Source organism: Halomonas ventosae, assembly GCF_004363555.1.
Lineage (GTDB): Bacteria > Pseudomonadota > Gammaproteobacteria > Pseudomonadales > Halomonadaceae > Halomonas > Halomonas ventosae.
In genome coordinates this window covers 57,672-113,050 of the sequence record NZ_SNZJ01000005.1, presented here as the reverse complement: position 1 = coordinate 113,050, position 55,379 = coordinate 57,672, and the positions used below count along the sequence as shown (strand labels likewise).

Sequence of the window (55,379 nt, the reverse complement as noted above, 5' to 3'; positions counted from 1 at the left end):
GGGGCTTCTGATCGACGGCACCTGGCACGACCAGTGGTATGACACCGACAAGCACGGCGGCGAATTCGTGCGTGAATCCGCCAAGCTGCGCGACTGGATCACCCCGGATGGCAGCCCGGGGCCCGACGGCCAGCCGGGCCTGGCCGCCGAGGCGGGCCGCTACCACCTCTATGTGTCGCTGGCCTGTCCCTGGGCGCATCGCGTGCTGATCATGCGCCGGCTCAAGGGGCTCGAGGCGTCCATCGGGGTCTCCCACGTCAGCCCGCTGATGCTGGATCAGGGCTGGACCTATCGCGAGGACGAGGGCTCGAGCGGCGACCCGGTCAACGGCGTGGACTTCCACCACCAGCTCTACACCCTGACCGACCCCCACTACACGGGACGCGTCACCGTGCCGGCGCTCTGGGACAAGTCCTCGGGGCGCATCGTCAACAACGAGTCCGCGGACCTGCTGAGGATGCTCGATGGCGCCTTCGACGGGCTGACCGGCAACCGCCTGGACCTCTATCCCGCGGACCTGCGCGAGACCATCGATGCCGTCAACGCCGACGTCTACGACCACATCAACAACGGCGTCTACAAGTCCGGCTTCGCCACCGAGCAGGCGGTCTACGAAAAGCATGTGGTGGCGCTCTTCGAGGCGCTCGACCACATGGAGGCGCGCCTGGCGGAGCACCGCTACCTGGCAGGCGAATGGTTCACCGAGGCCGATATCCGGCTGTTCACGACCTTGATCCGCTTCGATGCCGTCTATCACGGCCACTTCAAGTGCAACCTGAGGCGCATCGAGGACTACCCGAACCTCGCCAACTACCTGCGCGAGCTCTACCAGTGGCCGGGCATCGCCGAGACGGTGGACTTCGAGCACATCAAGCGCCACTACTATGCCAGCCATGCCAACATCAACCCGACCGGCATCGTGCCCTACGGCCCGCTGCTCGACCTGGACCGGCGGCATGACCGCGACCGCCTGCCGGGCAAGGGGATCCGGGAGAAGGGGTAAGTTTTAAGCGCCGAGCGCCGAGCGCCAAGGGCCAGGGGCCAAGGGCGGGCCTCAGCAGGTACCAATCGCTTTGCGAGCAAAGCTCCTTCGACAACCTGCCCAGTGGCTCCGCACCCTGTAGGAGCGCTGCTGGCAGCGCGATCCGCCGCGAAGCGGCGGCCTCAATGTCGGGAATTCTTTGCCAACCAGCGGTCCAGCGCATTGGCGAACTCGCGGCGGTCGCTGTCGGTATAGCCGCCGGGGCCGCCGGTATGCTCGCCGCTGGCGCGCAGGGTCTCCATGAAATCCCTCATCTGTACCCGGGCGCGGATATTGTTGGCATCCAGCGACTCGCCGCGGGTGGTCATCACCCCGGCGCCGCGCTCGATGGCCTCCAGGGCCAGCGGCAGGTCCGAGGTGATCAGCAGGTCGCCCGACTGGAGGCGCTCGACGATCTCGTTGTCGGCGGCATCGAAGCCCTGGCTCACCGCCAGGCCCTTGACCCACCGCGAGGGCGGTAGCGGCACCGCATGGTTGGCCACGAACCAGGTCGGCGTGGCGGTACGTTCGGCGGCGCGCACGATGATCTCTCGCGCCACCCTGGGGCAGGCATCGGCATCGACCCACAGATTCGGCATGCAGTACTCCCGGCTGTGAAGGGATCTCGAAAAGGCTGGCCAGTGGCAGTCGACGATGGTAGCATGCGCGCTCCTCGCATGTGTTGACCCCACCATCATGACGACGCCACGCTGCTCCAGGCAGGTGGGCGCCGAAACGCCGGGCCCAGTGACAAGCACTGACCCACACGCGTTCGAATTGTGTAGATGGAGCGCCGCCGAGATCACGCCACCCGGGCGAGATCGGCGCAAACGGTCGCCACAGCGGTTCACGGGCCATCCCCGATGGCGTGGACCGAATGCCAGGTGCGACCGGCGTCCCCGACTCCGATTTCCTCATCTGATGCTCCGTTGGACGGAACCCAGATGCCTGAGCGTGTTGCACGCGTCAGGGACGCCACTGAATTTCTGCCGGCCCCGTCGGCCTACCAAGGTGTGATTAATGACCTCGACTTCTGTCGCCTCGCCGAGCTTCGGCGATCTGGCCCTGCTGCCCGCCGTGCTCTCTGCCGTGGAATCCCAGGGCTACGAGACCCCGTCACCGATCCAGGCGCAGACCATCCCTGCGCTGCTGGAAGGACGTGACATGCTGGGCCAGGCCCAGACCGGCACCGGCAAGACCGCTGCCTTCGCCCTGCCGCTGCTGTCTCGCCTCGAGCTGACTCGCCGCGAGCCCCAGGTGCTGGTGCTGGCGCCGACCCGTGAGCTGGCCCAGCAGGTGGCCGTCTCCTTCAGCAAGTACGGCCAGAACCTCAAGGGCCTGGAAGTCGCGACCCTGTGCGGCGGCCAGGAGTACCGCGAGCAGCTCTCCGCGCTGCGGCGTGGCGCCCAGGTGGTGGTGGGGACCCCGGGCCGGGTCATTGACCACCTGGATCGCGGCAGCCTCAAGCTCGACGGCCTCTCCGCCCTGGTGCTCGACGAGGCCGACGAGATGCTGCGCATGGGCTTCATCGACGACGTCAAGCGCGTGGTGGCCGACACCCCGAAGGACGCCCAGCGGGTGTTCTTCTCCGCCACCCTGCCGGCCGAGATCGAGCGCATCGTCAACCGCTACCTGGTCGACCCGGTCAAGGTTGCCATCGAGTCCAAGGTCGGGACCGCCGCCAGCATCGAACAGCGCATGGTGCGAGTCGACGGTGGCGCCAAGCAGGAGGCGCTGGCGCGCATCCTCGAGGTCGAGCCGGTCGACGGGGCCATCGTCTTCGTGCGCACCCGGGCCGCCTGCACCACCCTGATGGAGCAGCTCTCCGCCCGTGGCATGAACGTCGCCAGCCTCTCCGGTGACCTGGACCAGAGCCTGCGAGAGCGCACCATCACGCGCCTCAAGCGTGGAAAGATCGACATACTGATCGCCACCGACGTGGCCGCCCGCGGCCTGGACGTGTCGCGCCTGACTCACATCATCAACTACGACCTGCCCCAGGACGCCGAGGCCTACACCCACCGCATCGGCCGTACCGGTCGTGCCGGGCGTACCGGCATCGCCATCACCTTCGTCGGCTTCCGCGAGGGGCGCAAGGTGGGCTGGCTCGAGCAGGCCACCGGCCAGAAGATGACAGAGATGGCCGTGCCCGACGAGGCCGCCATCCGCGCCCACCGCGACGAGATCTTCCACCAGCGCGTGGTCGCCGCCCTGACCGCCGGAGCCGACGAGCAGCGTGCCCTGGTCGAGCGGATGGTCGAGGAGGGGCACGACCCCATCGAGCTGGCCTGTGCCTTCGCGCGCATGGCGCGTGCCGACGAGGCCCCCATCGGTCGCCTGCAGGCACCGCGTGCCGAGCGCAATGATCGCAACCCGCGCGATGCCAAGCCGAAGCGTCGTGGTGATCGTGACGACCGGGCACCGCGCGAGGGCATGACCCGCTATCGCGTCGCCGTGGGCCACCAGGATGGCGTCAAGCCCGGTCAGCTGGTCGGGGCCCTGGCCAACGAGGGCGGCATCGAGGGCAGCCGCATCGGCCGCATCGACATCCGCACCGCCTTCTCGGTGGTCGAGCTGCCGAGCTCGCTGCCGGAGAGCATCCTCGGCAAGATGGCCCGTGCCCGCGTCGCCGGTCGCCCGCTGGAGATCAGCGAGGACAAGGGCGCGCCCGAGCGTGCCCCGCGTCGTCGCCAGGACGGTGACGCGCCGATTCGCCGTCGCACCAGCGCCTGAGCCAACGGTAGCCGCCCGCCGGGCGGCAACCCTGCCTCATCGACAGGCCGGAGCTTGCTCCGGCCTGTCGTCGTTGGTGCCCCTGGCACCTCCGCCATCAAAAGGAGGACTCCCTCATGTGGAAGCGGCTGCCGTTTCGGCTGCGCGGCTACCTGATCACCATGACCGGCGTGCTGCTGCTCTCGCCGGATGCACTGCTGGTCAAGGACACCTCGGTGGACGTGGCCACCTTCATGTTCTGGCGCGGGCTGATGCTTGGCCTGGTGCTGCTGGTGATTGCCGCCGTGCGCTACCGCCAGCGCCTGGGCCAGGCGGTGCGTGCCTGTGGTCCCGCGGCGCTGTGGTGCCCGCTGGCGTTCGCTGCGAGCGCCTGGGCCTTCGTCGGGGCCACCCGCCTGACCTCGGCGGGCAACGTGCTGGTGATGATCAACCTGGCACCGCTGGTGGCGGGGCTGATCGGCATGCTGTTCTTCGGCCAGCGGCTGCGGCGCCAGACCTGGGTGGTGATCGCCATATGCGTCACCGGGGCCAGCCTGATGGCCGCCGGGGAGGTGGGGCAGGGGAGCCTGCTGGGCCTGGCGGTGGCGCTGATCATTCCGGTGTCCATCGCGGTCAACACCACGGTGGCCAGTGCCCAGCGCGGCAATCGTCAGCGTGGTGTGGACACCACCGTGGTGTTGCCGCTGGGCTGCCTGGCGATGCTGGTGCCCGCCGCACTGTTGGGCGGCGTCCAGCTGCCCGGGGCCGAGGACATGCAGCGCCTGGCGCTGATGGGGCTGCTCCTGCCACTGGCCTATTTCCTGATCCAGACCGGTGCCCGCTATCTGCCCGGCGCCGAGGTCAGCCTGGTGATGCTGGTCGAGACCCTGGCGGGCACCCTGCTGGTGTGGTGGTGGGTCGGCGAGGTGCCGGCCACCCTGGCCTTCGTGGGCGGGGGCATGATTGTCGCCGCCATGCTGGTCAGCAGCCTGCGTGACCTCTACCGCCAGCGCCGCAAGGCCGCCGAGGGGGCACCGGACGCCCGGCGCCTGCGCGACGCCGCCGCCGAGCGCAGCATCGAGCGCGGCGAGCCTGCACCGCCGGTCGGAGAGCGCCACTGACGAGCGCGCGATGGACCCGCGACAGCGCCCCGCCGTGTTTCTCCGGCGGGGCGCTGTCGTGTCTGGCGGAGGAAGGTGCCCTCCCTGGCCTGGGGTCAGGCGCGCTCGAGCCGCGTGTCCGCGGAGACGAGCTCGGCGAAGCGGGGCAGCAGGCCGGTCGCCTCCGGCGTGGCGGCCACCTCGGCGATCAGGCGCTCCGGATCCTCGCCCTGGTCCTGGAGGGCCTGCCGCTGGTGCGCGAGATAGGCGCGCATCACCGCCGGGGTGAACTCGGGATGGAACTGCACGCTCCACTGGCGGGGGCCATGGCGCAGCGACTGGTGCGGGTCATGGGCATTGGCCGCCAGGACACAGGCCTCGGGCGGTGCCGTGAGGACGGTCTGGGCGTGGCTCAGGTGGGCGCGGAACCGGGTCGGCAGGCCGCCCAGCAGCGGATCCCGGCGGCCGGCCTCGGTCAGGGTGACCTCGCGGGTGCCGGACTCCCGGCCGGCGGGGTGGAAGTCGCTGGTGCCACCGAAGGCCGCGGCCATCAGCTGGTGGCCATAGCAGACGCCGAGCATGGCGATGTCGCGGGCACGCGCCTCGACCAGCCACGGCTTGAGCGCCTCGCTCCAGGGCTCGGCGTGGCTGACCATGGCGTGGGAGCCGGTGATCAGCACCCCGTCGATGTCATCCAGCGCCGGCAGGGCCGCGGCGCGCGGGGCATCGAGGACCGCCACCCGGGTGTCGGCCGGCGCTGCCGCGAGGGCGCGCCGGAAGAGGGTCTCGAAGTCGCCGTGGTCGCGGGCCACGTCGGCGAAGCTGTCTCCGGTCTTGACGATCAGCAGGCGGGGCATGGGGGGCTCCAGGCAGCGGGTGGGCAAAGAGCCGGCATTCTACTTTCGTTGCAGCCGCTCGCCCAGTGCCGCCATGAAGGCCGCGCCCGCCTCGAGCTGCTCGATGTCGATATACTCGTCGGGCTGGTGGGCCTGGCCGATGCTCCCCGGGCCGCAGATCACCGTGGGCAGTCCCTCGCGCTGGAACTGGCCGGCCTCGGTGGCATAGGCCACGGCACCGGCGGGGCGCTCGTCGAGCAGGTCGCGGCACAGCGCGAGCACCTCGGCATTGTTGTCGTCGGCGAGTGCCGGCACCGTGGTATTCAGCGCCTCGGTGACGATGGCGGCGTCCGGCGCGCGCTTGCGCATCTCGGCCTCCAGCTCGGCCGCGCTATCGTTCACCCGCGCGAGCAGCGCCTCGAAGCGATCCGAGGGCAGGTGGCGGACCTCCCACTCGAAGCGGCACTCCCGGGCCATGATGTTGATGGCCGTGCCGCCGGCGATCTTGCCGACGTGCAGGCTCGAGTGCACCACGTTGAAGGCCTCGTCCACGCGCCCCTCGGCCCTGAGTTCGGCCATCACGTCCTCGATCCGCGTCACCAGGCGGGCAGCCACGTGGATCGCCGAGACCCCCTGGTTCACCTGGCTGGAGTGGGCGGCACGGCCGGTCACGGTGGTACGCAGGTTGGTCGCCCCCTTGTGGGCAACCACCGGGTGCATCATGGTCGGCTCCCCGACAATCACCGCCGCGGGGCGAGGATGGTCGGCCAGCAGCCGCTCGATCATCCGCGGGGCGCCGATGCAGCCCACCTCCTCGTCGTAGGAGAACGCCAGCCAGATGGGCGTCGCCAGCGCCTGCTCCACCCAGCGGGGGACCTCCGCCAGGGCGCAGGCGATGAAGCCCTTCATGTCGCAGGTGCCACGGCCATAGAGCCGGCCATCGCCCTTGTCCACCAGGGTGAAGGGATCGGTGGACCAGGGCTGGCCATCCACCGGCACCACGTCGGTATGTCCGGAGAGCACAACGCCACCGGCCACGGCGGGGCCGATCCGCGCCAGCAGGTTGGCCTTGCGGCCGTCGTCGCTCTCCACCCGCCAGTGCGACACGCCGTGGTCGTCGAGCCAACCCTCGACCCACTCGATCAGGGCCAGGTTGGAGTCCCGCGAGACGGTGGCGAAGCCCACCAGGCGGTCGAGTATCTCGGCGGCGGTCATGATCAGGCTCCCGGGTAGTGAGTGTCGGCCAAGCCTAACACGGCTGGTCGGCCGGCTGGACGCTCCTCACCGGGCGAGGGGTGGCTTATGCTGTGGGAAAGCCGCAGGGGACGACCATGGATTCACGGGTGGAGAAACGTGCCTCCGACGACGCGCCGAGCGGCGAGCCAGGCCGCAAGGGAGAAAAGCTCAGCGATCGGGTCTACGGCGACATCATCGATCGCATCATCAACCGCGACTTCGCGGAGGGCGAGCGCCTGCCCTCGGAGGAGCAGTTGGCAAGCCGCTACGGCGTGTCTCGCCCGATCGTGCGCGAGGCCCTGGCCCGGCTGCGGGACGATGGCCTGGTGCGCTCGCATCGCGGCTCCGGCAGTTTCGTCCAGCGCCGCCCCGATCGCGCCATGCTCGAGTTCGCTCCGTTGGAGAGCCTGGCGGACATCCAGCGCTGCTTCGAGTTCCGGATCGCCGTCGAGTCCGAGGCCGCCCGCCTGGCGGCACTCAAGGCCACCCGCGAGGACCGGGCGGCGCTCACGCGGGCGCTGGCGCTGCTCGAACAGCGCATCCGCGACAACGCCCTGGGGGTGGATGCCGACTTCGGCTTCCACCTTGCCATCGCCCGGGCCACCCACAACCGCTTCTTCTCCGACACCCTGCTCTCGCTCGAGGCAGCGATCACCTATGGCCAGAACCTGGCACGCGGGCTGGGCCTCAGGCGCCCGGAGCACCATGTCCCGGAGGTCCAGCAGGAGCATCGCGACATCCACGACAGCATCCTGGCCGGCGACGACGAGCGGGCCGGCCGGTGCATGCAGCGCCATTTGCGCAATTCACGGCGGCGGGTGTTCGAGGGGTGACAATCTTGACAACTTTTACAACTCGTCTAGCTTCAGGACAGGGCATCAGCGATGGGGGTTGAGACGCTGAGCCCGGTAGCCGGGCGAGACAACATTCACAACGATACGACTCGGCTGCCAGGAGACGATCACGACACAACAACGTCTGGAGCATGCCATGAAGTTCACGTACAAGAAGCTGGTGCTCGCCATGACGGCCGTCGCCGCCGTGGGGCTGGCCGGCGCCGCCCATGCCGAATACCCGGAAGATGACATCACCTACATCATCCCCTTCGATCCGGGCGGTGAATCCGACGTCACGGCCCGCTTCCAGGAGCCGATACTGGAAGAGGAACTGGGCGTCTCGGTGAACGTGACCCACCGGCCGGGCGGCGGCGGGGCCGTGGCCTGGAGCGAGTTCCAGAACAGCGCCGAGCCGGATGGCTACGAGATCATCGGCGTCAACATCCCGCATATCATCGGCCAGCCGATCCAGCGCAACAACGCGGGCTACGAGACCGACAACTGGCGGATCGTGACCTTCTTCCACTCCACGCCCAACGCCCTGATCGTGCACAACGACAGTCCCTACGACACCCTCGAGGACCTCGTCGAGGACGCCAAGGAGAACCCCGAGGCGATCACCCTGGGCGGCAGCGGGACCTACAGCGCCAACCACCTCGACATGTTGCGCTTCGAGAAGGAGGCCGGCATCGACCTGACCTACATTCCCTTCTCCGGCACCGGACCGCTCAAGGGTGCGCTGGAGGGCGGCCATGTCGCCGGCATCTTCAACTACACCATGCTCGGCACCGAGATGGCCGACAGCGTCAAGGTGCTGGCGGTGGCCTCGGAGGAGCGCGTCAAGGCGCTGCCCGATGCGCCCACCTTCAAGGAGCAGGGCTATGACATCGTCGGCGGCGCCTATCGTGGCGTGGCGGTGCCCAAGGGGACCCCGGACGAGGTGGTCGAGACCCTCGAGGCGGCCTTCGCCGAGGCCAATCGCCAGATCGCCGAGAAGCAGGAGCCGCTGGGCTTCGTGATGGAAGACATCACCGGTGACGAGGTCGACGAGGTGATCGGCATGCTCCGCGATGCCTACGGTCCGATCCTCGAGGAAGCCGAGTAACCCTTCCTCCCGCCGCGGGGGCCATGGTGCCCCCTTCCTCTCCTGTCTTGGCGGGGCCATGCGCGCATGGCCCCAGGCGGAGTGATGCATGGACATGCTCCTCGAGGCCCTGGCCTCCCTGTTGACCTTCGAGAGTGTCATCACCGTGCTGGTGGGCGTCTCGGCGGGCCTCTTCATCGGGGCGATGCCCGGGCTCACGGCCACCATGGCACTGGCGGTGCTGCTGCCCTTCACCTTCTCGATGGAGGCCCTGCAGGGCCTGATCGCCCTGGGCGGGGTCTACATGGGCTCCATCTACGGCGGCGCCTTCACGGCCATCCTGATCAACACCCCCGGCACCCCCTCGTCGATCGCCACCACCTTCGACGGCTATCCCATGGCCCGCCAGGGCCGTGCCTATGAGGCCATCGCCGCGGCGACCATCGCCTCGGTGGCAGGGGGGATCGTCGGGGTCATCTTCCTGCTGGTGCTGGCGCCCCCGCTGGCGAGGTGGGCCGTGGCCTTCGGGCCGTCGGAGATGTTCTGGGTGGCGATGCTGGGGCTGACCCTGGTCGCGAGCCTCTCCAGCGACTCCCTGCTCAAGGGGTTGCTGGGCGGCTGCATCGGGATCCTGCTGAGCACCATCGGCGTGTCGCCCGTGGGCGGCGAGTCGCGTTTCATCTTCGGCTATCCGCCGCTGCAGGGGGGCATCGAGCTGATCGTGGCGCTGATCGGCCTGTTCGTGATTCCCGAACTGCTGACCATGGCCGCCGAGGGGCGGGGGGCGTTGCCCGGACAGACGGAGCTGCGCAAGAAGGAAGTCTCCATCTTGAGCATCGCCCGCCGTATCTTCGGCAAGCCGGTCAACCTGATCCGCTCCTGCCTGATCGGCCAGATCATCGCCATCATTCCCGGTGCCGGCGGCAACGTCACCAGCCTGGTGGCCTACAACGAGGCCCGGCGCTTCTCCCGGGACCCCAAGAGTTTCGGCAAGGGCAACGTCGACGGCGTGGTGGCCTCGGAGTCGAGCAACAACGTGATGGTGGCGGGCAGCATGGTGCCGCTGCTCACCCTGGGGATTCCCGGGGCGCCGCCGGATGCCATCATCCTCGGCGTGCTGCTGATGCACGGCCTGCGCCCGGGGCTCGACCTCTTCACCGAGTCCGGCGTGCTGACCAACGGCTTTATCCTCTCCATGGGGATGGCAGCCCTGCTGCTGCTGCCGGTCGGGCTGCTCGGCGGACGGCTGATCCACCGCGTGGTGATCCGCACGCCCTACTATTTCCTGGTGCCGAGCATCGCCATGGTGACCATCCTCGGGACCTTTGCCCTGCGCAACAGCCTGCTGGATGTCGGCATCATGCTGATCCTGGGCACCGCCGGCTACTTCCTGCGCCTCATCGGCATCCAGCCCGCGCCCATCGTGCTGGGGCTGATCCTCGGCGGGATCGCCGAGGAGGGCTACGTGCAGACCCTGATGGCGGCGGTCGTCGATCCCATCCCCTGGCTCAGGTTGCTGCACAACCCGCTCTCCATGGTGCTCGCCGGCATGGTGGTGCTGGGGGCCGCGACCACGCTGGTGCCGATGTGGCTGGCGCGCAAGGGGCTGCTGGACAGGGTCGACGAGGACGACGGGAGGTCGCCATGATCCTGCGCCTCAACACCGATATCGCTGCGGGCACCGTCGGCCTGGTGTTCGCCGCCGTGCTCTGGCTGCCCCGCGAGGAGATCGGCCGGCTGAGCATCATCTTCCCGCGGGCCATCCTGGTGCTGCTGTGCCTGATCGCGGTCGCGCTGATCGTCAAGGGCGTGATCCGCCCCGGTGGTCGCCAGGTCGAGATCACCGGCAGCCCCCGGCGGCTGTTCACCGTGATCGCCGGGTTCTTCCTCTGGTGGGGGCTGGTCGAGGTGCTGGGGTTCCTGGTGACCACGCTGGTGGCCTTCTTCGCCCTCACCTGGTACCTGGCCCGGGTCGAGACGCGGGTGACCTGGCAACGCCTGCTGAAATGGACGCCGGTGATCCTGGGGCTGGTCATCGTCTTCTATCTGACCTTCAAGGAAGTGCTCAACGTACGCCTGCCGACGGGCCTGTTCTTCTAGGAGTCATCCATGAGAATTACCGATATCCGCGAGGCCCGCGTGTCGATCGCCTCGGACATCGCCAACGCCTACATCTCCTTCGCCACCATGGACGTCTCCATCCTGGCCATCTATACCGACGCCCGGGTGGCGGGCCGCCAGGTGGTGGGCTACGGCTTCAATTCCAACGGCCGCTACGCCCAGAGCGGGCTGCTGCGCGAGCGCTTCCTGCCACGCCTGCGCGACGCCGAGCCGAGCGCGCTGCTCGACGACAGCGGCCACAACCTGGACCCCTTCAAGGTCTGGTCGGTGCTGATGGCCAACGAGAAGCCGGGAGGGCACGGCGAGCGCAGCGTGGCGGTGGGTATCATCGACATGGCGATCTGGGACATCGTCGCCAAGGTCGAGAACGTGCCCCTGGCGCAGCTGCTGGCCGAGCGCCACGGCGACGGCCGGCCCGACGAGCGCGTCGCCGTCTATGCGGCCGGTGGCTACTACCATCCGGGCAAGCAGATCCAGGGCCTGCAGGACGAGCTGCGCGACTACCTCGACCTGGGCTACATCTGCACCAAGATGAAGATTGGCGCGGTGCCGCTGGCCGAGGATCTCGCGCGGGTCGAGGCCGCCATCGACATCGTGGGAGACGCGGAGCGCCTGGCGGTGGACGCCAATGGCCGCTTCGACCTGCGCACCGCGCTGGCCTTCGCCGATGGCCTGGCCCCCTATGGTGTGCGCTGGTATGAGGAGGCCGGCGATCCCCTGGACTACGCCCTCCAGCAGCAGCTCAGCGAGCACTACGGCCCGCCCATGGCCACCGGCGAGAACCTCTTCTCCCATCAGGACGTGCGCAACCTGCTGCGCTACGGCGGCATGCGTCCCGACCGCGACATCCTGCAGATGGACCCGGTGCTCGGCTATGGCCTGGTGGAGTACCTGCGCATGCTCGAGGTGCTGCGCGGCCATGGCTGGTCATCGCGGCAGTGCATCCCCCATGGCGGCCACCAGTTCGCCCTCAACATCGCCGCCGGCCTCAAGCTGGGCGGCAACGAGTCCTATCCGCGGGTCTTCGCCCCCTTCGGTGGCTTCGCCGACTCCACGCCCATCGAGGAAGGGCAGGTGGCCCTGCCGCAGGTCCCGGGGATCGGCTTCGAGGACAAGCGCGAGCTGATGAAGGTGTTCGAGTCGCACCTGGGGCACTGATGAGAGTCAGCGGACCCTCACGAATCCGCTGGCACCAGAGAAGACACCACATGGTAACCCTGGGCGGTCAGGCGCTCGGCCAGGGCGGCGATATGCGCCGGGCTGACCTCGCAGCAGCCGCCAACGAGGGCCGCGCCCTGTTCGACCCAGCGACAGGCGTGCTCGGCATAGCCTGCGGGATCCAGGTCCTGGCGCGTCTCCAGCGCCTCCACCGTGCCGCCGGGGGCGAGATCCGCCGCCGCCGTGAAGCCGTTGGCGTAGCCGCCGAACGGCACGCCGAGGTCGGCCAGCGACGCCATGGCGGTGGTGACTGCCTCGGGCACCGAGCAGTTGACCAGCACCGCCTCGGCACCGGCCGCCACCACCGCCCGGGCGGCCTCGGCCAGCGGCTCGCCGGAGCGCAGGCGCGTGCCGTCGCCGTCGTCCACCGTGAAGGCGACCCACACCGGGGCGCCGTGCTCCACCGCCGCGCGGGTCGCGGCCAGCGCCTCGCGGGTCAGCGTCATGGTCTCGCAGATGAAGAGCTCGACCCCCTCGACCTGGACCTGGACCAGCCGGCGATAGTCGCGCAGGCAGGTGGCATCGTCCGGCACCACCTCGGGGTGGTAGCTCGCGACCAGCGGGGGGAGGCAGCCGGCGATGCGCACCGCCCGGCCGCTCTGTTCGCGGGCCTGGCGAGCGGCGTCCAGCGCGGCGGCCTGCAGCGGCGCGAACAGGGCGGGATCGCCGTCGCGCCCCAGGCGCTGTGGCGTCGCGCTGTAGTTGTTGGTGGTGATGATGCGGGCGCCGGCGTCGATGAAGTCGCGGTGGACGGCGGTGACCAGCTGCGGTTCGTCCAGCATCACCTGCGCGGACCACAGCGGAGTGGCGGGGCGACCGCTGCGCCGCCTGAGCTCCTGCCCCATGCCCCCGTCCAGCAGCACTATGTGGTGTTCTTCAGCGCTCATCGGGTCACTTTCCCTCTTCGGAATGGCCATGGCGTCGCCCGTCTTGGGTCGGCAAGTGGACCCTAGCCGTTAATGACGAGCCGCTCAAGGCGGTGCCCCCGTTTCGCCCTGTTCGCCATGTACTTCGACGCCAGCGCGAGGGGCGGGTGGCTTTTCGCCGATGGCGACCCAGCGGTGGCGTCTTGACACCAGCCCTCCAGACCGGTGCTCGCGCCGGCGAGCCGCCAAAATTGCATTCCTGTTGTCGCAAGGCATCATGAGGGAACCAAGCCACCACTCTTCTCCTTCCAGCCTTTTATCCATTCAGGTCAGGATCCGATGACATCAGCGCTTTCGCACCGCCATGGGCAACTCATCGAGCCGGATAGCCACGTGCAGGGCTTTCGCAAGGCGCGCGATGCGCGGCGCACCGAGCTGGCGGAGGACTACGTCGAGCTGATCTCGGATCTGATCGCCGACAGCGGCGAGGCCCGGCAGATCGATATCGCGCGTCGCCTCGGCGTCGCCCAGCCCACCGTGGCCAAGATGCTCAAGCGCCTGGCGGAGGAGGGGCTGATCGTCAAGCGACCCTACCGGGGGATCTCCATGACAGAGGCGGGGGAACGCCTCGCCGCCGAGAGCCGGCGGCGCCACCGCCTGGTCGAGGCCTGCCTGCGCAAGCTGGGGGTCAGCGCCGAGACCGCGCGCCTCGATGCCGAGGGCATCGAGCACCACGTCAGCGGCGAGACCCTGGCCGCCTTCGAGCGCTTTCTCGGCGACGGCTGAAGTGCCTTCGCGCGCAGCGAGCGCTCGGTCGTCGGGCAGCGCCACTCAACGCACCACAGCACGCCATCACGTTCCTGCTGTTAAGGGCTCTATCGGGTCGATAAGAAATGTATACTCTGTTGGGGTATAGCAAAGGCTATATTATCGGCGCTGTGATCACGTTCACGGAGAAGGGCATATGACACGCTGGAAGATGACGCTGGGCCTGCTGGCGCCGCTGGCGCTGAGCGGCCAGACGATGGCGGCAGAACCGCCGGTGATCACCGTGACCACCATCGGCATGATCGCCGACGTGGCAAGCGAAGTGGGCGGCGAGTGCGCCGACGTCTCGGCGATCATGGGGCCGGGGGTCGATCCCCACCTCTACCAGGCGAGCGCCCGGGACGTGGCGACCCTGCAGCAGGCCGAGCAGATCTTCTATTCCGGCTACTCCCTGGAGGGCCAGCTCGGCAACGTGCTGGAACGCTTCGCCGAGATCACCCCCACCGTGGCGGTGGCGCCGTCCTCCATCGACACGTCGAGCCTGATCACCGTGCAGGACGTCTACGGCATCGACCCGCACCTGTGGATGGACGTCTCGCTCTGGGCGCAGATCATTCCCACCCTGGCCGACGCCTTTGTCGAGGCACGCCCCGCCTGCGAGGCCGACATCCGCGCCAACGCCGACGCCTACGCCACCCAGCTCGAGGCCCTGCATGGCTGGATCGAGGCGAGCATCGCGACGATTCCCGAGGCGCAGCGCATCCTGGTCACCGCCCACGACGCCTTCAGCTACTATGGCCGCGCCTACGGCATTGAGGTCGCCGGCATCCAGGGCATCAGCACCGAGACCGAGACCGGCGTGGCCGACATCCGCCGCATGACCCAGGTGGTGATCGAGCGTGAGGTGCCCGCCGTGTTCATCGAGAGCACCATCAACCCGCGCACCGTGCAGGCGGTGATCGATGCCGCCCGCGAGAAGGGGCATGAGGTCGAGATCGGCGGCCAGCTCTACTCCGATGCCATGGGCGAGGCGGGCACCGCCGGCGGCACCTACATCGGCATGCTCCACGCCAACACCCGGCACATCGTCGAGGCGCTCGGCGGCGAGCTGGCCCCGCTGCCCGCGCCCCTCGAGGGCTGGGCCGAGCGCTGGGAGGTTCCCGCCGGCTGACCGCCCGCGGCCGAGGTCACCGCACCGCTACCCCTACTGACCGCCACCCCTGCAACCGTCATCCCGCGGGAGAGCCCATGTCGACGACGCTTCACGAACCGGATCTGGCCCTGCACGTCGAGGACCTGACCGTCAGCTACCACAGCAAGCCGGTGCTGTGGGACATCGACTTCGACGTGCCGCCCGGGGTGATGGCCGCCATCGTCGGCCCCAACGGCGCCGGCAAGAGCACCCTGATCAAGAGCGTGCTGGGGCTGGTGCCCACGGTGGCGGGCCACGTCACCCTGCACGGGCGGCCCTACAAGGCGCAGCGCCGTCGGGTCGGCTATGTGCCGCAGCGCTCCAGCGTCGACTGGGACTTCCCCACCACCGCCCTGGACGTCGTCACCATGGGGCTCTACGGCCGGCTGGGCTGGCTGCGCCGCCCCGGGCGCCGCGAGCGCGACGAGGCGATGGCGGCGCTGGAGCTGGTCGGCATGGCCGACTTCGCCAAGCGCCAGATCAGCCAGCTCTCCGGCGGCCAGCAGCAGCGGGTGTTCCTGGCCCGGGCGCTGGTGCAGAAGGCCGACGTCTACTTCCTCGACGAGCCCATGGCCGGGGTCGACGCCACCACCGAGCGCGCCATCGTCGACATCCTTCGCCGCCTGCGCGACGAGGGCAAGACGGTGATCGTGGTGCACCATGACCTGCAGACGGTTCGCAGCTACTTCGACTGGCTGCTGATCCTCAACGTGCGGGTCATCGCCCAGGGGCCGGTCGCCAAGGTCTACACCGCCGACCACCTGCGCCAGGCCTACGGCGGCCAGATCGCCCTGCTCGACCAGGATACCTTCCTCTCCGGGGAGGCGGCCGTCGAGCCCGCGGAGCGGGTCGAATGAGCGTCGTCGAGCTGCTCTCCGACTACACCATCCAGAACGTCGTCGCCGGGGCGGCCCTGCTGGGCCTGGTCAGCGGGGTGCTCGGCACCTTCGCGGTGCTGCGCCAGCAAAGCCTGCTCGGCGATACCATGTCCCATGCGGCGCTGCCCGGGGTCTGCCTGGGCTTCATCATCGCCGGCACCCGGGAAATCGGCAGCATCCTGCTCGGCGCGCTGGCCACCGGCGCGTTGGCCGCCCTGGTGATGCTGCTGCTGACCCGGATGAGCCGTCTCAAGACCGACGCCGGCCTCGGCATCACCCTGAGCGTCTTCTTCGCCATGGGCGTGGTGCTGCTGACCCATATCCAGGGCATGAACAACGCCTCCCAGGGCGGGCTCGACGCCTTCCTGTTCGGCCAGGCGGCGGCGACCCTGCGCTCCGACCTGTGGATCATGGGCGGCATTACCTCCGTGGCGCTGGCGCTGGTGGCGGCGCTGTGGAAGGAATTCAAGCTGGTCTCCTTCGACCCCGAGTTCGCCACCTCCCTGGGCATGCCGGTGGCCTGGCTCGAGGTGCTGCTCACGGTGATGGTGGCGCTGGCCGTGGTGGTCGGGCTGCAGATGGTCGGGGTGGTGCTGATGGCGGCGATGATCATCGCCCCGGCGGTGGCCGCCCGCCAGTGGAGCCGCCGGCTCGAGGACATGGTGCTGCTGGCCGCGCTGATCGGCGTGGCCGGCGGGATCTTCGGCGCGCTGTTAAGCGCGCTCTCCCGGGGGCTCGCCACCGGGCCGCTGATCATCCTGAGCGTCTCCGGCGTGGTGCTGGTGTCGCTGACCCTGGCGCCTGAGCGCGGCTTCCTGTGGGAGGCGATCCGGCGCCTGCGCGCCCGGCGGCGGCTGCGCCACCAGCAGGTGCTGACCACCCTCTACCGACTCGCCGTACACCACGATGACCCGGTCTACCGCTCGGAGCAGGGCATGCTCGACACCTACCACGGCCTGCGCACCCGCGCCGTGCTGCGCCAGCTGATGCGCCGGGGCCTCGCCGAATGGCAGGCCTCGCTGCCCGGTGAGCCGGGCCCAGCCCGGCGCTGGGTGCTGACCCCGGCGGGCATCGCCGAGGCCGAGCGGGTACTGGAATCCCTCGGCCGGGAGGACGCCTGATGCTCACCGCCCTGCTCGACAACGTGGCCCTGCAGATCATGCTGGTGGGCGCCCTGGTGGGCATCGCCTCCACCCTGGTGGGCACTTTCCTGGTGCTGCGCGGCACCAGCATGCTCTCCGACGCCATCGGCCATTCCATCGTCTTCGGCATCGTCATCGTCTGGCTGATCACCCATCAGCAGAGCGGCCCCGTGCAGATCCTCGGCGCCGCCCTTGCCGGCGTGCTTACGGTGTTTCTCACCGAGCTCCTGGTCAGTACCCGGCGGGTCAAGAAGGATGCCGCTATCGGCCTGGTCTTCCCGGTGCTGTTCTCGATCGGCGTGCTGCTGCTCAACCTCTACGCCCGGGACGTGCACATCGACACCCACACCGTGCTGCTCGGCGAGATCGGCTTCGTGTGGCTCGATACCGTGACCCTCGGCGACTATCGGGTGCCGCGCTCGCTGCTCTCCATGGGCGCCATGACACTGCTCAACGCCGCCTTCGTGGTGCTGTTCTTCAAGGAGCTCAAGCTCGCCACCTTCGACGAGGCGCTGGCCAAGGCCCTCGGCCTGGCGCCGGGGCTGCTCTTCTACGGCCTGCTGCTGCTGACCAGCGGCACCGCCGTGGCGGCCTTCGACGCGGTGGGGGCGGTGCTCTTCGTTGCCTTCGTGATCGTGCCGCCCTCGACCGCCTACCTGCTCACCGACCGGCTGTGGCTGATGTTCCTCTATGGCATCGCCGTCTCCATTGCCTCGAGTGTCAGCGGCTACGCCCTGGCGGTGGCCTGGGACGTCTCCATCGGCGGCATGATGGCGGTGATGACCGGCGTCTTCCTGATGCTGGCCTTCCTCGCCGGGCCGCGCTACGGCGTGGTCGCCCAGCTGCTGCGCCGCCGCGGCCAGCGCCGCCACAACGAGATCCGCACCCTCGCCGTGCACCTCTACCACCATGAGGGCGGACCGGAACAGGGCGTGGAGAACGTCATCCGCGCGCTGCGCGAGCACCTGCGCTGGGACGCCGCCAAGGCCGCCCGGGTGGTGCAGCGCGGCAGTGACCAGCGGCTGATCCTGCGCGAGGGCGAGGCCCTGCGCCTCACTTCCCAGGGCCGCGAGATGGCCCGGGAGATCCTCGACCCCAGCGGCCGCTCGTCCGCATAACGCCCTTCCTCCATGAAGCAACCATGCCCCGCCTGCGGCTGGAAGAGCGTTCTTGTGTCCAAGGATGGCCCGAAATACACCGGAACCTGCCGGAAATGCCAACAAGTTTTTCTAATCTACTCGCAGGAATAGGTGAGCTCGCCTTATTCATGAGGCAGGCTGAACCGGCGCGGCTCAGGCGAGTCCATGCGGCTATGCTGAAGGCACTCAGGGCGTTCTTATCCTCCACGATCCAGGGAGATCACCATGTTGGAGTTCATCACCCACCCGGCGGATCACGTTGTGGCCATGAAGATCGGCGGCGTGGTCTCGGCCCGGGAGCTGCAGCAGGCCATCGACGCCATCGAGGCCGCCAAGCGTAACCATCCCCGCATCAGCCTGTTGGCCGAACTCGATGGCCTGCGCTGGATGACCCTGACGGCTCTGCTCAAGGACGTCGGCTACGGCCTGACCCAGCTCGGCGACCTCGAGCGCTACCACCGTGTCGCCGTGATCACCGACAAGGAGTGGATCAAGCACCTCGCCCATCTGGAGGATCACCTGTTCAAGGTGCTGGACATCCACACCTTTCCTCACCGGGAATACGCCGGCGCCCTGGCGTGGGTCGGCGAGCTCCCCCGGGGTGAGCACGAGAACCCCGAGGAGGATGGCTACCACGGCGCGTGATGCCAAGAGTCGCCGCTGACCAGCCGGCCCGGGGCGAGGCCATGGCCCAGGACATCGCCTTGCGTCTCGGCATCGAGGTGGACCAGAGAGCCGGCCAGCGTGGCATGGCTGGGCCCCCGCCCAGCGCAAGTGGCTCGACCGCCTGGCAAAGCAGCTTACCCACGAGATGGTGCTCGACCGCGACTTCATTCACCAGCGCTTTGCCGAGCAGGGGGCAAGCGCCTGGATGCCGTGCTCGACCATCATCTCGACGAGCTACTCGACGCCCTCTGGGAGACGAGCTGATATGGCCACGCCATCGACATGTCGCCGCGACATGTTCAAGAAATGCCGTTTTTTCGACACGTCCCGCGGAAATGTCGATGGCGTAGACACCTGGTCGCCTGGAGAGCGGGAAAGATAAAATAACGCGAAGCCCTATTTTAACTTCGGCCATTAATTAAAATAAGGCCCGACCCTATTCTACTCAGGCACGCTCTCGAGCGGTGAGATGGAGCCACATGGAGAAAAACAGGAAAGCGGCAATCACAAGAAGACGCTGGCACCGGCGAAGAAACGGAGGGGCGCCAGAAAGACAACGGCGGCATCATGATGCAACAGGATGAGAGGGCGCTTCTTTCCGATCGGCAACTGGTCATGCTCGCCGGCGAGGCTGCGTTCGGCCGTGGCGTGGAGTATTACCGCGAGGGCATGGTGGTTGGCTGGAACCGGAAGGGGTCTACCATCACCGCCGATGTGGAGGGCAGCGAGCGCTATCGGGTGGTGCTGAAGCTGAGCAAGCGGGGCCTGGAGGGCGGCTGCGACTGCCCGGCCTCCGAGGGCATCGACTTCTGCAAGCACTGCGTGGCGACCGCCCTGGCGTTCCGGGCAGAGCAGGCCGAGCAGTCGCGGCTGACGGAGGGCGATGCCTCGGACCGGATTCGCGCCTATCTGCAGCAGATGGACAAGGCCTCCCTCGTCGAGGCGCTCGAGTCCCTCATCGACAGTGACCCGGTGCTGCGCCAGCAGTGGTCGCTGCGGGCCGATGCGGTGCTCGGCGTGCTGGACCACAAGGCGCTGAAGAAGCGCATCACCGCGGCGTTCCCCCTCAACCGCGACCTCTACCGCTACGGCCAGGTGAGTGCCTACTTCGCCAGGGCGGAGGCCGTCGTCGAACAGCTCGCCGAGCAGGCGCCGCAGTTTCCCGCGGAGCAGTGCCTGACGCTGGTCGATTATGCCCTCTCACGCCTGGGCCGCGCGCTGGAGACCATCGACGACTCCGGCGGCTTTCGCTTCCACTGCGAGGCGACGCTGCAGACGCTACATGTCCAGACCGCGACGCGGCTCGACTGGTCGCCCGAGAAACTGGCGAATTATCTCTATGACAAGGCCTTTGGTGGCAGCGAGGATAGCTATCCGTCGATTCCCGACGCCTATGCCCAGGCGCTGGGTGAGGCGGGCATGGCGGCCTATCACGCCCGCCTGCAACAGGCCTGGGACGCCCTGCCGGCGCTGCCGGCAGAGGCGGGCTGGTCGCAGCAGTATCGCTACATTCGCCTGCGTCGCCCCCTCTTCGAGCGTGCCGAGGCCGCCGGCGACCTGTCGGCGATGCTGGCGCTCTACCAGAAGACCGCCAGCAAGGAGCCTGACTGCCTGGATGCCGCCGAGCTGTGCATCGAACATGGGAACTGGGACGAGCTGGAGACCTGGCTGGCGCGAGCGAAACGGGCGGCGTCCCATCAGTTTCCTCACCAGCAGGTGGAACGCCAGCGGCTCGAGGTGCGCCTGCACCTGCAGCGTGGTGAGGTAGATGCCGCGGCGGCACTGCAGTGGGACATCTACCAGCAGACGCGGCAGCTAGCCGATTACCGCCAACTGGCGGCCCTGGCGGACGAGCACGACTTGGCCATCGATTATCGCCAGCGCGCTCACGACTGGCTGGTGGAAGGGCTCGATCAGACGCCTCAGCTACCCTTCGGCTGGGGCCCGCGGATGGTCGACAGCCTGCTGGAGCTCTACCTGTTCGAGGGGCGCCTGGCCGAGGCCCAGGCGCTGTGCGCCGAGCGGGCGGTGGGTCCGGGGCTGCTGCACCAGCTGGCCAAGGCGCTGAAGGACCCCGACGAGAGCCTGCCGATGTACCTGCGCCTGGTGCGCCATAGCGTTTGCCAGACCAACAACCGGGCCTATCGCGAGGGCATCGCCCTGCTGCAGGAGCTGAAGGGCTCGCTTGTCACCCCGGTCCAGCAAGCCGCGTTCGAGCAGGCGCTGACCCAGCTGCGCACGGAGTTCAAGCAGAAGCTCAACTTCATCAAGTGGCTGAACGAGGCATTCCCGACCTGACTGGTGGCCGGGAGAGGCAGCAGGCGTGCAGCGAGCTCATTCACTCTCGCGCTTCGCCTATCCGCTGACCAGACTCGCCCGGCTGGTGCCGTTGCCCAGCGGCTCAACCTGGATCTGCACCGGAATGCGCTCGTGCATCTCCTGCACGTGGGAGATCACGCCGACGCGCCGGCCCAGGGCCTGCAGGCCGTCCAGCGCCTCCATGGCCAACGCCAGGGATTGCGGGTCCAGGCTGCCGAAGCCCTCGTCGATGAACAGCGACTCGATGGTGAGCTCGCCGGAGGCCATGGAGGCAAGTCCCAGGGCCAGGGCCAGCGAGACCAGGAAGGTCTCGCCGCCCGATAGGGAGTGCACCGAGCGACGCTCGTCGCCCATGTCGACATCCACCACCAGCAGGCCCAGTGGGCTGCCGCCGCGCACCAGCCGGTAGCGGCGGGAGAGCCCACTGAGGTGCGCGTTGGCGTGCTCCAGCAGCTGCTCCAGGTTGTAGGCCTGGGCGATGCGCCGGAAGGCCTTGCCGTCGGCGGAGCCGATCAGCTCGCTGATCTGGCCCCAGCGGCGGAACTCGGCCTGGGCGGCCTCCAGTTCGGCCTGGCCGGCCTCGCGCCGCTCCCGCTTGCGATCGTCGTCGCTCAGGGCGAAGGCGGCCTCGTCGCGGGCCCGCTGGGCCTCGTCCAGGCGCGGAGCCAGGTCAACCTCGGCCGCCTCCAGCGCCTCCCGGCGGCGGCGCAGCGCCTCGGCCACGGCCTCACCGAGCAGCGCGTCGTCCCCATCTTCCTCTCGGTTCGCCTCACGCATTTCCTCGATCAGGTCCTGCTCGCGGCGATGGCGCAGCAGGGCCTCGAGCCGCTCGGCCAGGGTAGCGGCGGCGCGCTGGCGGGCCTGGTCGGCCGCCTCGATGCGCCGCTCCTCGTCGCGGGCCTCCTCCTCGCTCTGGGCGAGCAGCCGCGTGAGGGTGGCATCGGTCAGCGCCGGGTGCGCCGCTCGCCAGTCGGCGAGCTCGCGGGTGAGGGTGTCGAGCTCCTGGCGCAGCCCCTCGAGCCGCTCGGCCTCGTGCAGGGCCCGCTGGGCGAGGCGCTGCTGCTCTTGCTGGGCCGAGTGCCAGCGCGTCTGGGCCTGGTCGCGGGCCTGGCGGGCCTGCTCCTGTCGGGCGTCGAGGTGCTGCTGCCAGGCATCCGGCGAAGCGTGAGTGCCGAGCCGGGCGGCGAGGTCGCGGGCGAGCGTCTCGCGCGCTTCCCGCAGCGGCGGCAGCCGCTCGTCCAGTTCGGCCAGCGCCGTATCGGCGTGCTGCTTCTCGGCCTCCAGTCGCGCCAGGGCGACATGGCCCTCCTGCAGCGCCTGCTCCAGCGGGGCCAGTTCGGCCTCGGCCCGGGCCAGCTTATCCAGGCGCTCTCGCGCCTGCCGGCGGCGGGTCTCGCTCGCCGCGCGCTCGGCCTGAAGCCAGCCCTCGCGCTCGCTCGCCTCGAGGCCGGCGAGCTCTGCCTGCAGGGGATGCGCCTCCAGGGCCTCGCGGGCAGCGTCGCGCTGCCGCTCGGCCGTCTCGCGATCCTGCCGGTGGCGGGCGAGGGCGGCCTCCACGGCGCGGTACTCGCCCAGCAGCTCGTCGCGGCGCCGCTGGGCCGCGTCGCGGGCCTCGCGGGCCTCGTCGAGCTGGCGGGCTTCCTCCACTTCCTGGGCCTCGAGCTGGGCGGCCTCCGGCGTGGCTGGCGGATTCTGCCGCCAGGGGTGTTCGAGACCGCCGCACACCGGGCAGGGCTCTCCCACGGTGAGGGCCTCGCGCAGTCGCGCCACACTCTCGCTGCGCACGGCGCGGCTGCGATCGATCAGCGCGCCGACGCTATCGAGGTGCGCCTGGGTCCGGTCCAGGGCCTGGCGAGCGTTGTGGCCCTCGGTCAGCAGCCTCTTCCTTCGGGTCTCGTCGTCGCCGAGCCGGCGGGCGAGCTGGGCGAAGGCCTGCTCCGCGCGGCCGAGCTCCTGCCAGCGGCTGGCCAGCTCGCCCAGCGCCAGGTGGCGCTGGGCCGCCTGGTCGTGGGCCTCTTGAGCGGCCTGGCGAGCGTCGTCGAGGCGAGGGTGAGTGCCCACCAACCGCTCGAGGGTCGCCTGCCAGTCGTCGCGCTGTCGCTGCCTGGCCTGCTGGGCCTCGCTGGCCGTGTGGTGTTCGCGGGCCAGCCGCTCTGCCCGGGCCTGCTGCCGGGTGTGGGCCGCCTCCAGGTCGGCGAGCTGCTTCTCGTGGGTGGCGAGGCGCTGGGCCTCCTCGCGGGCCTCGCGCAGGGCGGGCTCGGCCTCGCGGCGCGCCTCGGTGGCCTCGGCCAGGGCCCGCGCGCTGGCCTCGGCGACCTCGCGGGCCTGTGCCTGGTCGCGTTCGGCGTCGGTGAGCGCTCGCGTCGTCTCGGCGTGGCTCGCCTCCAGGGTGGCGATCTCGTCGGGCAGCGCGGCTCGGCGGGCGAGGCCGTGGCGCTGCGGCGCGATCAGCCGGCGCCACTCGCGGTCGGCGCGCGCGTCGGCGAGGGCCTGCCAGTCGGCCTCGGCGTCCTGCTGCCGGGCCAGGCCCTGGCGAAAGGCCTCATGCAGCCGGGCATCGTCGTCGTGCCAGCGGCGCCGGGCCTGGAGCGATGTCGCCTGCGTCTGCAGGTCAGTGAGCGCTCGCTGGGTGGCCTGGGCGGCCTGCTCCAGCTCGGCGCGGGCCTCGGCGTCGGCGGGCCGGGCGTCGGCGAGCCTGGCCTCCAGGGCCTCGACGGCCTTGCGGGCGGCGCTCGCGCGCTGGTAGGCAGCCATGGAGATCGCCGAGTACTCGGCGGTGCCGGTGAGGCGCTCGAGCAGGTCGCTGCGCTCGTTGTCGTCGGCCTGGAGAAAGGCGGCGAACTCGCTCTGGGCGAGCAGCACGGCGCGGGTGAACTGGTCGAAGGTGAGCCCCAGGCGCTCCGGCAGCAGGCGATCGAACTCGCGCTTCTGGGTGGTCAGCAGGCGGTCGTCATCGAGGTCGCGCAGCGACTGCTCGGCCTTCTGCAGCTTGCCGGCCACCTTCTCCCGCGCGCGGCGCACCGCCCAGCGGGCGCGGTAGCGGCGACCGTCGCGGCCCACGAAGTCGACCTCGGCGTAGCCGCTCGCCGTGCCACGGCGCAGCAGGGTGCGCGAGTCGCTGGTGGTCAGGGTGGAGTCCGGGGTGTCGTCGACCTGGCTGTCGCGGGCCGGCGCCTGGCGAAGCCGCGGCGTGCCGCCGTAGAGCGCCAGGCACAGCGCATCGAGCAGGGTGCTCTTGCCGGCCCCGGTGGGACCGGTGATGGCGAAGAGCCCGGCATCGCTGAGCGGGGCGGCGGTGAAGTCGAGTTCGAGCGGTCCGGGCAGCGAGGCCACGTTCTCCAGGCGCAGGGCGAGGATCCTCATGAAGTGAGCTCCCCCTCGGCGTCGAGCACGTCCTGGCAGAGCCGGTCGAAGTCGGCGAGCACCTCCGCCTCGGGCGGCTCACCCCAGCGATCGGCCCAGGTGCGCTCGAAGAGCTTGCGCGGGCCGAGGCTCTCCAGGTCGACTCGCGCCGGGGCGTCCTCGCCCTCGATCCGGGGCAGGCGACGTTCGAGGCGCAGCAGGCGCAGCGACTTGCCCTCGAGGGCCGCTTCCACCCGGGCGCGCAGGTCGGGGATCGGGGCCTCGAGTTCGACGCGTACCTCCAGCCAGGGCCAGCGGTCTCGGGAGAGTTCGGGATCGTCCTCGAGCGCCTCGAGCTCGGCCAGTACCTGCTCCAGCGGCGCGGGGCCGACGCGGTGCATGGCCACCGGGCGGGGCACCGGGAGCGCCTCGGTGGCGACCAGGGTCTCGCCGTCGAGGATGACCTCCACCACCTGGTGGGGGTAGGCGACCTCGCTGAAGTCCAGCGGCAGGGGACTGCCGCTGTAGCGGATGCGCGCCTCGCCGACCTGCTGGGCGCGGTGCAGGTGGCCGAGCGCCACGTAGGCGATGTCATCCGGGAAGAGGGCGGCGGAGATCGACTCCTCGCCGCCGATCACGATGGGCCGTTCGCTGGCCTCGGAGACGGCCGCGCCGTGCAGGTGGGCGTGGCTCATCGCCACCAGCGCCTGGCCGGGCTCGCGCCGGGCGCGCGCAGCCTCGATCAGTTGGGTGTGGACGCGGCTGATGCCGGCGACGTAGTCGTTGGGCGCCTGCTCGTCGGTCGCCTCGCGGGCAAGCGACGCCCCGGTGACCTCGGCGGGGCGCAGGAAGGGCAGCGCCAGGCACCAGGCGCGTGTCTCGCCATCGGCATCGCTGAGCGGCACCAGCATGCGCTCGGCGTCGAGGTCGCCGTCGTCCAGCCAGCGGACCCGCCCCAGCGCGTGGGTGCGCAGCCGGCGCATCAGCGGGGCGGGCAGCTCGATGCGGTTGCCGCTGTCGTGGTTGCCGGCGATCAGCACGATGTCGAGCCCGGGGAGTCGCTCGTGGGCGGAAACGATGAAGTCGTACAAGAGCTCCTGAGCACGCAGCGAGGGGTTGACCACGTCGAAGATATCGCCGGCCACCAGCAGGGCATCGGCCCGGCGCGCCACCAGGGTGTCGAGCAGCCAGTCGAGGAAGGCGCGGTGCTCGACGTGGCGCTCCTGGCCGTGGAAACTCTGGCCCAGGTGCCAGTCGGCGGTGTGGATCAGTTTCATCAGGTCTCCCTTCCTGCCTGCGTGCCGGGGGCGATAGTCTACGTCACTCACAAGCGGCTGTTCAGGAGTCCCCATGCCGACTGCCCCTCTCCACGACTGGAACCTCGCCCCGAGAGACGCCATTGCGCTGCAGAAGCGCCTGGCGAAAAGCGTGGAGCGTGCCGACCGCCTGGACCCGGTGCGCCACCTCGCCGGGGTGGATATCGGCTTCGAGCAGCAGGGGGCGATCACCCGGGCGGCGGTGGTGGTGATGGCCTGGCCGGCGGGTGCATCAGGCGAGCTCGAGCCGGCCACCCTTGAGCCGACAACCCTGGAAATCGTGGAGCAGGTGGTGCATCGCGAGCCGACGCGCATGCCCTATGTGCCGGGGCTGTTGTCGTTTCGCGAGGTGCCGGCGGCGCTGGGTGCCTTCGACAGGCTCACCACTCAACCGCAGCTCGTCATGGTGGACGGCCAGGGCATCGCCCACCCGCGGCGCATCGGCGTGGCCAGCCACCTGGGGCTGTGGCTCGACCTGCCCACCATCGGCGTGGCCAAGTCACGGCTGTGTGGCCGTCACGGCGAGCCCGGGCCGGCGCGGGGCGACTGGACGCCGCTGGTGGATGGCCCGGATGACGAGGTGATCGGCGCGGTGCTGCGCTCGCGGGTGAAGGTGAAGCCGATCTTCGTCTCGCCGGGCCACCGGGTGTCGCTGCCCACGGCGCTCGACTGGGTGATCCGTTGCCTGGGGCGTACCAAGCTGCCGGAGCCGACCCGGCTGGCCGATCGCCTGGCCTCGCGGCGGGGCCGATAGGGCGGGGTGGCCGCCTGGGCTATACTGCCGCTCCCTTCTCGTGCCTTTCTCTCATCCCCTATCTTTCTCTCACTTCCCCGACCGAGGCGTCCATGACCGTACCCACTGATCCCCTTGCCGCCACCCGAGCCTGGGTGGAGACCTTCGTGGTCGCCCATGACGTCTGTCCCTTCGCCGGCCGCGAGGTGGCGCGCGACACCATCCGCACCGTGGCGGTGCCGGCCCGCGACCGCGAGGCGGCGCTGCTGACGCTGTTCGACGAGTGCCGCCACCTGGAGGCGACCCCCGAAGTGGAGACGACCCTGCTGGTGCTCACCGAGGGGCTCGAGGACTTCGACGACTACCTTGACCTGCTGGAGATCGCCGAAGCGTTGCTGGCCGATCAGGGCTATGAGGGCACCTTCCAGCTGGCGAGCTTCCACCCGGACTACGTCTTCGCCGACGCCGAGCCGGACGATCCCGCCAACTTCACCAACCGCTCGCCCTATCCGATGTGGCACCTGCTGCGCGAGGCGGGCCTGGAGCAGGCCCTCGAGCATCATCCCGACCCCGAGGGCATTCCCGCGCGCAATATCGCGGCGATGCGCGAGCTGGGCCATGAGGCGCTCGCCGCGGCGCTGGCCAGGCTGCGCGGCTAGGTTTTCCCCGCTCGCCGCTAGACGATATCCAGCGCTGTCTTGCGGCTCGGTGCCGGGAAGACGGCGTCCAGGCGGGCCAGGCTCTCGGCATCCAGCTCGACCGCCAGGGCGGCGGCGTTCTGTTCCACGTGCTCGAGCTGGGTGGCCTTGGGAATGGCGATCACGTCCCTGGCGCCGTGGTTGGGGCTAATCGCCCAGGCGAGCAGCAGCTGGGTGGGCGTGATGCCGAGCTCCGCGGCGACCGCCTTCACCTCGGGGTGGCCGAGCAGGTCGCGGCGCAGCGTGCCGGCCTGGGCCAGGGGGCAGTAGGCCATGGTGGGGATGCCACGTTCGCGCTGCCAGGGCAGCAGCGAGTGCTCGATGCCCCGCGAGCCCAGATGGTAGAGCACCTGGTTCACCGCGCAGGCCGCGCCGCCGGGCAGGGCGGACAGCGCCGCCATCTCTTCCACGTCGAAGTTGGAGACGCCGAAGCGGCGGATCTTGCCCGCCTCGCGCAGCCGCTCGAAGGCTTCCAGGGTCTCATCCAGCGAGATGCTGCCCGGCCAGTGCAGCAGGTAGAGGTCGAGGTGGTCGGTGCGCAGGCGCCTGAGGCTCGCCTCGCAGGCGGCGATGGCGCTGTCGCGCCCGGCATTCCAGGGGTAGACCTTGGAGACCAGGAAGGCTTCGTCGCGACGATCCGCGAGCGCCTCGCCCACCACCTCCTCGGCGCCGCCGTCGCCGTACATCTCGGCGGTGTCGATCAGGGTGAGTCCGTGGGCCAGGCCATGCTGCAGGGCACGCACCTCGTCCTCTCGCGGGGCCAGCCCCTCGCCCAGGTACCAGGTGCCCTGGCCGATGGCCGGCAGGTCGCGGGCCGGTTCATGGTCGGTGGCGGCGAGTCGCACGCGGGGCGATGTGGTCATGGGAGCCTCCCTTCTGCATGTATTTAGAAATATTTTCCATTCAGTCTGGTCGCTGGCGGCCCGTGATGCAATCGAGCTTGCCTCAGGAGGAGAGCATCCCCATGGTGTATGGTGAAGAGGCAGCAAGTTACCCCTGAAAACGAGAAGGAGTCGACATGAGCATCAAGAAATCCGGCAGCGCCGTCTGGCAGGGCGGCCTCAAGGACGGCAAGGGGACGGTGTCCACCCAGAGCGGCGTGCTCCAGGACGTACCCTACAGCTTCGCCAAGCGCTTCGAGGGCGAGGCGGGCTCCAACCCCGAGGAGCTGATCGGCGCCGCCCATGCGAGCTGCTACTCCATGGCCCTGTCGCTGATCCTGGGCGAGGCCGGTCTGACCGCCGAGCGCATCGCCACCGAGGCCAAGGTCTCCCTCGAGGAGGTCGAGGGTGGTTTCGCCATCACCGCCATCCACCTCGACACCGTGGCGAAGATCCCGGGCGCCGACGAGGCGGCCTTCCAGGATGCGGCCAACAAGGCCAAGGAGGGATGCCCCGTCTCCAAGCTGTTCAATGCCGAGATCAGCCTGTCGGCGAAGCTGGAAAGCTGAGCCCGGAGGCCGGCCAGAGTGGCCGGCACGGGATAGCATCGCGCCGGGGCCACCGTGAGGTGGCCCCGGCTCTTTGTCTCGAGCGACGCGCCTTCCCGGACACTGCGTCTGTCTCGGGCCGAGCTACGCCGAGGCGATACCGCGCTGGGCGGCCTCCACCAGGGCGCGGATCAGCCGCTGCTGGGGGCGGTTGAAGACCAGCCACTCCGGGTGCCACTGCACGCCGAGCAGGAACTCGTGGTCGCGGGACTCGATGCCCTGCACCAGGCCATCGCGGTCCCGGGCGACGATCTCGATGCCCTTTCCCGTCCGCTGCACCGCCTGGTGGTGCAGGCTGTTGATGCGACACCAGCTCACCTCGAGGATGCGGTGCAGCTGGCTGTCGGCGACGATGTCCACGGTCTTGCGCGGCAGCACGGTGCGCCGGCGCTTGAGCCCCTCATGGGTGGTGTAGATGTCCGGGTCCAGGGTGCCGCCCTGGTAGACGTTGATCAGCTGGGCGCCGCGGCAGATGCCCAGCACCGGCTTGCCCAAGGGAATGAAGCGCTCCAGCAGCTCGAGCTCGAGTTCGTCGCGCTGCGGGTCGACGCGGACGTCCAGGCGCATCTCGTCGCCGTAGAGGTGGGCCTGGATATCGTCGCCGCCGCCGATGATCAGGCCATCGAGCGCCTCGGGAAAGGGGCGCGAGGGCGACAGCCGCCGCGGCCGGCCGCCGTGGCGCCAGACGGCGAACCAGTCGAACCACCAGGCGATCCGGCTCTTGGCGTCGGAGGTGGTGATGCCGATCAGTGGGCGTGTCTTGCGGCTCATTGGCGAGTCACCCAGCGGCGCAGGCGGGTCAGCCAGCGGCGCGGTGCCGAGGGCCGGTGGCGGGCGAGAAACTGCGCGCTGCGTTCGGCCAGGGTCTCGGGGGTGCTGGCCAGGCGCTCGACCTCCAGCCAGCGATTCCACTCCGTCACCGCCCCCCAGCCCGGCTCCGATAGCTGGGCATTGGGCAGGCGGTAGTGGAAGGTAGGCCGCGCCTTGACCAGCTTGCTGCGCAGCAGCTCGTGGGGATGGTCCGGGCGCAGGTGGGCGAACAGCGGGAAGAGGTCCAACTCGCGGTTGCGTGTCGGGTTGTCGGCCAGGTAGTCGTCGATCAGGGTGTCCAGGTCCGGGGCATAGTCCGGGTCGAGCACCCTCAGCGCATAGGCCCGGGGGAAGGGATTGGCGTGGGGCAGCACCTCACGGGTGATGTCCACGTGGATCTGCTCGCGCAGCCAGGCGGCGCTCAGCAGGTAGGCGCGCAGGTAGGCCAGCAGGCTCTCGGCCTCGAGGCTCGGTACCTCGGGGTTGAGGTGCAGGCCGAAGCCGTAGAGCAGACTGGCGTCGGTGCCCTTGGCCCCGTGGGTGCGCAGCGCCTCGAAGAGGGCGTCGAGCTCTTCCAGCTCGTCCCAGGGCACCGGCGGGCAGACGATCTCGGTGGGCACCAGGCCGGTGACCACGTCGCCGATCAGCTCCCGGGTCCGGGCGTGGAAGTCCAGGCGCATGCGCTCCCATTCGCTGTCGCCGGCGGCCTCGGCATCCACCGCGCTCTGGTCGGGGTGGGCGTACTGGGTGTCGAGCTCGATGCCGAACGCGCCCCAGCGGGTGCCGCTGACCTTGAGGCGATGGGGACTGAGCGCCTCCACCTCGCCGCCGAACAGCTCGCGCACCAGCTCGGCCGTCTCCCGGGGAGGCAGGCCGGCGAACTCGATCTCGACGCCGACGCGACGCATCTCGCCGTCGGCGTTGCGGGGTTCGGGTGGCGGTTGCGGCGTCATGACGGCATCCTGTAGGGCATGGTGTCGGCAGCCTATCACACTGCCTCGGCCATCATGGATGGCGGCCGGCCCGTCATCCGTTCACCAAAGACGAGAGACCAGGGAGACAAGATGCCAGGGAGTCGAGAGAGTGCCTGACGCCTACCGCCTGTTCGTTGTCGTGCGCGGCCTGCTGACGTGGTTGCTGCTGACGCTGCTGCTGGCGACGGCGGCCTCGGCCCAGTCCACGCCCCTTTCCGCCCTGACACCTGGGGGCGGGGACGAGCCGACCTCCCACGATCCCCAGGCCTTCCAGGCCTCGCTGGATGAGGTGATCGCGACCCTCGAGGATGCCGACCAGCGTCAGGCCCTGCTGGAGAGCCTGCGCCAGCTGCAGCAGGCCCACGACCCGGCCGCCGAGGAGTCGGGCATCACGCGCCCCCAGGGCCTGCTGGGCGCCCTGGCGGAGACCATCAGCGACCTCGGCGCACAGGCGGAGGCCGGTCGGTCGCCGGTGGACGAGTGGCTGCGCCAGTTGCGGCAGGGCGGGTCTGACCTGGTGGACCTGGTGGTGCAGACCGGCAACGCCGAGCTGCTGCGCTTCGTCATCGAGCTCACCGTGCTGCTGGTGATCTGGGCCGGGTTGCTGGTGATCCTGATCGCCCTGGGTCGGCTGCTGGCCAAACGCCGGGGCTGGCCCCTGGACCTTCCCCGCGAGCCTCGCGCCTGGCTGCTGGTGGTGCATTTCCTGCGCCGCATGCTGCCCTGGGCGCTGGCCTTCGCGCTGGTGCTGGGCATCGCCCAGCTGGTGCCGGAGAGCTCGGGTCGCACCGCGACCCTGGTGATCGCCTATGTGGCGCTGTGCGGGCGCACCCTCTCGGTGGTGGTGGAGACGGTGATCTCGGTCTTCACCAGCGGCCATCGCTTCATCGCCGTGCAGATCCTGCAGCAGCAGAGCCTCAGGCCGCTGTTCATCATCGGCGCGCTGATCGCCCTGGGCGATGCCTTCAACTCCACCCGTCTCTCGGGGATCATGGGCAGCGACCTGGCGAGCCTGATGTCGGTGCTGGCCAACGTGCTGGCGGCGATGATCAGCGGGCGCTTCATCATCCGCTTCAAGCGCCCGATCAAGCACCTGATCCGCAACCGCCCCTATTCCCAGCGGCGCGACAGCGGCGGCGCCTCCGAGGTGGTCCGGCTGGTCGGCGGCCTGTGGCACGTGCCGGCCCTGCTGCTGGTAGGGGGCTCGCTGCTGGCGATCTTCATCACCGTGGGCGACGTGGGCACGGCCCTGGCCCGCTCGATCATCTCGGCCTCGCTGCTGGTGCTGACTCTGGTGATCACCGGCCTGATCCGTCGGCACGGCGAGCGTCGCTCCAGGCGCCGGCGGCTGAGCGACTACCGCCGCCGCCTGGAGCGCTTCGGCTACGCTCTGGCCCATGTGCTCGCCTGGATCGCCTTCGCCGAGCTCTCGCTGCAGGTATGGGGGGGCTCGCTGATCGGCATCGGCCAGCAGGGGGTGGCCAGCGTGCGCATCGGCCAGGCCCTGTTGGCCATCGGCTTCACCGTGCTGCTGGCCTGGCTGATCTGGATCTTCGCCGACACCGCCATCCAGCGCGCCCTGACCAGCCCGGCGCGGGCCCGGGGGCGGCGGGTCAACCTGGCCCGGGCGCAGACCATCACGCCGATGATCCGCAATATCATCTTCGCGACCATCGTGATCATCGCCTCCATCGTCGGCCTGGCCAATCTGGGAGTGAACGTCACGCCGCTGCTGGCCGGTGCCGGGGTGATCGGCCTGGCCATCGGTTTCGGCGCCCAGACCCTGGTGCAGGACCTGATCACCGGCATCTTCATCCTCATCGAGGACTCGCTGGCGGTGGATGACTTCGTCAAGATCAACGGCCACATGGGCACCGTCGAGGGGCTGACCCTGCGCACCGTGCGCCTGCGCGACCTGGACGGCATCGTGCACATCATCACCTTCAGCCGCATCGACTCGATCCACAACATGTCGCGCCAGTTCGGTATCGCCCTGATGCGGGTCCGCATCCCCTTCGACATGAAGATCGACGATGCCACCACCCTGATGCAGGAGACAGCCCTGGAGCTGCGCCAGGATCCGATGATGCGCCACTACATCTGGTCGCCGCTGGAGATGCAGGGCATCGACAGCTTCGAGGACGGCTGCGCCATCCTGCGCATGCGCTTTCGCACCGCCCCGGAGATGCAGTGGGACGTGGCGCGCGCCTTCAACCTGCTGCTCAAGCAGCGCATGGAGACGCAGTCGGTCGACCTCGGCGTGCCACGGCTCAGCGTGAGCATGGAAGGGCACGGTGGGGGGCGCCTGGATGGGACCGGCGAGGGCGCCGAGGCCCGCGATGCCAGCGGCCGTCGGCCCGGTGAGGCCGGGGTCGCCGACCCCGCCGGCGACACCAATGCCCGGGGCGGCTCCCCGGATCCCGCCTAGTCCCTCATGGCGACCCACCCGATCACGGTCGAGCGCCGGGACAGCCTGCACCTCAAGGTCTCCCGCGTGCTCCGCGAGGAGACCTCCCACCGGCTGGACCTCTTCCTCTTCGTGCCCGCCGAGCTGGGCCTGAATCCCCATGTGCTCTCCGAAGAGGCGTTCTACCACGGCGCCATCCACGTCAAGCGCACCTACTACAGCGACCGCCACCGGCTGCCGCTGGTAATGAGCCGTCTGGCGGGCAAGCGTCTCGACGCCGGCCAGTACCGCCTGGGGCTGAGCCTCTATGCCTACCAGTACGTGGTGGCCCTGGAGCGCTCCGCCCAGTCGCTGCTGGAGCTGTCGCGTCGCGCCCAGAGGGCGGAGAAGCGAGGGGACGACCAGGCCGAAAAGGGGCCGGCGCCCGCCAGGAGCCGCACGGCGAAGGACGACGAGGGGGGCGAGCGGTTGCGCATCCAGCTCGAGGAGACCGCCGACCTGGCCCGGGGCATCCTCAGGCGGCTGCGCCGCCAGGAGCCGGGCGACGAGAGCCTGCATCGCTACTACGCCAACATCGACAACTACCTCTCCTGGTTCACCGAACAGAACCTGCTGGCGCTGGTGGCCCACCTGCCGCGGGGTAATGACTTTCGGGCGATCCGCGAGCGCCTGCTGACCATCTGCCGCGACGAGATCGAGCATCGCCGGGCCCGGGAGTACAACTCCGAGCGGGTGACCCGTGACCCCACCCGGATGTCCAACAAGATGCGCCTGCTGAGGCGGCTGATCGAGTATCCCGTGACCCTCAAGCAGCGCAGCCAGGAGCTGGGTGGCGGCGAGCAGAAGGCGGTGAAGGCCTTCGCGACGGCGGTGGTGATGAGCTTCGTCTCCCTGGGCCTGCTGCAGGCCCGTGAGTCCCTGGGCGACATCACCGCGCTCTTCGTGCTGACCCTGGCGGTGATCTATGCGCTGCGCGAGGTGTTCAAGGACGACCTGCGCATCACCCTGTGGCGCTGGCTGCGCCGGGGCCGGCCCAAGTGGCGACGCCAGTACCTGGACCCCACCAGCAATACCGTCCTGGGGCGCCAGCTCGAGTGGTTCGACTATCAGCGCTATGCCCGACTCGACGAGCAGATCCGCCGGGTGCGCAAGCGTAACCTGGCCCAGCGCGAGGAGGTGGTGCTGCACTACCGTTCCAGCTCGCGCATGTCGCCGACCCGCTTTCTCAGCGGCTATGACCGCACCCGCGAGACCCTGACCCTCGACCTCTCGCCGCTGGCGCGGCTGATGGACAAGGGCAGCCACCATGTCTATCGGCTGGAGGAGAAAGGGCAGGTGGTGCGCGAGGCGGTGGAGAAGCGCCACCTGATCAACCTGGTGATTCGCGAGGTGGAGGGCGACGGCGCACCGCTGCTGCAGCGCTGGAAGATCGTCATGAGCCGCTCGCGGATCGTCGACGTGGAGCTGGTCCATGAGGAGGGGCCGGGGCTCGAGGCCAAGCCGGGGGGCTGAGCCGCCGCACGCCGAGGCCGGATCTATCCCACCCTCGGCCCTCTTGATGCATCCATCGTGGGGGATGGTCGTCTATGGGCCGTCTACAGCGCCACACTTTATCATTGGGGACACTGACGAGTTATGACTGGGCCACTGACGAGGGCCGCCGAGAAAGAGCGCAGCCTATGTTCAGCATGTCAGAACGGGCAGAAAGCATGGGGCTATCGCGGACGGCGCCGCGCTTCTTCGAGAAGATCGGCCTGCTCAAGGGGCGGAGGCAGGCGAATGGCTGGTCAGTGTGTGCGTGCAGCGCTGCGGACCTGGCGAGAAGGCGTTCAGGGTCGGGATGTTCGTTCTGCAGCGACCCTGACGAACTGGCCCGCGTCACCCCGGCATCATCGAGGCTGGCCTGTGCCGTCCCAACCAGGAGAACCCCCTATGGAATGGTCGAATGCCTTCAAGGGGCGTGAACAACCCATCATCGACCTCTTTGCCGCTACCTTCACCGACTCCGAGGGCGCGGAAGAAGGCGCGGTGGTCGGTGACCTGGTCCGCCACCAGCTGACCGGCACGCCGGCACCTGACCTCGATGTCTTCGTCGCCGAGGAGGAGGGGGCGATTGTCGCCGGGGCGGTCTTTTCGCGGCTGACCTACGATAGGGATGACCGGAGCGTGTTCGTCCTGGGTCCCGTGGCGGTAGTGACCGCACGCCAGGGGGAGGGCATCGGGCAGCAGCTCCTGCAGCATGCTCTCGACACACTGCGTCGGAAGGGCGTCGATGTCGTGGTGACCTACGGTGCCCCGGCCTACTACTCGCGGGTTGGCTTCAAGCCAGTCACTGAGTCGCTCATACCGGCGCCCTACAGGCTCCAGCACCCTGAAGGCTGGCTGGCACAGTCGTTGACGGAAGCCGAGCTGACTCCCCTGATGGGCAAGGCGCGGTGTGTCGAAGCGTTCAACAACCCCGTTTTCTGGTAGAGGCAGGTCGCCAAGGTGCGTGATTACTCCTCCTTTCTTCCGGGGAAAGGCAAACGCCAGGCCATGCGCGAGCCTACCCCACTCGAGCGGCTGGGCTGGGGTTCCTTCTTCGCCCAACAGGTTGACGTGGATGCATTGAGCATTACGCCCCCGGTGCGCGTCGTGGCGGTGCATCGCAGCGGGCTGCAGGTGACTGGCGACGGCATCGACGAGACCCTTCCGCCACGCTCGGACGCCACGGTAGGTGACTGGCTGCTGCTGGACCGCGCCCAGCCCCGGGCGAGTCGCGTTCTGTCCCGAGCCAGCCTCATCAAGCGTCGGGCACCCGGCACGGACCGTCAGGTGCAGCTGATTGCTGCCAATATCGATACGGTCTTCGTTGTCACTTCCTGCAACCAGGATTTCAACATCGCCCGGCTCGAGCGCTACGTGGCTCTCGCCTTCGAGGCGGGGATCGAGCCCGTCATCGTGCTGACCAAGACGGATCTGGTGGATGACGTGCAGCCCTGGATCGAGGCCGCCCGCGCCGTCTCGGACCGGGTGGCAGTGGTTGCCCTCGATGCCCGCAGCGAAGGGCCCCCCAACGCACTATCGGCGTGGTGCAGGCCAGGCCGGACTGTGGCGTTTCTCGGGTCCTCGGGCGTCGGCAAGTCCACCCTGACGAACGCCCTGGCTCGGACGCAGGCCATCGCTACCCAGCCCATCCGTGAAGAGGATGCCAAGGGCCGCCATACGACGACCCGACGGGAACTCCATCTGATACCTGGCGGTTGCCTTGTGCTCGACACGCCAGGAATGCGCGAACTGCAGCTGACCGACGCTGCATCGGGTATCGCCGACGTTTATCCGGAGGTCGAAGCGCTTGCAGCCCAGTGCCGTTTCAGCGACTGCCAGCACGAGAGTGAGCCTGGTTGCTCAGTGCAGGAAGCTATCCAGGAGGGCCGGCTCGACGCTGGACGCCTCGTTCGGTGGCGCAAGTTACACGCCGAGGATGCGTTCAACTCCGCTAGCCTCGCCGAGCGCCGGCAGAGGGACCGTGAATTCGGCAAGCAGGTTAGAAGGGCAACCAGGGCCAAGCCACACCGCAAGACGTGAGCCTGGTGATGCCAGGCAGTGACGCTCAGTAGTCCTTGCCTGGCATAGAGGAGCCGCGTCCTGAGGTCTTCCGCAGTTGTCGTCGAATGCTTGGCACAGCCCTCGATACCGCAGGTGCTGCGCTTATTGCTTGCATTCAGGCCTGTAGTCGCGGTGGCCAGAGAGACGTCGGCAGGACTGATCCAATCCCGTGGGGACATCACGGACCAAGCCTGCTCCTGGCTGGAAAGGTCGTGCTACAACGCCTCCTCCAGCAGCATGGCGAGTCGCTTGTGATGCAGGGCATCGGCGGTCGCGTCGTAGGAAGGCGCATCCTTGGCGGTGAAGCCGTGGGCCGCGCCCCTGTAGAGCTCCGTGGTGAAGTGCACGCCGGCCTGGGCCAGTGCCTCGTCCATGCGGGCGATCTGCTCGGGTGGCAGCAGCGCATCCTGGTCGGCATGGCCGAGATAGACCCGCGCCTCGATGGTATCGACCCCATGCACGGGACTGTCGGGGTCGTCGGCCTCTGCCAGGCGAGCCGAGTGAAAGCCGGCTGCGGCGGCCACGCGGTCGGGGTGCTGCGCCGCCATGCGCAGTGCGAAGGCGCCGGACATGCAGTAGCCGACCACGCCCACCTTGCCATGCGCGAAGTCGGCTTCGCTGTCGAGGCAGTTCAGCAGGGCGGCGAAGTCTCGGGTCTGTGCTTCGGGTGTCAGGCGGGCGGCATACTCGAGCAGGGTCGCTCGCACATCCGGGTCGCGAAAGGACTTGCCTTCCGGCACCACGGTCCCCGCAGCGTCGCGGTAGTAGAGATTGGGCATCAGCACGGCATAGCCTTGGTCCGCCACCTGCTGGGCCTTCTCGTGATAGCAGGGGCGCAGGCCGCCGATATCGGTAAACAGCACCACGGCCGGCAGCGGGCCGGCGGCGTCATCGGGCGTGACGATATGGGCATCGATGGTGCCGTCGGCGGCGGGAATGTCGATGGCGCGAGACATGAGCAGGCTCCGACGTTTCTAGAGTGAGAGACGAAAGCATAGCCGCTGTAACGAGTCGTGCAGGGCCTAGGGGCTCAGGTTCTCGGGCCCGAAGGAATCCGGCAGCAGCGCCTCCATGTCGTACTCCTTGAGCAGCCGACCCTCGGCATCCACCACCCGGATGCAGGTCTCGGGGGTGGCGAACTCGCGGATGCGCTGGCGGCAGTCGCCGCAGGGCGTGCAGAGGTGCCGGCCGGGTCCGATCACCCAGACCTCGCGCAGCTGGCGTTCGCCGGCGCTGGCCATGGCGGCGATCGCCGAGGCCTCGGCGCAGATCCCCTTGTAGTGGGCCACCTCGACATTGGCGCCGGCATAGTGGGTGCCGCTCTCGCTGACCACCAGGGCGCCCACCGGGTGGTGGGAGTAGGGCGCATAGGCGCACTCGCGCACGGCCAGCAGCGCGGTGACGATGGCGGGCTCGATGGAATCGTTCATGGCGTTGCTCCCTTTGCGGCATCATCGCGCAGCACGGCATCCAGCGCGATGCGCATCATGTCGTCGAAGCTGCGCTCGCGCGCGGTGCTGTCCAGGGAGTCCCCCCTGAGGATATGGTCCGAGACGGTACAGACAGTGGCCGCGCGGGCGCCGAACTCGGCGGCGACGCCATAGAGGCCGGCGGCCTCCATCTCCACGCCGACGATGCCGTAGCGCCTGAGCAGCTCGGCGGTCTCGGGGCGCGGGTCGTAGAAGAGGTCCGCCGAGAAGAGGTTGCCGATCTTCGTCGCCACGCCGAGGTCATGGGCGGCGTCGGCCAGGGCGCGGGTCAGGGCGAAGTCGGCGGTGGCGGCGAAGTCCATGCCGGCGAATCGCGTGCGGTTGACCCCGGAGTCGGTGCAGGCGCCCATGCCGATCACCACGTCGCGCACCGCCACGTCGTCGCGCACCGCACCGCAGGAGCCGACACGGATCAGCGTGCGGACATCATACTCGGTGATCAGCTCCTTGGCGTAGATGGAGACCGAGGGGATGCCCATGCCGTGGCCCATCACCGAGATCTCGCGGCCCTTGTAGCGCCCGGTGTAGCCGGCCATGCTGCGCACCGTGTTGACCTGGCGGAACTCGTCGAGAAAGGTCTCGGCGATGTAGCGGGCACGCAGCGGGTCGCCGGGCATCAGCACGGTATCGGCGAAGTCGCCGCGTGCGGCGTTGATATGGGGCGTTGCCATCAGTGGCCTCCCGTAGCGTTGGATAGCGGGGTGGACGACGAGGCAGACGGAAGGAAGCTGGTACCGTCGTCCATGGGGGCAAGGCCCAGGTGCGTGGCCAGGCTCTGGCCGATGTCGGCAAAGGTCTCGCGGGCTCCCAGCGAGCCCGGGGCGAGGCCCGCGCCCAGCGCCAGCACCGGGATGTGCTCGCGGGTATGGTCGGTGCCCGTCCAGGTGGGGTCGCAGCCATGGTCGGCGGTGAGGACCAGCAGGTCGTCGTCCCTGAGCCTGCCCAGTAGCTCGGGCAGGCGGGCGTCGAAGGCTTCCAGGGCCGCGGCATAGCCCGCCACGTCGCGGCGGTGGCCGTGGACCATGTCGAAGTCGACGAAGTTGGTCATGATCAGGCTGCGCTCGCCGGCATCCCTCAGGGCCTCGAGGGTCGCATCCATCAGGGCCTCGTGGCCGCTGGCCTTCACCGTGCGCGTGATGCCGCAGTGGGCGTAGATGTCGGCGATCTTGCCGATCGCTACCACCGTGCCGCCGTCGTCATGCAGCTTCTGGAGCACCGTGGGGGTGGGCGGCTCGACACTGTAGTCGCGGCGGTTGGCGGTGCGGTAGAAGCTGGCGGCATCGTCGCCCTGCGCCTTTTCGCCGAGAAAGGGGCGGGCGATCACCCGGCCGATGTTGTAGGGCTCGAGCAGGCGGCGGGCAACCTCGCAGAGCGCATAGAGCCGCTCCAGGCCGAAGGTCTCCTCGTGGGCGGCGATCTGGAACACCGAGTCCGCCGAGGTGTAGACGATGGGCTTGCCGCTTGCCATATGCGCCTCGCCGAGCCGGGCGATGATCTCGGTGCCGGAGGCGTGGCAGTCGCCGAGCACCCCGGGCAGCTCCGCCTCCTCCTCCAGCGCCTCGAGCAACTCGGGCGGAAAGCTCGCCTGCTCATCGAGGAAGTAGCCCCAGTCAAAGCGCACCGGCACGCCGGCGATCTCCCAGTGGCCGGAGGGGGTGTCCTTGCCGGAGGAGAGCTCCCGGGCGTGGCCCCAGGCACCGATGGTCGACTCGGGCACCGCAACGCCCTCGGCCCAGCTTCCGGTGCTGGCCTGGTGGGCATGGAAGAGGCCCAGCCGGGCCAGGTGGGGCAGGTGAAGCGGCCCTTGGCGACCCGCGCCCGGGCCTGTTTCGGGGCCCTGAGATAGCCCGCTTTCGGGGGGCTGTGGAAGGTCGCATTCCCCGCGGGCGCAGGCGGCGGCGATATGGCCCAGGGTGTCGGCGCCGGCATCATTGAAGCGCGCGGCGTCTGGCGCCGCCCCGATGCCGAAGGAGTCGAGCACGAGCACGATGGCGCGGGTCATGGGGCCTCCCGACGGATGACGTCATGGATCAGGGGTGGGGGCGTGACGGGGCCGCCGCCGACCCGGATGGCCTCGCGGACCTGCCGGGCGGCCCGGTCGGCATCCGCGGCGCTGGCGGCATGAACCAGCGCCAGCGGGCGCTCGGCGTCCACCGCCTCGCCCAGGGAGGCGATGCGCGACAGCCCGACGGCGGGGTCGATGGCCTCGCCGGGGACGCGTCGGCCGCCACCGAGGGCCACCACGGCCAGGCCCAGGGCGCGGGTGTCCATGGCCTGGACCCGGCCCGGGTCCTCGGCATGCACCGCGCGGGTCACCGGTGCCTCGGGCAGGTGGTGGCCAGGGCGTTCGAGCAGATCATTGGGGCCGCCGAGGCCCGCCACCATGCGCGCGAAGCGCTCGGCGGCCGCCCCCGACGACAGGGCCGCGTCGAGGCGCGCCACGGCCGCGTCCCGGGAATCGGCCAGTCGGCCGGCCAGCAGCAGCTCGGCGGCCAGGTCGCGGGTCACCGCCAGCAGGCGGCCATGGCGCTTCTCGCCGCCGAGCAGGCGCAGCGCCTCGCGCACCTCGAGGGCATTGCCGGCACAGGGGGCCAGCGGCTGGCTCATGTCGGTGACCAGCGCCGTCGTGCGGGTGCCGGCCTGGCTTGCCACCTCGGCGATGGTTTGCGCCAGTTCTCTGGACGCTTCCGCTGTGGGCATAAAGGCGCCGCTGCCGCTCTTGACGTCCATCACCAGGGCATCCAGCCCGCAGGCCAGTTTCTTGCCGAGGATCGAGCTGACGATCAGCGGCAGCGACTCCACGGTGGCGGTGACGTCGCGCACCGCATAGAGGCGTCGGTCGGCCGGTGCCAGGTCGGCGGTCTGGCCAATGATCGCCACGCCCACCTCCTTGACCAGACGGCGGAAGGTGGCGGTGTCCGGGGTGACCGAGTAGCCAGGGATCGCCTCGAGCTTGTCCAGGGTGCCGCCGGTGTGGCCGAGGCCCCGCCCGGAAACCATCGGCACGTGCCCGCCGCAGGCGGCGACCCAGGGGCCGAGCACCAGCGAGACGAGATCGCCCACGCCGCCGGTGGAGTGCTTGTCGAGCACCGGCCCGGGCAGGTCGAGGCCGGACCAGTCGAGCACCTCACCGGAGTCGCGGATCGCCTCGGTCAATGCCACCGTTTCCTCGGCCGCCATGCCCCGCAGGAAGACCGCCATGGCCAGGGCGCCCACCTGGGCATCCGAGAGGCTGCCGTCGGCGATGCCCGCGACCAGCTCCCGGATCGCCTCGCGACCGAGCGAGCGGCCGTCACGCTTGGCGCGGATCAGCTCCTGGGGGAGGGCCCGGGCGTCCATCAGTAGCCCCCGGACGCCGCGCCGTCGACGGCGTCGACCCGCAGGGTCTGCAGCAGGTTGCCGAGCAGTCCCGAGGCGCCGAAGCGCATGTGGGCCGGGGTGATCCACGCCACGCCCATCAGGCGTTCGGCGAGCTGCAGGTAGGCCAGGGCGTCCTCGACGGTGCGCACACCGCCGGCGGCCTTGAAGCCCACGTCGCGGCCGCTGTCGCGGATCACGCTCAGCAGGATCTCGGCCGCTTCCAGGGTGGCATTGATCGCCACCTTGCCGGTAGAGGTCTTGAGGAAGTCGGCGCCGCCCTCCAGGGCCAGCTCGCCGGCGCGGCGGATCAGGGCCGGGTCCTTCAGCTCACCGGTCTCCAGGATCACCTTGAGCAGCGCGTCGCCGGCGGCCTGCCTGCAGGCCGCGACCAGCTCGCGGCCGGTCTCCTCGTCGCCGGCCATCAGGGCGCGCCAGGGGAAGACCACGTCGACCTCATCGGCGCCGGAGGCCGCGGCTGCCCGGGTATCGCGGGCGGCGGCCATGATATCGTCGCCGCCGTGGGGGAAGTTGGTGACCGTGGCCACCTTGACGATGCCCTCGAGGCCATGGGCCTTCAGCGCCCGCCGTGCGGTGACCACGAAGGCCGGGTAGACGCACACCGCCGCCGGCGTGCCGGCGGGCGTCTTCGCCTGCTGGCAGAGCGCCTCGATGGTGGCGTCGCTGTCGTCGTCGTTGAGGCTGGTGAGGTCCATCAGCGCCAGGGCCTGGCGCGCGGCCTGCTGCAGTTCGGTCATGGAGCGTCCATTGGTTGCGTGTAAAGAGAGGGCCGGCACCATGCCCGAGGCAATGGTGTCGGCGCTTGAAGTCTAGGCCAGGGCCAGGAAGAAACCGGCGATGGAGGCCGACATCAGGTTGGAGAGGGTGCCGGCCAGCACCGCCTTGAGGCCGAAGCGGGCGATCTCGTGGCGGCGGCTCGGGGCGATGCTGCCCAGCCCCCCGAGCAGGATGGCAATGGAGGATAAGTTGGCGAAGCCGCACAGGGCAAACGACAGGATCGCCATGGTATGGGGCGTCATCGCCTGGCCGGTGGCGGCCACCATCTCCTCGCCGCTCAGGTAGGGGCCGAGATTGATGAAGGCCACGAACTCGTTGACCACGATCTTCTGGCCGATGAAGGAGCCTGCCAGGGTCGCCTCCTCCCAGGGCACGCCCAGCAGGAAGGCAAGGGGCGCGAAGAGCCAGCCGAGCAGCCACTCCAGGCTCAGCTGCTCGAGGCCGAACCAGCCGCCGATGCCCCCCAGCATGCCGTTGATCAGCGCGATCAGGCCGATAAAGGCGAGCAGCATGGCGCCGATGTTGGCCGCCAGCATCAGTCCCGAGGAGGCCCCGGCGGCGGCGGCATCGATGACGTTGCTGGGCTTGTCGGCGTCCTCCTCGCGCTCCTCCTCGATCTTCGAGACGCTGTCCTCGGGCTCGCGGGTCTCGGGCATGATCAGCTTGGCGAACAGCAGCCCGCCCGGCGCGGCCATGAAGGAGGCGGCCACCAGGTACTCCATGGGCACCCCCATGGCGGCGTAGCCAGCCAGCACCGAGCCTGCCACCGAGGCCAGCCCGCCGCACATCACCGCGAAGAGCTGCGAGGGCGTCATGCGGGCGATGAAGGGGCGCACCACCAGCGGTGCCTCGGTCTGGCCGACGAAGATGTTGGCGGTGGCGGAGAGCGACTCGGTGCGTGAGGTGCCCAGCGCCTTCTGCAGGGCGCCCCCGAGGATGCGGATCACCCACTGCATGATCCCCAGGTAGTAGAGCACGGCGATCAGCGAGGAGAAGAAGATGATCACCGGCAGCACCTTGATGGCGAAGATGAAGCCGGCGCTGTCCACCTCGGCCAGGCCGCCGAAAACGAAGCCGATGCCGTCGTTGGCGTAGAGCACTACCTGGCTCACGCCGTCGGAGATGGTCTTGAGTACCTTCTGGCCGAAGGGCACGTAGAGCACGAAGGCGCCGATGCCGGCCTGGATGGCGAAGGCACCGACCACGGTCCTCAGGCGGATCGCCTTGCGGTCGTAGGAGAAGATGAGGGCGATGGCCACGAGGGTCACCATCCCCACCAGGCTCATTAGGAGGGTCATGGGGCACCTATCTGACTGGGCGGCCTGGGGCGGCAGGCATCTGGATGAGTGTAAGGTGAAATCTATAACATCTAGTGTTATTTTTCTAACATAATTCCACCATCTGGCCGTCAGGAGCGCTGCAGGAGATGAACGAACGCACTGCCCGGCGTCTCGCCCGGCTGAGTGATGCCCTGGCCCGTGGCGGGAGCCTGCGCCTGCAGGATGCCGCGGCGCTGTGCGGGGTCTCGGAGATGACCATTCGCCGCGACCTGGTCGCCGGAGAGGGCGTGCTGCGGCTGATGGGGGGGCACCTGGTGCGCAGCGACGACCCGCGCTATGCACCGGTCTACGACCTGGCGGCCCAGCAGGATCGCCATGCCGAGGCCAAGCGCCGGCTCTGCGAGCGGGCGGCCCGCCGCATCGAGCCCGGTGACACCCTGTTCATCGACTGCGGCACGACGCTGGTGCCGCTGGCAGCCGGGTTGCCGGCCGACCAGTCGCTGACCGTGGTGACCTATGCGCTGAACGTGGCCGATGCGGTGAGCGCGCTGCCCGGGGTCCGCCTGATCCTGCTGGGCGGGGTCTACCATGGCTCGTCGCGCTCCTTCGCCAGCGAGGGGATGGGCGATGCCATCCGGCGGCTCGGCATCAACAAGGCGTTCCTCTCCGCGGCGGGCGTGCACCGGCAGAAGGGACTGAGCTGCTTCCACTTCCACGAGGTGGCCCCCAAGCAGGCGGCGATCGCCACGGCGGCGCATCGCCTGCTGGTGGTGGACGAGAGCAAGCTGGGGGTGATTCGCCCGGCGCGCTTCGCCGGGCTCGAGGAGGTCGACGAGGTGATCACCGACGGCACGCTCGCCGCGGAGGGTGAGCCGGCATGACGCGCACCGCCGAAACCTGTCCGGAATCAAGGCAGGACGGAGAAAGGGTTGCTAACTTGTAAAGCACGAGACACACAATAACGCCTGCTTATCGTCTGGAGACCGCATCCCATGCAAGCCGCAGATGTCATGACCCCCAACGTGATCACCGTCAGCCCCGACAGCGAAGTCAGCGAGATCGCCAGCCTGCTGCTGGAACACGGCATCAGCGCCGTGCCGGTGGTGGATGCCGACGACAAGGTGCTCGGCATCGTCAGCGAGGGGGACCTGATGCGCCGGGTCGAGAACGACACCGACCAGCACAAGTCCTGGTGGCTGAAGCTCTTCAGTGGCGGCGGCAATGCCGTGGACTACGTCAAGAGCCACGGCCGCAAGGCCAGCGAGATCATGACGCCGCATCCGCTCACCATCGCCGAGGACGAGCCGCTTCACCACATCGCCTCGCTGCTCGAGAAGCGCCGCATCAAGCGGGTGCCGGTGGTGCGGGATGGCAGGCTGGTGGGCATCGTCAGCCGTTCCAACCTGCTGCGCGGCTTCTCGGTGAGTCGCCAGCCTGCCGCGGGCGGTGACGACCGGGCGATCCGTGACGCCATCCTCAAGGAGGTCGACCAGAACACCGGGGTCATGGTCGACCGGCTCAACATCATCGTGGCCGACGGCAAGGTGCAGCTCTGGGGGCTGGTGGACAGCAAGGAGCAGCGCCAGGCCGTGCAGGTGGCGGCGGAGAACATCGACGGCGTGACGGAGGTGGAGAATAACCTGGGCTTCATGCCCCGGGGCATGGGCGGCTACTGAAGCCGCGGCGTCCCGGCGCACGCGACAGCGGGGCGGCTAGATGGCCGCCCCGCTTTCCTTGATGACCAGCTTTGATGGCCAGTAATGATCAGGCGTGAAGCCCGCGCCCTGAAGGGGCGGGCTGGCGACTCAGTCGTCGGCGCCCTGCACCTTGGCCAGGGCCGCCTCCAGGCTCTCGAGGGTACGCTCCGGATGGTGGAGCTTGTCGAGGCCGAACAGGCCGATGCGGAAGGCGCGATAGTCGTTACCCTCGTCGCACATCAGCGGGACCCCTGCCGCCACCTGGACACCGGCCGCCAGGAACTTGCCGACGATACCCTCGTCCGCGGTGTAGCAGACCACCACGCCGGGCGCCTCGAAGCCGGGAGCGGCCACACTGCGAAAGCCGTGCTCGGCGAGCATGCCGCGGACCCGGCGCCCGACCTCCCACTGCTCGTCACGCACCTTGTCGAAGCCGTACTGCTGGGTCTCGCGCATCACGTCGCGCAGCTGGCGCAGGCCGTCGGTGGGCAGGGTGGCGTGATAGGCGTGGCCACCGCCCTCGTAGGTTTCCATGATGGTCAGCCACTTCTTCAGGTCGCAGGCGAAGCTGGTGCTGGTGGTCTCCTCGATGATCTCCCGGGCCTGGCGGGAGAGCATCACCATCCCGCAACAGGGGCTGGCGCTCCAGCCCTTCTGCGGAGCACTGACCAGCACGTCGACGCCGATGTCCTGCATGTCGACCCACAGGGTGCCGGAGGCGATGCAGTCGAGCACGAAGAGCCCGCCCTGCTCGTGGATGGCGTCGGCGATCTGACGCAGGTAGTCGTCGGGCAGCAGCATGCCCGAGGCGGTCTCCACGTGGGGGGCGAAGACGATATCGGGCTGCTGGTCATGGATCGACTCGATCACGTCCTCGATGGGAGGCGGGGCGAAGGGCGAGGTGGGGTCATCCTCGTCGAGGCGACGCGCCTTGAGGACGTTGACCTCGGCGGGGATCTGGCCCATCTCGAGGATCTGGCTCCAGCGATAGCTGAACCAGCCGTTGCGGATCACCAGGCAGCGACGCTCCTTGGCGAACTGGCGGGCCACGGCCTCCATGCCGAAGGTCCCGCTGCCGGGAACGATCACCGTCGAATGGGCGTTGTATACTTCCTTCAAGGTGGATGAGACGTCGCGCATCACGCCCTGGAAGCTCTTCGACATGTGGTTCAGTGCGCGGTCGGTGTAGACGACCGAGTACTCGAGCAGTCCATCCGGGTCGACATCGGGTAGCAAGCCGGCCATTTCGTTCTCCGTGTTGATTCGGGCCTTCCGGGGCGAAGGCAGCAGGTAACTCAAGCATATTCCCATTGATGAGCCTCGGCCAGCAATCTGCCGTCCCGCCAGGGGCCGGTGCCCGGTCTGCCGGTCGTCTCGTGGCGGAGCGTTTATATAGCGTGATGGAGGGGCTTGACGTCGGGGAGGTACGCGCCTAGCTTGAAATTTGGATATTTTCAGCAAACGTCATGATTTTTAGCCGGGAGCCCCCATGCCCGACAACGATAACGATGCGCAGGCTCCGCTGATCCGCTTCGCCGGCGTGCAGAAGACCTACGATGGCGAGTCCCTGGTGGTCAAGGACCTCAACCTGACCATCGCCGAGGGCGAGTTCGTGACCCTGCTGGGGCCCTCGGGATCGGGCAAGACGACCTGCCTGATGATGCTGGCAGGCTTCGAGAATCCCACCGGGGGCGACATCTTCCTCGGCCGGCAGCGCCTCAACAGCGTGCCGCCCCACAAGCGCAACTTCGGCATGGTGTTCCAGAACTATGCGCTCTTCCCCCACATGACGGTGGAGGAGAACATCCGCTACCCGCTCAAGACGCGTCGTCTTCCCGCCGCCGAGGCGGACCGCAAGGTGTCGGAGATCCTGGACATGATCCAGCTGCGCGAGTTTGCCCGGCGGCGACCGGGACAGCTGTCCGGTGGCCAGCAGCAGCGCGTGGCGCTGGCCCGCTCGCTGGTCTTCGAGCCGCAGCTGGTGCTCATGGACGAGCCCCTCGGGGCGCTCGACAAGCAGCTGCGCGAGCAGATGCAGCTTGAGATCAAGCATCTCCACCAGCAGCTGGGCCTGACCGTGGTCTTCGTGACACACGACCAGGGCGAGGCGCTGACCATGTCGGATCGCGTGGCCGTCTTCAACGACGGGGTGATCCAGCAGATCGATACCCCCAGCAATCTCTACGAATACCCCGCCAATGCCTTCGTCGCCCAGTTCATCGGCGAGAACAACACCCTCGCCGGCCGCGTCGAGTCGGTGGAGGGCGAGAGGTGCCGTGCGCGCTTCGGCGAGGGGATGAGCACCGGCGCCGTGCTCGGTCCCTCCCTGGCGGTGGGCGATGTCACCCATCTGTCGATCCGTCCCGAGCGTGTCAAGCTCGACGGTGCGGCGCACGACCTGCCCAACCGGCTCTCGGCGCGGGTCCACGAGTTCATCTACCTCGGCGACCACCTGCGCGTGCGCTGCGCCCTGCCCGGCAACGACGACTTCGTGGCACGGGTACCGGTCGATGCCTTCGATCACCAGCTGAAGCCGGGCGACACCGTCGAGCTCGGCTGGCGCGACGAGGACGTCCGCGCCCTGGATGCGCCCTGAGCCGGCTCGCCGGCCCGGAGCCTGCCTGCCCGTCCACCCGGGCAGGTCTATCGCTAGACCCTCAGCAGCAAGTGCTGGGCCCTCAACAACAATCGAAAGGTCGCTTGCGACCGGGAGAACAAGATGACCAGTGACATGACCCATTCTTCACAGTCCCTGAAACGCCTGGCCCGTGGCGTGGCGCTGGGCGGCCTGTTCAGCGCCGGCCTGGCCATGTCGACCGGGGCCCAGGCGCTCACCGTGATCTCCTTCGGCGGTGCCTCCGGCGAGGCCATGGGGAAGGCCTACTACGGCCCCTTCCAGGAGAGCACCGGGGTCGACCTGACGCCCGGGGATTACAACGGCGAGCTGTCGCGCATCCGCGCCATGGTCGAGACCGGCAACGTCAGCTGGGACCTGGTGGAGATGGAGTCCCCTGAGCTGGTGCGGGGCTGCTTCGAGGGGCTGTTCGAGCCCATCGACTGGGAACGCCTCGGCCTGGGTGACGCCCTCATCGACTCTGCCTACAACGACTGCGGGGTGGGCACCTTCGTCTGGTCCACCGTGCTGGCCTACAACGCCGATGAGCTGGACACCGCGCCGAGCTCCTGGGAGGACTTCTGGAACGTCGAGGACTTCCCCGGCAGGCGCGGGTTGCGGCGTGGCGCCAAATACACCCTGGAATTCGCCCTGCTGGCGGATGGCGTGCCGGCCAGCGAGGTCTATGAGGTGCTGGCCACCGACGAGGGCGTGGATCGCGCCTTCGCCAAGCTCGACGAGATCAAGGATCACATCCAGTGGTGGGAGGCCGGTGCCCAGCCGCCCCAGTGGCTGGTGGCCGGTGACGTGGTCATGACCTCGTCCTACAACGGCCGCATCGCCGCCGCCCAGGAAGAGGGCAATGCCCTGGAGATCGTCTGGGACGGCAGCATCTATGACCTTGACTACTGGGCCATCGTCGCCGGTAGCGACTACGTCGACGAGGCCTACCAGTTCATCGAGTTTGCCAGCCAGCCCGAGAACCAGGCGGTCTATTCCAGCGAGATCCCCTACGGCCCGGTCCATCCCGATGCCATCAAGGAACTCGACGATGAGCAGGCGCGCCGCATGCCGACCCACGAGGAGAACCTCGACGGTGCCCTGGCCATGGACACGGCGTTCTGGGTCAGCTACGGCGAAGAGCTCGAGCAGCGCTTCAACGCCTGGGCAGCGCAGTAACCGACGGTCGGGTGGCGCTCCCGGCCGCCACCCGACCGTCCGGTCCGTCCGACCCGAATCCTAACGCTGAGGGACGTCATGGCTTCCACCACACTCGATGGCGCCGCCGCGCCGGAGCAGGGCAACCTCAAGTCGCGACTGCGACGCGCCGAGCGCCTGCGCAAGGTCAAGGCGGTCGGCCTGGTCGCGCCACTGGCGCTGTTTCTGGTCGTGGTCTTCGTGGTGCCCATCGGCAGCATGCTGCTCAACAGTATCGACAACGGCAGCCTGCGACAGGTCATGCCGCAGACCGCTTCGTCACTGCAGCAGTGGGACGGCGAGGGCCTGCCCGGCGAGGCGACCTTCGCGGTCTTTGCTGACGAGCTGCGTGACTCCCGCCGCGGCGGGGGACTGGGTAGCGTCGGCCGGCGCCTGAACTACGAGGATCCGCAGTATCGTGGCTTGCTGATGCGCACCCTGATGGGGTTGCCATCGGCAAGCGACAACTGGCGGGATACCCTGATCGACATCGACCCGGCCTGGGGCGAGACGGCGACCTGGCAAGGCATCCAGGCGGCGGCACCCCCGCGAACCGACCGCTATCTGCTCGCCTCGCTTGACCTCGAGCGTGGCGCGGACGGTGAGGTGCAGCGCGTCGACCAGCAGGACCGCCTCTATCAGGCCGTGTTCCAGCGCACCATGGTGATCGCCGGCGGCGTGACCCTGATCTGCCTGGCGCTGGGCTTTCCGCTGGCCTACCTGCTGGCCACGCTGCCGGCAAGGACCAGCAACCTGCTGATGATCCTGGTGCTGCTGCCGTTCTGGACCTCGTTGCTGGTGCGCACCGCGGCCTGGATCATCCTGCTGCAGTCCAACGGACTGGCCAACCAGTCGATGATGGCGCTGGGGCTCATCGAGTCGCCCCTGCAGCTGGTGTTCAATCGTATCGGGGTGTTCTTCGCCATGGTGCATATCCTGCTGCCCTTCATGGTGCTGCCCCTCTACAGCGTGATGAAAGGCATCTCGCCCAGTTACCAGCGCGCGGCGGTATCGCTCGGTGCGCACCCGTTTGCCGCCTTCTGGCAGGTCTATGTGCCTCAGACCGTCTCCGGGGTGGCGGCGGGGACCATCCTGGTGTTCATCATGGCACTGGGCTACTACATCACCCCGGCCCTGGTGGGCGGCCCCGCCGACCAGATGGTGAGCTACTACGTGGCCTACTACACCAACACCACTAACAACTGGGGCATGGCCGCGGCCCTGGGCAGCATCCTGCTGATGGTCACCCTGCTGCTCTACCTGGTCTACCACCGCCTGGTGAACCGCAGGCAGCTGATCCGGCGCTGAGACCGGGAGGAGAACGACGCATGGCACTGCCCCCCTACGCCTCGCCGGTGGAGAAGCTCTGGTTCTGGGTATTCCGGACCCTTTGCGGCCTGGTGCTGCTGTTCCTGATCACCCCGGTACTGGTGATCATCCCGCTGTCGTTCAGCAGTGGCTCCTTCCTGACCTACCCGCTGCCGGGGTTCTCGCTGCGCTGGTACAGCGAGATCTTCGATCCCTCCGGTCCCTGGCTGGCGGCGCTGAAGAACAGCCTGATCGTGGCGCCACTCGCCACCCTGCTGGCGATGGCGCTCGGCACCCTGGCCGCGGTGGGGCTCAACCGCGCCGACTTTCCCGGCAAGGGCATGATCCTGGCGCTGCTGATATCGCCCATGGTGGTGCCGCTGGTGATCGTTGCCGTGGGCATGTACTTCTTCTTCGCCCAGGTCGGGCTGCTCAATTCCTATGCGGGCCTGGTGCTGGCCCACACGGTGCTCGGCGTGCCCTTCGTGGTGATCACGGTCAACGCGACCCTGCAAGGGTTCGACTTCAACCAGGTGCGCGCCGGGGCGAGCCTGGGCGCCAGTCCCATGCGTGTCTTCTTCACCGTGGTGCTGCCGCAGATCCTGCCCGGGGTGGTGTCGGGAGGGCTGTTCGCCTTCGCCACCTCCTTCGACGAGGTGGTGGTGGCGCTGTTCATCGCCAGCCCCACCGAGCGCACCCTGCCGATCCAGATGTTCTCGGGAATCCGCGAGAACATCAGCCCGGCCATCGCCGCCATGGCCACCATCCTGATCCTGCTCTCGACCCTGCTGCTGGTGACCATGGAGCTGCTGCGTCGGCGCAGCGAGCGACTCAAGGGCAGCGTCGAGTGAGACTGGCGCTGCCGTCAGCGAGAACGATCAGCTGCCCAGGACGGCCTGGATGGCGGTCAGGGCGATGGTATAGACGATGTCGTCGACCAGCGCGCCTCGGGAGAGGTCGTTCACCGGCTTGTTGAGGCCCTGCAGCATGGGGCCGACGCTGACCACCCCGGCGCTGCGCTGGACCGCCTTGTAGGTGGTGTTGCCGGTGTTGAGGTCGGGGAAGACGAACACCGTGGCGCGACCCGCCACCGGGGAGTCGGGGGCCTTCTGGCGGCCGACGCTCTCGATGGCGGCGGCGTCGTACTGCAGGGGGCCGTCGATGCACAGCGTGGGCTCGCGCTCCCGGGCGATGCGGGTGGCCTGTCGCACCTTCTCCACGTCGGCGCCGCTGCCTGACTCGCCGGTGGAGTAGCTGATCATCGCCACCCGGGGTTCGATGCCGAAGGCCGCGGCGGAGCGGGCGCTCTGGATGGCGATCTCGGCCAGGGCCTCGGCGTCGGGGTCGGGATTCACGGCGCAGTCGCCATAGACCACCACCTGCTCGGGCAGCAGCATGAAGAAGATCGACGACACCTGCCGGTAGCCGGGCGCCGTCCGGATCAGCTGGAAGGCCGGACGCACGGTGTTGGCGGTGGTGTGGATGGCTCCGGAGACGAGGCCGTCCACCTCGCCCTCGGCCAGCATCATGGTGCCGAGCACCACGTTGTCCTGGAGCTGGTCCGCGGCCGTCAGTGCGTTGAGTCTGTCGGGGCGTCGTTCGACCATCGGCGCCACGTAGTCCCGGCGGATGCCGGCGGGATCGAGGATCTCGAGCCCCTCGGGCAGCTCGATGCCACGCTGGCGGACCACCTCCTCGACCTCCTCGCGCCTGGCCAGCAGCACGCAGCGGGCGATGCCGCGCTGTTGGCAGATCACCGCGGCTTCCACGGTGCGCGGCTCGCTGCCCTCGGGCAGCACGATGCGCCTGCTGGCCTGCTGGGCCAGCTTGACCAGCTGGTGGCGGAAGGCGGCAGGGGAGAGTCGACTCGGATAGCCGCGGCTGAGGTTCTCCTTGAGCCACGCCAGGTCGAGGTGGCCGGCGACGAAGCGGGTCACCTGCTCGGCCCGCTCCGGGTCATCGATGGGGATGTCGTTGGCCATGCGGTCGAGGCGCTGGGCCGTGGCGAAACTGTCGGAGTCCACCGCCATCACCGGCAGCCCGCTGCGCAGCGCGGGGCGGCAGAACTCGATCATGGCCTCATCCGGCAGCTCGTCATGGGTCAGCAGGATGCCCGCCAGGGGCACGCCGTTCATGGTCGAGAGTGCCGCGGCGAGCAGGATGTCGTCGCGGTCGCCGGGGGTGACCAGCAGGCGCCCGGGGCGGAACACGTGCAGGGCATGGGCGGCGCTGCGCGCGCAAAGGCTGGTGCCCAGTACGCGCCGGCTGGCGGCCTCGCCCTCGTGCAGGAAGCGCGCCTCCAGCGCCCGGGCGACGTCCAGCACCCGCGGTGCGGAGAGGGCCGCATGCCAGGGCACGGCGCCGATCAGCTGGAAGCGCTCGCCGCCCAGGGCCGGCAGGTAGCGGCGCAGGCGGGCGACCAGCTCCTCGTCACGCCGGGCGGTGAGTTCGGGGGCCGCCAGCGGTGTGGGGCCATCCTCGTCGGGCAGCGGGCGCAGCCGCATCAGGATGCAGCCCAGGGTGCGCGGCGACTCCACGCCATCGAAGGCCTGGGCATGCATGTCGAGCCGTTCCGCCAGGTCCTGGGGGGCGCCGAGGTCACCATCGGCCACCAGGATGGTGCGCGCATTGAGGGCATGGGCCAGCTGGGCATTGAGCCGGGTGGCGTAGCTGCTGTGCGGGCTGGGCGCGAGTCCCTCGATCACCACCAGCTCGGGGGCCTCGCCGGCGTCCGGGGAGGCGACCCGGGCATGGCGCTCCACGGCCTCCTCCATCAGCTCGTCGCTGCGGTCCTCGCGCAGCAAGCGCTCCAGCCGGGCCTGGGGGAGTGGCGCAGGAGGCGCCAGGCCCAGGGTGCTGGCCGCCAGGGCGCAGGAGCGGTCCGGCCCGTTGCCGTTCAGCTCGTCCTGGCGGAAGGGCTTGAGAAAGCCGGCCTTGAGGCCGAGGGTGTCCAGGGCGCGGATCAGGCCGAGGCAGGCCGAGGTCAGGCCCACGCCGCTGTCGGTGGGGACCAGCAGCAGGTTGCGGGGCTCGGAACGGTGATCAAGTGGCGTCATGCTGGCGCTCCTGCAGCAGCTGGCGGGTTTCCTCGGCGATGCGCCCCTCCTCGTCGGTGGGGATGACCCACAGCTGGGGACCGCCTGCGTCGAGGTCGATGCGCCCCTCGCGGCCGCCCACGGTGGAAGCGTTGGCCTCGGCGGCCAGACGCAGGCCGAAGTGGGGCAGTTGCTCGACCACTCGCGCGCGCACGGCGCTGGCATTCTCGCCGATGCCCCCGGTGAAGGCGATGCCATCCAGGCGGGGCAGGGCACAAGAGAGGGCGGCCAGCGACTTGGCGATGCGGTAGCAGAACACCTCGATGGCCAGCTCGGCGCCCGCATGGTGCTCGGCGGCGGCCTGCTCGAGGCGGCGCATGTCGTTGGAGAGGCCGGAGAGCCCCAGCAGGCCGCTCTCCTTGTTGAGCAGCGTGTCGATACGCTCGATCGACCAGCCCAGATGCCGGGCCAGGTGGGCATGCAGGCCTGGGTCCACGTCGCCGCTGCGGGTGCCCATCACCAGCCCCTCCAGGGGCGTCAGCCCCATGCTGGTATCGACGCTCTGCCCCTGCCAGACCGCGCAGGAGGAGCAGCCGTTGCCCAGGTGGGCGATGAGCCAGCCGCCGTGGGGACGCCCGCCGAGCGCATCGAGCCGGGTACTCACGTGGGCGTGGCTGCTGCCATGGAAGCCGTAGCGGCGGATGCCGTGGTTGCGATAGAGCCCTTCCGGCAGCGCATAGCGATAGGCGCGAGGGGGCAGGGTCTGGTGAAAGGCGGTATCGAAGACCGCCACCTGGGGAAGGTCGGGGAAGAGTGCCAGGGTCGCCTTGACCCCTGCCAGGTTGGCCGGGTTGTGCAGCGGGGCCAGGGCCACGGTGGCCTCGATCGCGCGCCGCACGCCGGCATCGATGCGGGCGGCACGGGTGAAGCGCTCACCGCCATGGACGATCCGATGCCCCACCGCCACGGGATGCTGCCCTTCGAGGCGCTCGAGGATGGCCGCCATCGCCTCGGCGTGGTCGGCGCCGTGCAGGGGGCATGAGAACTCACCACCGCTGCCGTCGACCCCCGTGAGGCGCGCATCCACACCGCCCAGCCGCTCGGCCAGGCCGGCCAGGCGAGGCTGGTCGGGAGCCGCGGGAACGAGGGCATACTTGATCGACGAGGAGCCGCAGTTGATTACCAGTACCGGGTCGTTCATGGCGCATCCTGCTCTGGGGTATCGGGGGCGCGTGCGGTGCGGCCAGGGGGAGCCTGGCGAGTGGCCTCGGGCAGGGCGAATCTAGCATGTTGCAGTGCGGGATGCAGTGACCCCAGCGGCTTGACGCCGGACACCCAGTTGTCCTTATCTCCCTGGTGGGCGTCGGGGGCGGAACATCTTGCACTTTCGTCTAGGCTGTACCAGAATGGTCCCTGCATAGGGAAACACTGTTTCCTAACCGGGAGATTCACCATGAAGACCATCACGATTTCCGCCGTTTCCGCCGCCCTGCTGCTGGCCGGGGCCACCGCCCACGCCCAGGGCAGCCCCATGAACTACCAGCCGAGCCCGTACCTCGGTGGCGACGTCATGTTCTGGGAACTCGACCCCGATGGACGTGGCAACTTCGACAGCACCGGCCTGCGCCTGCGCGGTGGCGTGGCATTCAACGACTATTTCGGTCTCGAGGGCCATCTCGGTACCGGCGGCTCCGACGGCCCGGCTGAGCTGGATTACCTGGCCGGCGCCTATGCCAAGGGGGTCCTGCCGATCGCCCCGGAATTCCGCCTCTATGGCCTGGCGGGTTTCACCGAGGTGGACTTCGACGCGGATACCGAGAGCGGCTTCTCCTACGGCGCCGGCGGTGAGTTCGACGTGACGCATAACCTCGCCGTGGGCGCCGACTACATGCGCTACCTGGACGAGTCGAACTACACCTTCGACGCCGCCAGCGTCGGGGTGACGTTCCGCTTCTGATCTGACGGCGGGTCCCACACCGCTAGACCATGCAACGCGCCCCCGCCGGGAGACCGGCGGGGGCGCGTTGCATGGTGGGTGGGCCGGCGGCGGTCAGACTTCCCGGTAGAGCTCCGCCCCCTGTTCCCGGAACTTCTCGGCCTGTTCCTCCATGC

General features: G+C 69.1%; 49 protein-coding genes (2 of these 49 cut by a window edge). 29 read left to right on the top strand and 20 right to left on the bottom strand.

Annotation, left to right across the window (positions count from 1 at the left end; translation table 11 throughout):
• A protein-coding gene (locus DFP85_RS05775) for a glutathione S-transferase family protein (protein ID WP_133635353.1) crosses the window boundary here: on the top strand, window positions 1–1,003 show its 3' portion. 2 nt of this gene lie to the left of the window's left edge; only the last 1,003 of its 1,005 coding nucleotides appear in the window; the start codon is cut by the window's left edge — 1 of its three bases falls inside, at window position 1; the stop codon is at window positions 1,001–1,003.
• Window positions 1,004–1,164: 161 nt separating this feature from the next.
• Here the strand turns inward: DFP85_RS05775 and DFP85_RS05770 are convergent, their stop codons facing one another.
• Window positions 1,165–1,620, bottom strand: a complete 456-nt coding sequence (locus DFP85_RS05770; RefSeq protein ID WP_133635352.1) for a YaiI/YqxD family protein — start codon at window positions 1,618–1,620, stop codon at window positions 1,165–1,167.
• Between the two features lie 421 nt (window positions 1,621–2,041).
• Between DFP85_RS05770 and DFP85_RS05765 the strand changes: the two genes are divergently transcribed.
• Together DFP85_RS05765 and DFP85_RS05760 are read left to right on the top strand one after the other, a co-directional pair.
• Window positions 2,042–3,754, top strand: a complete 1,713-nt coding sequence (locus DFP85_RS05765) for a DEAD/DEAH box helicase (RefSeq protein ID WP_133635351.1) — start codon at window positions 2,042–2,044, stop codon at window positions 3,752–3,754.
• Between the two features lie 116 nt (window positions 3,755–3,870).
• Window positions 3,871–4,854, top strand: a complete 984-nt coding sequence (locus DFP85_RS05760) for a DMT family transporter (protein ID WP_133635350.1) — start codon at window positions 3,871–3,873, stop codon at window positions 4,852–4,854.
• A gap of 95 nt (window positions 4,855–4,949) precedes the next feature.
• Here the strand turns inward: DFP85_RS05760 and DFP85_RS05755 are convergent, their stop codons facing one another.
• Entirely contained in the window at window positions 4,950–5,690 is a 741-nt protein-coding gene (locus DFP85_RS05755) for a glutamine amidotransferase (RefSeq protein WP_133635349.1), read from the bottom strand.
• A gap of 39 nt (window positions 5,691–5,729) precedes the next feature.
• Window positions 5,730–6,884 (bottom strand): acetylornithine deacetylase, encoded by a 1,155-nt coding sequence (gene argE, locus DFP85_RS05750; RefSeq protein WP_133635348.1) that lies wholly within the window; start codon window positions 6,882–6,884, stop codon window positions 5,730–5,732.
• Between the two features lie 116 nt (window positions 6,885–7,000).
• On the opposite strand from argE, the gene DFP85_RS05745 reads away from it, so the two are divergent.
• From DFP85_RS05745 to DFP85_RS05725, 5 genes are all read left to right on the top strand, one after another.
• A complete protein-coding gene (locus DFP85_RS05745) occupies window positions 7,001–7,738 on the top strand; it encodes a FadR/GntR family transcriptional regulator (protein ID WP_133635347.1) in 738 nt (245 codons plus the stop codon).
• Window positions 7,739–7,895: 157 nt separating this feature from the next.
• The gene (locus tag DFP85_RS05740; RefSeq protein WP_133635346.1) at window positions 7,896–8,846 is read left to right on the top strand and encodes a Bug family tripartite tricarboxylate transporter substrate binding protein; all 951 of its coding nucleotides are present in this window, start codon (window positions 7,896–7,898) and stop codon (window positions 8,844–8,846) included.
• Window positions 8,847–8,934: 88 nt separating this feature from the next.
• Entirely contained in the window at window positions 8,935–10,473 is a 1,539-nt protein-coding gene (locus tag DFP85_RS05735; protein ID WP_133635345.1) for a tripartite tricarboxylate transporter permease, read from the top strand.
• A complete protein-coding gene (locus tag DFP85_RS05730) occupies window positions 10,470–10,925 on the top strand; it encodes a tripartite tricarboxylate transporter TctB family protein (RefSeq protein WP_133635344.1) in 456 nt (151 codons plus the stop codon). Before DFP85_RS05735 ends, DFP85_RS05730 begins: the two co-directional genes overlap by 4 nt.
• 9 nt (window positions 10,926–10,934) lie before the next feature.
• Window positions 10,935–12,104, top strand: a complete 1,170-nt coding sequence (locus tag DFP85_RS05725) for a mandelate racemase/muconate lactonizing enzyme family protein (protein WP_133635343.1) — start codon at window positions 10,935–10,937, stop codon at window positions 12,102–12,104.
• Window positions 12,105–12,121: 17 nt separating this feature from the next.
• Here DFP85_RS05725 and DFP85_RS05720 read toward each other — a convergent pair whose 3' ends face one another.
• The gene (locus DFP85_RS05720) at window positions 12,122–13,051 is read right to left on the bottom strand and encodes a homocysteine S-methyltransferase family protein (protein ID WP_133635342.1); all 930 of its coding nucleotides are present in this window, start codon (window positions 13,049–13,051) and stop codon (window positions 12,122–12,124) included.
• 318 nt (window positions 13,052–13,369) lie between these two features.
• On the opposite strand from DFP85_RS05720, the gene mntR reads away from it, so the two are divergent.
• From mntR to DFP85_RS05680, 7 genes are all read left to right on the top strand, one after another.
• On the top strand, window positions 13,370–13,816 hold the full coding sequence (mntR, locus tag DFP85_RS05715) for a manganese-binding transcriptional regulator MntR (RefSeq protein ID WP_133635341.1): 447 nt from the start codon (window positions 13,370–13,372) through the stop codon (window positions 13,814–13,816).
• Between the two features lie 178 nt (window positions 13,817–13,994).
• A complete protein-coding gene (locus tag DFP85_RS05710) occupies window positions 13,995–14,969 on the top strand; it encodes a metal ABC transporter solute-binding protein, Zn/Mn family (protein ID WP_243737214.1) in 975 nt (324 codons plus the stop codon).
• 77 nt (window positions 14,970–15,046) lie between these two features.
• Window positions 15,047–15,847: a metal ABC transporter ATP-binding protein gene (locus DFP85_RS05705; protein ID WP_133635340.1), complete on the top strand. Its 801-nt coding sequence runs from the start codon at window positions 15,047–15,049 to the stop codon at window positions 15,845–15,847.
• Window positions 15,844–16,989 carry an iron chelate uptake ABC transporter family permease subunit gene (locus tag DFP85_RS05700; RefSeq protein ID WP_133635339.1) on the top strand — a complete coding sequence of 382 codons (1,146 nt, stop codon included), beginning with the start codon at window positions 15,844–15,846 and terminating at the stop codon, window positions 16,987–16,989. The genes DFP85_RS05705 and DFP85_RS05700 overlap by 4 nt, the downstream gene beginning before the upstream one ends.
• Window positions 16,989–18,128: a metal ABC transporter permease gene (locus DFP85_RS05695; protein ID WP_133635338.1), complete on the top strand. Its 1,140-nt coding sequence runs from the start codon at window positions 16,989–16,991 to the stop codon at window positions 18,126–18,128. The genes DFP85_RS05700 and DFP85_RS05695 overlap by 1 nt, the downstream gene beginning before the upstream one ends.
• A gap of 246 nt (window positions 18,129–18,374) precedes the next feature.
• The gene (locus DFP85_RS05690; RefSeq protein ID WP_133635337.1) at window positions 18,375–18,794 is read left to right on the top strand and encodes a SpoIIAA family protein; all 420 of its coding nucleotides are present in this window, start codon (window positions 18,375–18,377) and stop codon (window positions 18,792–18,794) included.
• Window positions 18,795–19,382: 588 nt separating this feature from the next.
• A complete protein-coding gene (locus tag DFP85_RS05680; protein WP_133635336.1) occupies window positions 19,383–21,113 on the top strand; it encodes an SWIM zinc finger family protein in 1,731 nt (576 codons plus the stop codon).
• A 57-nt stretch (window positions 21,114–21,170) separates the two neighbouring features.
• Here DFP85_RS05680 and DFP85_RS05675 read toward each other — a convergent pair whose 3' ends face one another.
• Together DFP85_RS05675 and DFP85_RS05670 are read right to left on the bottom strand one after the other, a co-directional pair.
• Window positions 21,171–24,497, bottom strand: coding sequence for an AAA family ATPase (locus DFP85_RS05675; protein WP_133635335.1), 3,327 nt, complete (start codon window positions 24,495–24,497; stop codon window positions 21,171–21,173).
• Window positions 24,494–25,753 carry an exonuclease SbcCD subunit D gene (locus DFP85_RS05670; protein WP_133635334.1) on the bottom strand — a complete coding sequence of 420 codons (1,260 nt, stop codon included), beginning with the start codon at window positions 25,751–25,753 and terminating at the stop codon, window positions 24,494–24,496. Before DFP85_RS05670 ends, DFP85_RS05675 begins: the two co-directional genes overlap by 4 nt.
• A 73-nt stretch (window positions 25,754–25,826) precedes the next feature.
• On the opposite strand from DFP85_RS05670, the gene nfi reads away from it, so the two are divergent.
• Together nfi and DFP85_RS05660 are read left to right on the top strand one after the other, a co-directional pair.
• Window positions 25,827–26,546, top strand: coding sequence for a deoxyribonuclease V (nfi, locus tag DFP85_RS05665; RefSeq protein ID WP_133635333.1), 720 nt, complete (start codon window positions 25,827–25,829; stop codon window positions 26,544–26,546).
• Between the two features lie 92 nt (window positions 26,547–26,638).
• Complete coding sequence (locus DFP85_RS05660) at window positions 26,639–27,184, top strand: DUF1415 domain-containing protein (protein ID WP_133635332.1); 546 nt, start codon at window positions 26,639–26,641, stop codon at window positions 27,182–27,184.
• 17 nt (window positions 27,185–27,201) lie between these two features.
• Here the strand turns inward: DFP85_RS05660 and DFP85_RS05655 are convergent, their stop codons facing one another.
• On the bottom strand, window positions 27,202–28,086 hold the full coding sequence (locus tag DFP85_RS05655; protein ID WP_133635331.1) for an aldo/keto reductase: 885 nt from the start codon (window positions 28,084–28,086) through the stop codon (window positions 27,202–27,204).
• Window positions 28,087–28,241: 155 nt separating this feature from the next.
• Between DFP85_RS05655 and DFP85_RS05650 the strand changes: the two genes are divergently transcribed.
• On the top strand, window positions 28,242–28,673 hold the full coding sequence (locus tag DFP85_RS05650) for an OsmC family protein (protein ID WP_208108457.1): 432 nt from the start codon (window positions 28,242–28,244) through the stop codon (window positions 28,671–28,673).
• Window positions 28,674–28,796: 123 nt separating this feature from the next.
• On the opposite strand, the gene DFP85_RS05645 is transcribed toward DFP85_RS05650, so the two are convergent.
• Entirely contained in the window at window positions 28,797–29,483 is a 687-nt protein-coding gene (locus tag DFP85_RS05645) for a gamma-glutamyl-gamma-aminobutyrate hydrolase family protein (protein ID WP_133635330.1), read from the bottom strand.
• The gene (locus DFP85_RS05640) at window positions 29,480–30,475 is read right to left on the bottom strand and encodes an amidoligase family protein (protein ID WP_133635329.1); all 996 of its coding nucleotides are present in this window, start codon (window positions 30,473–30,475) and stop codon (window positions 29,480–29,482) included. Before DFP85_RS05640 ends, DFP85_RS05645 begins: the two co-directional genes overlap by 4 nt.
• Before the next feature lie 130 nt (window positions 30,476–30,605).
• Between DFP85_RS05640 and DFP85_RS05635 the strand changes: the two genes are divergently transcribed.
• From DFP85_RS05635 to rsgA, 4 genes are all read left to right on the top strand, one after another.
• Window positions 30,606–32,924, top strand: a complete 2,319-nt coding sequence (locus DFP85_RS05635; RefSeq protein WP_243737213.1) for a mechanosensitive ion channel family protein — start codon at window positions 30,606–30,608, stop codon at window positions 32,922–32,924.
• A gap of 6 nt (window positions 32,925–32,930) precedes the next feature.
• Window positions 32,931–34,415, top strand: a complete 1,485-nt coding sequence (locus tag DFP85_RS05630) for a hypothetical protein (protein WP_133635327.1) — start codon at window positions 32,931–32,933, stop codon at window positions 34,413–34,415.
• A 420-nt stretch (window positions 34,416–34,835) separates the two neighbouring features.
• Window positions 34,836–35,375, top strand: a complete 540-nt coding sequence (locus DFP85_RS05625; RefSeq protein ID WP_133635326.1) for a GNAT family N-acetyltransferase — start codon at window positions 34,836–34,838, stop codon at window positions 35,373–35,375.
• A 15-nt stretch (window positions 35,376–35,390) separates the two neighbouring features.
• Entirely contained in the window at window positions 35,391–36,470 is a 1,080-nt protein-coding gene (rsgA, locus tag DFP85_RS05620) for a ribosome small subunit-dependent GTPase A (RefSeq protein WP_243737212.1), read from the top strand.
• Window positions 36,471–36,706: 236 nt separating this feature from the next.
• Here rsgA and DFP85_RS05615 read toward each other — a convergent pair whose 3' ends face one another.
• The 7 genes from DFP85_RS05615 to DFP85_RS05585 form a co-directional block, all read right to left on the bottom strand.
• A complete protein-coding gene (locus DFP85_RS05615; protein WP_133635325.1) occupies window positions 36,707–37,447 on the bottom strand; it encodes a dienelactone hydrolase family protein in 741 nt (246 codons plus the stop codon).
• 66 nt (window positions 37,448–37,513) lie between these two features.
• Complete coding sequence (cdd, locus tag DFP85_RS05610) at window positions 37,514–37,921, bottom strand: cytidine deaminase (RefSeq protein WP_133635324.1); 408 nt, start codon at window positions 37,919–37,921, stop codon at window positions 37,514–37,516.
• The gene (gene deoD / locus DFP85_RS05605; RefSeq protein ID WP_133635323.1) at window positions 37,918–38,652 is read right to left on the bottom strand and encodes a purine-nucleoside phosphorylase; all 735 of its coding nucleotides are present in this window, start codon (window positions 38,650–38,652) and stop codon (window positions 37,918–37,920) included. Before deoD ends, cdd begins: the two co-directional genes overlap by 4 nt.
• Complete coding sequence (locus DFP85_RS05600) at window positions 38,652–39,983, bottom strand: phosphopentomutase (RefSeq protein ID WP_133635322.1); 1,332 nt, start codon at window positions 39,981–39,983, stop codon at window positions 38,652–38,654. The genes deoD and DFP85_RS05600 overlap by 1 nt, the downstream gene beginning before the upstream one ends.
• Window positions 39,980–41,320: a thymidine phosphorylase gene (deoA, locus tag DFP85_RS05595; protein ID WP_133635321.1), complete on the bottom strand. Its 1,341-nt coding sequence runs from the start codon at window positions 41,318–41,320 to the stop codon at window positions 39,980–39,982. Before deoA ends, DFP85_RS05600 begins: the two co-directional genes overlap by 4 nt.
• Window positions 41,320–42,096, bottom strand: a complete 777-nt coding sequence (deoC, locus tag DFP85_RS05590) for a deoxyribose-phosphate aldolase (protein ID WP_133635320.1) — start codon at window positions 42,094–42,096, stop codon at window positions 41,320–41,322. Before deoC ends, deoA begins: the two co-directional genes overlap by 1 nt.
• A gap of 72 nt (window positions 42,097–42,168) precedes the next feature.
• Window positions 42,169–43,434, bottom strand: a complete 1,266-nt coding sequence (locus DFP85_RS05585; RefSeq protein WP_133635319.1) for a NupC/NupG family nucleoside CNT transporter — start codon at window positions 43,432–43,434, stop codon at window positions 42,169–42,171.
• 128 nt (window positions 43,435–43,562) lie between these two features.
• On the opposite strand from DFP85_RS05585, the gene DFP85_RS05580 reads away from it, so the two are divergent.
• Complete coding sequence (locus DFP85_RS05580) at window positions 43,563–44,297, top strand: DeoR/GlpR family DNA-binding transcription regulator (RefSeq protein ID WP_133635318.1); 735 nt, start codon at window positions 43,563–43,565, stop codon at window positions 44,295–44,297.
• Window positions 44,298–44,408: 111 nt separating this feature from the next.
• Entirely contained in the window at window positions 44,409–45,092 is a 684-nt protein-coding gene (locus DFP85_RS05575) for a CBS domain-containing protein (protein WP_133635317.1), read from the top strand.
• 129 nt (window positions 45,093–45,221) lie between these two features.
• On the opposite strand, the gene DFP85_RS05570 is transcribed toward DFP85_RS05575, so the two are convergent.
• Window positions 45,222–46,358 carry an aminotransferase class V-fold PLP-dependent enzyme gene (locus DFP85_RS05570; RefSeq protein WP_133635316.1) on the bottom strand — a complete coding sequence of 379 codons (1,137 nt, stop codon included), beginning with the start codon at window positions 46,356–46,358 and terminating at the stop codon, window positions 45,222–45,224.
• A gap of 244 nt (window positions 46,359–46,602) precedes the next feature.
• Here DFP85_RS05570 and DFP85_RS05565 point away from each other — a divergent pair, with 244 nt between their 5' ends.
• The 4 genes from DFP85_RS05565 to DFP85_RS05550 all read left to right on the top strand — a co-directional run bounded on the left by DFP85_RS05565 (window position 46,603) and on the right by DFP85_RS05550 (window position 51,083).
• Window positions 46,603–47,709, top strand: coding sequence for an ABC transporter ATP-binding protein (locus DFP85_RS05565; protein ID WP_133635315.1), 1,107 nt, complete (start codon window positions 46,603–46,605; stop codon window positions 47,707–47,709).
• 135 nt (window positions 47,710–47,844) lie between these two features.
• Window positions 47,845–48,906: an ABC transporter substrate-binding protein gene (locus DFP85_RS05560; RefSeq protein ID WP_133635314.1), complete on the top strand. Its 1,062-nt coding sequence runs from the start codon at window positions 47,845–47,847 to the stop codon at window positions 48,904–48,906.
• 78 nt (window positions 48,907–48,984) lie between these two features.
• Complete coding sequence (locus DFP85_RS05555; RefSeq protein ID WP_133635313.1) at window positions 48,985–50,232, top strand: ABC transporter permease; 1,248 nt, start codon at window positions 48,985–48,987, stop codon at window positions 50,230–50,232.
• 20 nt (window positions 50,233–50,252) lie between these two features.
• Window positions 50,253–51,083 (top strand): ABC transporter permease, encoded by an 831-nt coding sequence (locus DFP85_RS05550; protein ID WP_133635312.1) that lies wholly within the window; start codon window positions 50,253–50,255, stop codon window positions 51,081–51,083.
• A 27-nt stretch (window positions 51,084–51,110) separates the two neighbouring features.
• Here DFP85_RS05550 and pta read toward each other — a convergent pair whose 3' ends face one another.
• Together pta and DFP85_RS05540 are read right to left on the bottom strand one after the other, a co-directional pair.
• Complete coding sequence (gene pta / locus DFP85_RS05545; protein ID WP_133635311.1) at window positions 51,111–53,288, bottom strand: phosphate acetyltransferase; 2,178 nt, start codon at window positions 53,286–53,288, stop codon at window positions 51,111–51,113.
• Window positions 53,275–54,468: an acetate/propionate family kinase gene (locus DFP85_RS05540; protein ID WP_133635310.1), complete on the bottom strand. Its 1,194-nt coding sequence runs from the start codon at window positions 54,466–54,468 to the stop codon at window positions 53,275–53,277. Before DFP85_RS05540 ends, pta begins: the two co-directional genes overlap by 14 nt.
• Window positions 54,469–54,720: 252 nt before the next feature.
• On the opposite strand from DFP85_RS05540, the gene DFP85_RS05535 reads away from it, so the two are divergent.
• Window positions 54,721–55,224: a porin family protein gene (locus DFP85_RS05535; protein WP_133635309.1), complete on the top strand. Its 504-nt coding sequence runs from the start codon at window positions 54,721–54,723 to the stop codon at window positions 55,222–55,224.
• 93 nt (window positions 55,225–55,317) lie between these two features.
• Here DFP85_RS05535 and thiC read toward each other — a convergent pair whose 3' ends face one another.
• On the bottom strand, window positions 55,318–55,379 hold the 3' end of the coding sequence (thiC, locus tag DFP85_RS05530; RefSeq protein WP_133635308.1) for a phosphomethylpyrimidine synthase ThiC. It continues 1,843 nt past the right edge of the window; only the last 62 of its 1,905 coding nucleotides appear in the window; the start codon falls outside the window, past its right edge; the stop codon is at window positions 55,318–55,320.

Excerpts from the sequence above, each read along its gene's own strand:
- DFP85_RS05770 (WP_133635352.1), bottom strand. The coding sequence starts at position 1,620 with ATGCCGAATCTGTGGGTCGATGCCGATGCCTGCCCCAGGGTGGCGCGA.
- DFP85_RS05765 (WP_133635351.1), top strand. The coding sequence starts at position 2,042 with ATGACCTCGACTTCTGTCGCCTCGCCGAGCTTCGGCGATCTGGCCCTG.
- DFP85_RS05760 (WP_133635350.1), top strand. The coding sequence starts at position 3,871 with ATGTGGAAGCGGCTGCCGTTTCGGCTGCGCGGCTACCTGATCACCATG.
- DFP85_RS05755 (WP_133635349.1), bottom strand. The coding sequence starts at position 5,690 with ATGCCCCGCCTGCTGATCGTCAAGACCGGAGACAGCTTCGCCGACGTG.
- argE (WP_133635348.1), bottom strand. The coding sequence starts at position 6,884 with ATGACCGCCGCCGAGATACTCGACCGCCTGGTGGGCTTCGCCACCGTC.
- DFP85_RS05745 (WP_133635347.1), top strand. The coding sequence starts at position 7,001 with ATGGATTCACGGGTGGAGAAACGTGCCTCCGACGACGCGCCGAGCGGC.
- DFP85_RS05740 (WP_133635346.1), top strand. The coding sequence starts at position 7,896 with ATGAAGTTCACGTACAAGAAGCTGGTGCTCGCCATGACGGCCGTCGCC.
- DFP85_RS05735 (WP_133635345.1), top strand. The coding sequence starts at position 8,935 with ATGGACATGCTCCTCGAGGCCCTGGCCTCCCTGTTGACCTTCGAGAGT.
- DFP85_RS05730 (WP_133635344.1), top strand. The coding sequence starts at position 10,470 with ATGATCCTGCGCCTCAACACCGATATCGCTGCGGGCACCGTCGGCCTG.
- DFP85_RS05725 (WP_133635343.1), top strand. The coding sequence starts at position 10,935 with ATGAGAATTACCGATATCCGCGAGGCCCGCGTGTCGATCGCCTCGGAC.
- DFP85_RS05720 (WP_133635342.1), bottom strand. The coding sequence starts at position 13,051 with ATGAGCGCTGAAGAACACCACATAGTGCTGCTGGACGGGGGCATGGGG.
- mntR (WP_133635341.1), top strand. The coding sequence starts at position 13,370 with ATGACATCAGCGCTTTCGCACCGCCATGGGCAACTCATCGAGCCGGAT.
- DFP85_RS05710 (WP_243737214.1), top strand. The coding sequence starts at position 13,995 with ATGACACGCTGGAAGATGACGCTGGGCCTGCTGGCGCCGCTGGCGCTG.
- DFP85_RS05705 (WP_133635340.1), top strand. The coding sequence starts at position 15,047 with ATGTCGACGACGCTTCACGAACCGGATCTGGCCCTGCACGTCGAGGAC.
- DFP85_RS05700 (WP_133635339.1), top strand. The coding sequence starts at position 15,844 with ATGAGCGTCGTCGAGCTGCTCTCCGACTACACCATCCAGAACGTCGTC.
- DFP85_RS05695 (WP_133635338.1), top strand. The coding sequence starts at position 16,989 with ATGCTCACCGCCCTGCTCGACAACGTGGCCCTGCAGATCATGCTGGTG.
- DFP85_RS05690 (WP_133635337.1), top strand. The coding sequence starts at position 18,375 with ATGTTGGAGTTCATCACCCACCCGGCGGATCACGTTGTGGCCATGAAG.
- DFP85_RS05680 (WP_133635336.1), top strand. The coding sequence starts at position 19,383 with ATGATGCAACAGGATGAGAGGGCGCTTCTTTCCGATCGGCAACTGGTC.
- DFP85_RS05675 (WP_133635335.1), bottom strand. The coding sequence starts at position 24,497 with ATGAGGATCCTCGCCCTGCGCCTGGAGAACGTGGCCTCGCTGCCCGGA.
- DFP85_RS05670 (WP_133635334.1), bottom strand. The coding sequence starts at position 25,753 with ATGAAACTGATCCACACCGCCGACTGGCACCTGGGCCAGAGTTTCCAC.
- nfi (WP_133635333.1), top strand. The coding sequence starts at position 25,827 with ATGCCGACTGCCCCTCTCCACGACTGGAACCTCGCCCCGAGAGACGCC.
- DFP85_RS05660 (WP_133635332.1), top strand. The coding sequence starts at position 26,639 with ATGACCGTACCCACTGATCCCCTTGCCGCCACCCGAGCCTGGGTGGAG.
- DFP85_RS05655 (WP_133635331.1), bottom strand. The coding sequence starts at position 28,086 with ATGACCACATCGCCCCGCGTGCGACTCGCCGCCACCGACCATGAACCG.
- DFP85_RS05650 (WP_208108457.1), top strand. The coding sequence starts at position 28,242 with ATGAGCATCAAGAAATCCGGCAGCGCCGTCTGGCAGGGCGGCCTCAAG.
- DFP85_RS05645 (WP_133635330.1), bottom strand. The coding sequence starts at position 29,483 with ATGAGCCGCAAGACACGCCCACTGATCGGCATCACCACCTCCGACGCC.
- DFP85_RS05640 (WP_133635329.1), bottom strand. The coding sequence starts at position 30,475 with ATGACGCCGCAACCGCCACCCGAACCCCGCAACGCCGACGGCGAGATG.
- DFP85_RS05630 (WP_133635327.1), top strand. The coding sequence starts at position 32,931 with ATGGCGACCCACCCGATCACGGTCGAGCGCCGGGACAGCCTGCACCTC.
- DFP85_RS05625 (WP_133635326.1), top strand. The coding sequence starts at position 34,836 with ATGGAATGGTCGAATGCCTTCAAGGGGCGTGAACAACCCATCATCGAC.
- DFP85_RS05615 (WP_133635325.1), bottom strand. The coding sequence starts at position 37,447 with ATGTCTCGCGCCATCGACATTCCCGCCGCCGACGGCACCATCGATGCC.
- cdd (WP_133635324.1), bottom strand. The coding sequence starts at position 37,921 with ATGAACGATTCCATCGAGCCCGCCATCGTCACCGCGCTGCTGGCCGTG.
- deoD (WP_133635323.1), bottom strand. The coding sequence starts at position 38,652 with ATGGCAACGCCCCATATCAACGCCGCACGCGGCGACTTCGCCGATACC.
- DFP85_RS05600 (WP_133635322.1), bottom strand. The coding sequence starts at position 39,983 with ATGACCCGCGCCATCGTGCTCGTGCTCGACTCCTTCGGCATCGGGGCG.
- deoA (WP_133635321.1), bottom strand. The coding sequence starts at position 41,320 with ATGGACGCCCGGGCCCTCCCCCAGGAGCTGATCCGCGCCAAGCGTGAC.
- deoC (WP_133635320.1), bottom strand. The coding sequence starts at position 42,096 with ATGACCGAACTGCAGCAGGCCGCGCGCCAGGCCCTGGCGCTGATGGAC.
- DFP85_RS05585 (WP_133635319.1), bottom strand. The coding sequence starts at position 43,434 with ATGACCCTCCTAATGAGCCTGGTGGGGATGGTGACCCTCGTGGCCATC.
- DFP85_RS05580 (WP_133635318.1), top strand. The coding sequence starts at position 43,563 with ATGAACGAACGCACTGCCCGGCGTCTCGCCCGGCTGAGTGATGCCCTG.
- DFP85_RS05575 (WP_133635317.1), top strand. The coding sequence starts at position 44,409 with ATGCAAGCCGCAGATGTCATGACCCCCAACGTGATCACCGTCAGCCCC.
- DFP85_RS05570 (WP_133635316.1), bottom strand. The coding sequence starts at position 46,358 with ATGGCCGGCTTGCTACCCGATGTCGACCCGGATGGACTGCTCGAGTAC.
- DFP85_RS05565 (WP_133635315.1), top strand. The coding sequence starts at position 46,603 with ATGCCCGACAACGATAACGATGCGCAGGCTCCGCTGATCCGCTTCGCC.
- DFP85_RS05560 (WP_133635314.1), top strand. The coding sequence starts at position 47,845 with ATGACCCATTCTTCACAGTCCCTGAAACGCCTGGCCCGTGGCGTGGCG.
- DFP85_RS05555 (WP_133635313.1), top strand. The coding sequence starts at position 48,985 with ATGGCTTCCACCACACTCGATGGCGCCGCCGCGCCGGAGCAGGGCAAC.
- DFP85_RS05550 (WP_133635312.1), top strand. The coding sequence starts at position 50,253 with ATGGCACTGCCCCCCTACGCCTCGCCGGTGGAGAAGCTCTGGTTCTGG.
- pta (WP_133635311.1), bottom strand. The coding sequence starts at position 53,288 with ATGACGCCACTTGATCACCGTTCCGAGCCCCGCAACCTGCTGCTGGTC.
- DFP85_RS05540 (WP_133635310.1), bottom strand. The coding sequence starts at position 54,468 with ATGAACGACCCGGTACTGGTAATCAACTGCGGCTCCTCGTCGATCAAG.
- DFP85_RS05535 (WP_133635309.1), top strand. The coding sequence starts at position 54,721 with ATGAAGACCATCACGATTTCCGCCGTTTCCGCCGCCCTGCTGCTGGCC.